This is a genomic window from Lentibacillus sp. CBA3610 (assembly GCF_013373365.1).
Taxonomy (GTDB): domain Bacteria; phylum Bacillota; class Bacilli; order Bacillales; family Amphibacillaceae; genus Lentibacillus.
On the sequence record NZ_CP035925.1, the window covers coordinates 2,479,624 to 2,537,294 of the forward strand.

53 protein-coding genes and 4 pseudogenes (2 of these 57 only partly in view) are annotated in these 57,671 nt (G+C 37.4%); 11 read left to right on the top strand and 46 right to left on the bottom strand.

The window, feature by feature from the left end; all coding sequences use genetic code 11:
• The 6 genes and pseudogenes from Len3610_RS12260 to Len3610_RS12285 form a co-directional block, all read right to left on the bottom strand.
• A protein-coding gene (locus tag Len3610_RS12260) for a TRAP transporter small permease (protein WP_176449653.1) crosses the window boundary here: on the bottom strand, window positions 1–146 show its beginning. 307 nt of this gene lie to the left of the window's left edge; 146 of the gene's 453 nt are visible here — the first part of the coding sequence; it begins with the start codon at window positions 144–146; its stop codon lies beyond the left edge, outside the window.
• A 103-nt stretch (window positions 147–249) separates the two neighbouring features.
• Window positions 250–1,266 (bottom strand): TRAP transporter substrate-binding protein, encoded by a 1,017-nt coding sequence (locus tag Len3610_RS12265; protein WP_255259591.1) that lies wholly within the window; start codon window positions 1,264–1,266, stop codon window positions 250–252.
• A gap of 196 nt (window positions 1,267–1,462) precedes the next feature.
• On the bottom strand, window positions 1,463–2,164 hold the full coding sequence (locus Len3610_RS12270) for a GntR family transcriptional regulator (RefSeq protein ID WP_255259592.1): 702 nt from the start codon (window positions 2,162–2,164) through the stop codon (window positions 1,463–1,465).
• Between the two features lie 143 nt (window positions 2,165–2,307).
• Complete coding sequence (locus tag Len3610_RS12275; protein WP_176448208.1) at window positions 2,308–3,462, bottom strand: aminotransferase class I/II-fold pyridoxal phosphate-dependent enzyme; 1,155 nt, start codon at window positions 3,460–3,462, stop codon at window positions 2,308–2,310.
• Between the two features lie 409 nt (window positions 3,463–3,871).
• Window positions 3,872–5,214: pseudogene (pruA, locus tag Len3610_RS12280) on the bottom strand (L-glutamate gamma-semialdehyde dehydrogenase).
• A 674-nt stretch (window positions 5,215–5,888) separates the two neighbouring features.
• Entirely contained in the window at window positions 5,889–7,097 is a 1,209-nt protein-coding gene (locus Len3610_RS12285) for an ornithine--oxo-acid transaminase (protein WP_176448209.1), read from the bottom strand.
• 242 nt (window positions 7,098–7,339) lie between these two features.
• Here Len3610_RS12285 and Len3610_RS12290 point away from each other — a divergent pair, with 242 nt between their 5' ends.
• Together Len3610_RS12290 and Len3610_RS12295 are read left to right on the top strand one after the other, a co-directional pair.
• Complete coding sequence (locus Len3610_RS12290; RefSeq protein WP_176449655.1) at window positions 7,340–8,707, top strand: sigma-54 interaction domain-containing protein; 1,368 nt, start codon at window positions 7,340–7,342, stop codon at window positions 8,705–8,707.
• 416 nt (window positions 8,708–9,123) lie between these two features.
• The gene (locus tag Len3610_RS12295) at window positions 9,124–9,333 is read left to right on the top strand and encodes a hypothetical protein (RefSeq protein WP_369693574.1); all 210 of its coding nucleotides are present in this window, start codon (window positions 9,124–9,126) and stop codon (window positions 9,331–9,333) included.
• A gap of 107 nt (window positions 9,334–9,440) precedes the next feature.
• Here the strand turns inward: Len3610_RS12295 and Len3610_RS12300 are convergent, their stop codons facing one another.
• The 6 genes and pseudogenes from Len3610_RS12300 to Len3610_RS12325 form a co-directional block, all read right to left on the bottom strand.
• Window positions 9,441–10,328: a succinate--CoA ligase subunit alpha gene (locus Len3610_RS12300; RefSeq protein ID WP_176448210.1), complete on the bottom strand. Its 888-nt coding sequence runs from the start codon at window positions 10,326–10,328 to the stop codon at window positions 9,441–9,443.
• Window positions 10,329–11,423, bottom strand: a complete 1,095-nt coding sequence (locus Len3610_RS12305; RefSeq protein WP_176448211.1) for an ATP-grasp domain-containing protein — start codon at window positions 11,421–11,423, stop codon at window positions 10,329–10,331.
• A 30-nt stretch (window positions 11,424–11,453) separates the two neighbouring features.
• A complete protein-coding gene (locus Len3610_RS12310; RefSeq protein ID WP_303699628.1) occupies window positions 11,454–11,933 on the bottom strand; it encodes an enoyl-CoA hydratase/isomerase family protein in 480 nt (159 codons plus the stop codon).
• Between the two features lie 35 nt (window positions 11,934–11,968).
• Window positions 11,969–12,217: an enoyl-CoA hydratase-related protein gene (locus tag Len3610_RS12315; RefSeq protein ID WP_176448212.1), complete on the bottom strand. Its 249-nt coding sequence runs from the start codon at window positions 12,215–12,217 to the stop codon at window positions 11,969–11,971.
• Window positions 12,218–12,239: 22 nt separating this feature from the next.
• Entirely contained in the window at window positions 12,240–13,265 is a 1,026-nt protein-coding gene (locus Len3610_RS12320) for a TAXI family TRAP transporter solute-binding subunit (protein ID WP_176448213.1), read from the bottom strand.
• A 97-nt stretch (window positions 13,266–13,362) separates the two neighbouring features.
• Window positions 13,363–14,786 (bottom strand): annotated as a pseudogene (locus tag Len3610_RS12325) (TRAP transporter permease).
• 105 nt (window positions 14,787–14,891) lie between these two features.
• Between Len3610_RS12325 and Len3610_RS20285 the strand changes: the two are divergent.
• A complete protein-coding gene (locus tag Len3610_RS20285) occupies window positions 14,892–15,185 on the top strand; it encodes a hypothetical protein (protein WP_217994024.1) in 294 nt (97 codons plus the stop codon).
• A gap of 1,274 nt (window positions 15,186–16,459) precedes the next feature.
• Here the strand turns inward: Len3610_RS20285 and Len3610_RS12340 are convergent.
• On the bottom strand, window positions 16,460–17,026 hold the full coding sequence (locus Len3610_RS12340; RefSeq protein WP_176448215.1) for a hypothetical protein: 567 nt from the start codon (window positions 17,024–17,026) through the stop codon (window positions 16,460–16,462).
• A gap of 247 nt (window positions 17,027–17,273) precedes the next feature.
• On the opposite strand from Len3610_RS12340, the gene Len3610_RS12345 reads away from it, so the two are divergent.
• Complete coding sequence (locus tag Len3610_RS12345; RefSeq protein ID WP_176448216.1) at window positions 17,274–17,603, top strand: helix-turn-helix domain-containing protein; 330 nt, start codon at window positions 17,274–17,276, stop codon at window positions 17,601–17,603.
• A gap of 975 nt (window positions 17,604–18,578) precedes the next feature.
• Here the strand turns inward: Len3610_RS12345 and Len3610_RS12350 are convergent.
• From Len3610_RS12350 to Len3610_RS12365, 4 genes are all read right to left on the bottom strand, one after another.
• Window positions 18,579–19,847, bottom strand: coding sequence for a DnaD domain-containing protein (locus Len3610_RS12350; protein WP_176448217.1), 1,269 nt, complete (start codon window positions 19,845–19,847; stop codon window positions 18,579–18,581).
• A 40-nt stretch (window positions 19,848–19,887) separates the two neighbouring features.
• A complete protein-coding gene (locus Len3610_RS12355) occupies window positions 19,888–20,433 on the bottom strand; it encodes a sigma-70 family RNA polymerase sigma factor (protein WP_176448218.1) in 546 nt (181 codons plus the stop codon).
• A 731-nt stretch (window positions 20,434–21,164) separates the two neighbouring features.
• Entirely contained in the window at window positions 21,165–21,404 is a 240-nt protein-coding gene (locus Len3610_RS12360; protein ID WP_176448219.1) for a sigma factor, read from the bottom strand.
• Between the two features lie 129 nt (window positions 21,405–21,533).
• Window positions 21,534–21,776: a helix-turn-helix domain-containing protein gene (locus Len3610_RS12365; RefSeq protein WP_176448220.1), complete on the bottom strand. Its 243-nt coding sequence runs from the start codon at window positions 21,774–21,776 to the stop codon at window positions 21,534–21,536.
• Between the two features lie 577 nt (window positions 21,777–22,353).
• Between Len3610_RS12365 and Len3610_RS12370 the strand changes: the two genes are divergently transcribed.
• The 3 genes from Len3610_RS12370 to Len3610_RS12380 all read left to right on the top strand — a co-directional run bounded on the left by Len3610_RS12370 (window position 22,354) and on the right by Len3610_RS12380 (window position 25,075).
• Entirely contained in the window at window positions 22,354–22,890 is a 537-nt protein-coding gene (locus Len3610_RS12370; RefSeq protein WP_255259902.1) for a DUF6932 family protein, read from the top strand.
• A 27-nt stretch (window positions 22,891–22,917) separates the two neighbouring features.
• On the top strand, window positions 22,918–23,355 hold the full coding sequence (locus Len3610_RS12375) for a helix-turn-helix domain-containing protein (protein WP_176448221.1): 438 nt from the start codon (window positions 22,918–22,920) through the stop codon (window positions 23,353–23,355).
• Between the two features lie 274 nt (window positions 23,356–23,629).
• On the top strand, window positions 23,630–25,075 hold the full coding sequence (locus tag Len3610_RS12380; RefSeq protein ID WP_217994025.1) for a transposase: 1,446 nt from the start codon (window positions 23,630–23,632) through the stop codon (window positions 25,073–25,075).
• Between the two features lie 69 nt (window positions 25,076–25,144).
• On the opposite strand, the gene Len3610_RS12385 is transcribed toward Len3610_RS12380, so the two are convergent.
• From Len3610_RS12385 to Len3610_RS12405, 6 genes are all read right to left on the bottom strand, one after another.
• Window positions 25,145–25,936: a TIR domain-containing protein gene (locus tag Len3610_RS12385; RefSeq protein ID WP_176448222.1), complete on the bottom strand. Its 792-nt coding sequence runs from the start codon at window positions 25,934–25,936 to the stop codon at window positions 25,145–25,147.
• Window positions 25,937–26,085: 149 nt separating this feature from the next.
• On the bottom strand, window positions 26,086–28,392 hold the full coding sequence (locus Len3610_RS12390) for an AAA family ATPase (protein WP_176449661.1): 2,307 nt from the start codon (window positions 28,390–28,392) through the stop codon (window positions 26,086–26,088).
• A 10-nt stretch (window positions 28,393–28,402) separates the two neighbouring features.
• Window positions 28,403–29,275 (bottom strand): IS1634 family transposase, encoded by an 873-nt coding sequence (locus tag Len3610_RS20290; RefSeq protein ID WP_255259594.1) that lies wholly within the window; start codon window positions 29,273–29,275, stop codon window positions 28,403–28,405.
• A gap of 110 nt (window positions 29,276–29,385) precedes the next feature.
• Window positions 29,386–30,006, bottom strand: a complete 621-nt coding sequence (locus Len3610_RS20295) for a hypothetical protein (protein ID WP_217994026.1) — start codon at window positions 30,004–30,006, stop codon at window positions 29,386–29,388.
• A gap of 622 nt (window positions 30,007–30,628) precedes the next feature.
• Window positions 30,629–31,078, bottom strand: coding sequence for a response regulator transcription factor (locus Len3610_RS12400; protein WP_176448223.1), 450 nt, complete (start codon window positions 31,076–31,078; stop codon window positions 30,629–30,631).
• 83 nt (window positions 31,079–31,161) lie between these two features.
• Window positions 31,162–31,305, bottom strand: coding sequence for a hypothetical protein (locus Len3610_RS12405; protein ID WP_176448224.1), 144 nt, complete (start codon window positions 31,303–31,305; stop codon window positions 31,162–31,164).
• Between the two features lie 133 nt (window positions 31,306–31,438).
• Here Len3610_RS12405 and Len3610_RS21015 point away from each other — a divergent pair, with 133 nt between their 5' ends.
• From Len3610_RS21015 to Len3610_RS12415, 3 genes and pseudogenes are all read left to right on the top strand, one after another.
• Window positions 31,439–31,966: an aldehyde dehydrogenase family protein gene (locus Len3610_RS21015; RefSeq protein WP_255259595.1), complete on the top strand. Its 528-nt coding sequence runs from the start codon at window positions 31,439–31,441 to the stop codon at window positions 31,964–31,966.
• A pseudogene (locus tag Len3610_RS12410) lies at window positions 31,956–32,923 on the top strand (aldehyde dehydrogenase family protein). Before Len3610_RS21015 ends, Len3610_RS12410 begins: the two are co-directional and overlap by 11 nt.
• A gap of 107 nt (window positions 32,924–33,030) precedes the next feature.
• A complete protein-coding gene (locus tag Len3610_RS12415; protein ID WP_176448225.1) occupies window positions 33,031–34,176 on the top strand; it encodes an NAD(P)-dependent alcohol dehydrogenase in 1,146 nt (381 codons plus the stop codon).
• 143 nt (window positions 34,177–34,319) lie between these two features.
• On the opposite strand, the gene Len3610_RS12420 is transcribed toward Len3610_RS12415, so the two are convergent.
• Together Len3610_RS12420 and Len3610_RS12425 are read right to left on the bottom strand one after the other, a co-directional pair.
• The gene (locus Len3610_RS12420) at window positions 34,320–34,457 is read right to left on the bottom strand and encodes a hypothetical protein (protein WP_176448226.1); all 138 of its coding nucleotides are present in this window, start codon (window positions 34,455–34,457) and stop codon (window positions 34,320–34,322) included.
• A 566-nt stretch (window positions 34,458–35,023) separates the two neighbouring features.
• A complete protein-coding gene (locus tag Len3610_RS12425; protein WP_176448227.1) occupies window positions 35,024–35,248 on the bottom strand; it encodes a hypothetical protein in 225 nt (74 codons plus the stop codon).
• A gap of 189 nt (window positions 35,249–35,437) precedes the next feature.
• On the opposite strand from Len3610_RS12425, the gene Len3610_RS12430 reads away from it, so the two are divergent.
• Entirely contained in the window at window positions 35,438–35,659 is a 222-nt protein-coding gene (locus Len3610_RS12430) for a helix-turn-helix domain-containing protein (RefSeq protein ID WP_176448228.1), read from the top strand.
• 305 nt (window positions 35,660–35,964) lie between these two features.
• Here the strand turns inward: Len3610_RS12430 and Len3610_RS12435 are convergent, their stop codons facing one another.
• The 21 genes and pseudogenes from Len3610_RS12435 to Len3610_RS12540 form a co-directional block, all read right to left on the bottom strand.
• Complete coding sequence (locus Len3610_RS12435) at window positions 35,965–36,447, bottom strand: hypothetical protein (protein ID WP_176448229.1); 483 nt, start codon at window positions 36,445–36,447, stop codon at window positions 35,965–35,967.
• A 486-nt stretch (window positions 36,448–36,933) separates the two neighbouring features.
• Window positions 36,934–37,545, bottom strand: a complete 612-nt coding sequence (locus Len3610_RS12440; RefSeq protein ID WP_176448230.1) for a hypothetical protein — start codon at window positions 37,543–37,545, stop codon at window positions 36,934–36,936.
• Window positions 37,546–37,613: 68 nt separating this feature from the next.
• Window positions 37,614–39,347, bottom strand: coding sequence for an ATP-dependent nuclease (locus tag Len3610_RS12445; protein WP_176448231.1), 1,734 nt, complete (start codon window positions 39,345–39,347; stop codon window positions 37,614–37,616).
• Between the two features lie 186 nt (window positions 39,348–39,533).
• Window positions 39,534–40,700 (bottom strand): nucleotide sugar dehydrogenase, encoded by a 1,167-nt coding sequence (locus Len3610_RS12450; RefSeq protein WP_176448232.1) that lies wholly within the window; start codon window positions 40,698–40,700, stop codon window positions 39,534–39,536.
• A 204-nt stretch (window positions 40,701–40,904) separates the two neighbouring features.
• Window positions 40,905–41,452 (bottom strand): annotated as a pseudogene (locus Len3610_RS12455) (NAD-dependent epimerase/dehydratase family protein); the annotation flags it as partial.
• Between the two features lie 81 nt (window positions 41,453–41,533).
• Window positions 41,534–42,391, bottom strand: coding sequence for a hypothetical protein (locus Len3610_RS12460; RefSeq protein ID WP_176448233.1), 858 nt, complete (start codon window positions 42,389–42,391; stop codon window positions 41,534–41,536).
• Window positions 42,392–42,439: 48 nt separating this feature from the next.
• Window positions 42,440–43,039 carry a hypothetical protein gene (locus tag Len3610_RS12465; protein ID WP_176448234.1) on the bottom strand — a complete coding sequence of 200 codons (600 nt, stop codon included), beginning with the start codon at window positions 43,037–43,039 and terminating at the stop codon, window positions 42,440–42,442.
• Window positions 43,040–43,217: 178 nt separating this feature from the next.
• Window positions 43,218–44,072: an abortive infection family protein gene (locus Len3610_RS12470; RefSeq protein ID WP_176448235.1), complete on the bottom strand. Its 855-nt coding sequence runs from the start codon at window positions 44,070–44,072 to the stop codon at window positions 43,218–43,220.
• Between the two features lie 468 nt (window positions 44,073–44,540).
• Window positions 44,541–44,996 carry a hypothetical protein gene (locus Len3610_RS12475; protein ID WP_176448236.1) on the bottom strand — a complete coding sequence of 152 codons (456 nt, stop codon included), beginning with the start codon at window positions 44,994–44,996 and terminating at the stop codon, window positions 44,541–44,543.
• Window positions 44,997–45,318: 322 nt separating this feature from the next.
• Window positions 45,319–46,431: a non-hydrolyzing UDP-N-acetylglucosamine 2-epimerase gene (gene wecB / locus Len3610_RS12480; protein ID WP_176448237.1), complete on the bottom strand. Its 1,113-nt coding sequence runs from the start codon at window positions 46,429–46,431 to the stop codon at window positions 45,319–45,321.
• A gap of 23 nt (window positions 46,432–46,454) precedes the next feature.
• Window positions 46,455–47,921 (bottom strand): outer membrane protein assembly factor BamB family protein, encoded by a 1,467-nt coding sequence (locus Len3610_RS12485; RefSeq protein WP_255259596.1) that lies wholly within the window; start codon window positions 47,919–47,921, stop codon window positions 46,455–46,457.
• Between the two features lie 21 nt (window positions 47,922–47,942).
• Window positions 47,943–49,367, bottom strand: a complete 1,425-nt coding sequence (locus Len3610_RS12490) for a lipopolysaccharide biosynthesis protein (protein WP_176448238.1) — start codon at window positions 49,365–49,367, stop codon at window positions 47,943–47,945.
• 24 nt (window positions 49,368–49,391) lie between these two features.
• Complete coding sequence (locus Len3610_RS12495) at window positions 49,392–50,564, bottom strand: glycosyltransferase family 4 protein (RefSeq protein WP_176448239.1); 1,173 nt, start codon at window positions 50,562–50,564, stop codon at window positions 49,392–49,394.
• Window positions 50,565–50,639: 75 nt separating this feature from the next.
• Complete coding sequence (locus tag Len3610_RS12500) at window positions 50,640–51,773, bottom strand: O-antigen ligase family protein (RefSeq protein WP_176448240.1); 1,134 nt, start codon at window positions 51,771–51,773, stop codon at window positions 50,640–50,642.
• A 457-nt stretch (window positions 51,774–52,230) separates the two neighbouring features.
• Window positions 52,231–53,127, bottom strand: coding sequence for a glycosyltransferase family 2 protein (locus tag Len3610_RS12505; RefSeq protein WP_176448241.1), 897 nt, complete (start codon window positions 53,125–53,127; stop codon window positions 52,231–52,233).
• Between the two features lie 191 nt (window positions 53,128–53,318).
• Window positions 53,319–54,446: a glycoside hydrolase family protein gene (locus Len3610_RS12510; protein ID WP_176448242.1), complete on the bottom strand. Its 1,128-nt coding sequence runs from the start codon at window positions 54,444–54,446 to the stop codon at window positions 53,319–53,321.
• A gap of 1,371 nt (window positions 54,447–55,817) precedes the next feature.
• Window positions 55,818–56,138, bottom strand: coding sequence for a glycosyltransferase (locus Len3610_RS12520; RefSeq protein WP_176448243.1), 321 nt, complete (start codon window positions 56,136–56,138; stop codon window positions 55,818–55,820).
• A gap of 149 nt (window positions 56,139–56,287) precedes the next feature.
• A complete protein-coding gene (locus tag Len3610_RS21835; protein ID WP_369693693.1) occupies window positions 56,288–56,458 on the bottom strand; it encodes a hypothetical protein in 171 nt (56 codons plus the stop codon).
• Window positions 56,459–56,737, bottom strand: coding sequence for a cell division protein FtsA (locus Len3610_RS12530; protein ID WP_176448245.1), 279 nt, complete (start codon window positions 56,735–56,737; stop codon window positions 56,459–56,461).
• Window positions 56,738–56,773: 36 nt separating this feature from the next.
• Window positions 56,774–57,277 carry a hypothetical protein gene (locus tag Len3610_RS12535; RefSeq protein WP_176448246.1) on the bottom strand — a complete coding sequence of 168 codons (504 nt, stop codon included), beginning with the start codon at window positions 57,275–57,277 and terminating at the stop codon, window positions 56,774–56,776.
• Window positions 57,278–57,299: 22 nt separating this feature from the next.
• Window positions 57,300–57,671 carry the 3' end of a carboxylate--amine ligase gene (locus Len3610_RS12540; protein WP_176448247.1) on the bottom strand. Its footprint extends 807 nt past the window's final position, so the window shows 372 of its 1,179 coding nt (coding positions 808–1,179); its start codon lies beyond the right edge, outside the window; the stop codon is at window positions 57,300–57,302.

Genomic DNA, 57,671 nt, shown 5'->3' on the forward strand with positions numbered 1-57,671 from the left:
AATGTCAGCCAGATTATCATAAAACGTGCTAGTTCCTCTGTCCCGGCTAACGGAATTTCAAGATATCTTGATATCACTTGAAGAAAAACTATAAGCGTTAACCCGGTTATTATGATGATGCATAACCAGGATAAAAACGCAGCAATTTATTGTTTTTCTTCCCCTTTGATGAATGATTTACATATTTACTTATCAAAAGTTTATAGTTACCCTGTTTAGGCTGTCTCGGCCTAAACAGGGGGTTAAAGTTTACCATCCGGAAGCATCCCGGTATATATCCATCAATTCTTGTCCAAACTCATCTTCCCACTCTTCATAGACTGGCAACATCTGTTCACGAAAAGCTGCGGTATCCACATTATCATTAACTTCCATGCCTTCATCTTTCAATTGATTAATATATTCTTCTTCTTGTTCATCGTTAAGTTCCCGAACCTCTTTAGTTATTCTTTCGCCTTCTTCCATTATGATTTCTTGATCTTCAGAGGAAATACTGTCCCACGTCTCGTTATCAATAACCATCATTGTCGTATTATAAAAGTGTTTCGTGAGTGATAAATAATCCTGAACTTCAGAAAACTTAGCTGCAGCAATATTCGCAAGCGGGTTCTCCTGTGCATCAACAGTTCCTTGTTGCAGGGCACCATATAATTCACTAAATGCTAAAGAAGTCGGTAAAGCACCTATTTGTTCAAATGCATCTACCCGCAAACTATTTTCCGACACGCGTATTTTGACACCTTCCATATCGCTTGGCTCAACGATTGGTTTTTCATTATTCGTTATATGTCTGAAACCCCATTCTAAATAAGCGATTTTTTTCATGCCTTGCTCATCCATGACTCCCGCTAGGTAATCCCCGAATTCGCCATCGTATGCTGCACGTGCATGATCGATATCCTTCCACATATACGGCAAGTCTTCAATCGCCATTCGCTTATCAAGTGCCTGCATGGATCCTACCATAATGGTTGCAGCTTCCATACTGCCCACCTGCATTTGTTCCAGCATCTCCGTTTCGGAACCTAGTTGACTATCAGGAAATACATTAATTTTAACCCTCCCATCTGTTTGTTCCTCTACATTACCTGCCATTTCTTCTATTAATTCATTAGCGGGCGTGCCAGGAGAAAGCGCATGTCCCAGTTGCAGTTCCACCGTATCTCCTCCACCTTCACTTCCACCTTCCGCACTATCACTATTACAACCCACGAGAACAAATGTAATCAATAACCCAGTAAGCAAATATAATATAACTTTCTTCAATTTAAATCCTCCCTCGTATTTTTCGTTATAGTCTGATATAAGACTTAAACTTTGCAATAACCCCGTCATGTTATGCGCATATATTTTATTAATCCCCTCCTTTAATTAGTGTTCTCAAATCTTCGATTAAATTTTATTGTAATAATATTGTGAATATTCTGTTTAAAAATAACAGTTTTTTGCATTGGCAAACACTTTATTTAGCATTCGAATGGGCGTCTTTATAATATTGAAGAAAACGTTTTTCGACATTATTGAGATGAACAATCATTTTATGACGTGCCAGCCTGGCATCGCGTTGTTCTAATGCCGAAACAATTTCCAGGTGCTCATAATATGCCTCCTCAGCGCTGCTGGGTACGGTGCTGGATAAAATCAAAAAAGCCCGATTAACCCTTGTATTAATTCGACTGTTAATCTCCCGGAATTCACTGTTATCATTTTGAGCAGCCAATAATAAATGGAATTTTCTATCCAGCTCAATAAAATCATGATACGCATTCTGTTTAATCGCTTTCATTTGTCCAGCAAGGTTTTGATTGAGCGATTGTAAAAATTCAGTATCTACTTTCGAAATAACCGTTTCTATATTATAAATTTCTAAAACACTTCTTAGTTCCATAAAATTTGACGAATCTGTCTTTGTAAAATTGGCAACAATACAAGGTCGTCCTGCCTCGGCTTTAATCAGCCCTTCTGCTTCAAGTTTCTTAAAAGCATCCCGCAATGGCGTTCGACTAATCCCGAATTCTCGCGCCATTTTTTCTTCAGGTAATGGTTGACCATCTTTCAAATTTCCCGTAATAATCGCTTCCTTTAATAGTTCATATGCTTGAGTTGCCAATGATTCCTGTCTCTTAAAACGGCCAATATTCGTGAAATTCTCTGATTGTGACATAATTTTAGTTTCTCCTTAATCGTATTTTACTAAAATATAAACGCCTTTTTCTGAATATTAAAACGTACACTGTATACACATCATAAAATTCGACATTTTTCTTGTCAAAACTTTATTTCAAATTCGTAATAAAAGCCAGGGATTCAAAGATTGTTAATGAATTTTTCCATTCTCTTCATACCTTCTTCTAAATTTTCCATAGAGTTTGCATAGGAAATTCGAATATGCCCCTCTCCGTATGATGTAAAGCCACTGCCCGGCACCACCGCCACGTGTTTATCCTCTAATAGCCTCGTTGCCAATTCCAGGGATGTTAGACCCGTATCCTTAATAGACGGGAAAATATAAAAAGCTCCTTTTGGCTGGATCACATCTAATCCCATTTCCCCCAGTTTCTTGTATACAAAATCCCTTCTTTTCATGTAAGCACTATTCATTTCTGCAGGCGTATCCTGACTGCCTGTCAGTGCTTCAATGGCAGCATACTGACTGGGCAGGGAAGCGCAGATGGAGTTATATAAATGCACTTTTATAACATGATTCATAATCTCTTCCGGACCCAGCACAAAACCAATACGCCACCCTGTCATAGAATGAGACTTAGACAGACCATGAAGCAGAAACAATTTATCTCTAAGTTCTGAGTAGGCTGCAAATGGCTGATGACTTTTATCAAACGAATTTTCACTATAAATTTCATCTGATAAGACATAAATATCGTTCTTCTCTATAACATTAACAATTTGATCCATTGAGCCCTTACTTATAGTGACGCCCGTCGGATTTGATGGATAATTTAGGATTATGGCTTTTGTTCTATTAGTAATCAACGCTTCTAATCTTGCAGGATCGGGTATAAAGCCCGTATCTGTTGTATCCAAGTAGACGACCTTTGCCCCGGACAAGTGAATGAGAGATTCATAAGCAGAAAAAATAGGAGCAGGAAGAATAACTTCATCCCCATAATTTAGTATGGTTCTAAGAACAGCATCGATTCCCTCACTTGCTCCCGAGGTGATGACTATTTCGGATTCTGGGTTATAATAAAAGCCATAGCGTTCTCTAAAGAATTTTGAAACTGTATCTCTCAGTTCAAATAACCCCGCATTGTGCGAATATGATGTTAAATCACGTTTTATTGCATGAATGCCTGCATTTTTAACGGCTTCTGGGGTTGAAAAATCAGGTTCCCCAATGGTCAGGTTAACACCATTTTCTAACTGTCCAACCCTATTCGAAAAAACTCGTATACCAGGAGTTTCGAGATCTTTAACACGATTATTAATATATTTCGGCACTTCTACCCTCCTAAAATACAACTATGATGTATACCGAATACAGTACACAACTATCTTATATTAAATCTTTTCACTTGTAAACCCTTTCAATTTATTTAATTCATAAACTTTTACGAAAACGTGTTGTCATGCTATGTTGAACCTTGACTAATTTTCTAATATTTGCACTGAAAATAGGTTGATACCCTGATTTTTATGGTATTATAATAAAAATTTCTTTGTTCCTTTAATATGAGTAAGCTACCCCGTAAATGATCACGCAAAAGTGAGAACACATTCTTAACGTACCGACACCCTGCAAAAAATTGGCCGTTCCATAAACAAAAGTGTCGAACAACACTAACCGTAGTTCATCATGAGGAAATAAAATGAGCGACAGCCTAAACCACCGCTCATTTTCTCTATTCACTTACCAAGCTTCCGTCACAGTCTTAGGTGCCAGGAAGTTCAGCAGATAATCCGGTCCGCCTGCTTTGGCATCTGTCCCAGACATTTTGAATCCGCCAAATGGCTGGTAGCCAACTATTGAGCCTGTGCATCCACGATTGAAGTACAAGTTGCCGACTTCAAATTCATGGCGGGCACGGTTCAGATGTGCACGGTTATTGGAAATGACTGCACCAGTCAGTGCATAGTCCGTGTTGTTGGCAATGTCCAACAGCTCGTCAAAGTCTTTTGCTTTGGCAAACCCGACGATTGGACCAAAGATTTCTTCCTGCATAATACGGCCTTCCGGGTTCATGTCCTTAAAGATAGTCGCGTGGACATGATAGCCTTTAGAATCATCGGTTTCCCCGCCATAAGCGAGTTCGCCTTCTCTTTTCCCGATTTCAATATAATCCTTAATTTTATCAAACTGCTTCTGATTGGCACAGCACCCATTGGTACATCTTCTTCACCAGGATTGCCGACTGTGTATGCTTCAGCTTTTTCAATGGCTTTTTCCAGCACTTCGTCATAAACATCCTGATGAACAATGGCACGTGAGCATGCGGAACATTTTTGTCCCTGGAAGCCGAATGCAGAATCAACAATCGATTTAGCTGCAAGATCCAGATCGGCATCATTGTCGACAATAATCGTATCTTTACCGCCCATTTCAGCAATAACATGCTTCAAGTGAATTTGACCTTCCTGCACAACAGATGCCCGATTATAGATACGTGTACCTGTCGCGCGTGAACCGGTGAAATTAATGAAATGCGTATCTTTATGATCAACCAGATAGTCGCCAATTTCTGCCGGGTCACCTGGCACAAAATTGACAACGCCTTTTGGCAGGCCGGCTTCTTCGAGGATCTCAACAACCTTATAAGCGATAACCGGTGTATTTTCGGATGGTTTCATCAATACCGGGTTACCCGCTACAATAGGCCCAACGGTTGTTCCGGTAACAATCGCAAATGCAAAGTTCCATGGTGGAATAACGACACCAGATCCAAGCGGCTGATAGAAGTACGTATTATTTTCACCCGGACGGTCGTTGATTTCACGGCCTTGTCCAAGACGGATCATCTGGCGGCCATAGTATTCCATGAAGTCAATGCCTTCCGCTGTATCGGCATCAGACTGTCCCCATGGCTTGTTCGCTTCATAGGACATCAAAGCAGAAATTTCGTGTTTGCGGCGGCGTGCAATCGCAGCTGCTTTGAATAATACTTCGGCACGTTCTTCAGCAGTCCATTTTCTCCATTCTTTAAAAGCTTCTTTTGCCGCTTCCATGGCCTGTTCAATATGTTCTTTTGTTGCCATTGAAGCTTTTCCGATAACCTGCTCTTTATTGGCAGGGTTTACCGACGTAATATTTTCATCGGTATATACTCTCTCACCACCAATGACTAGTGGGTAATCCTTGCCCAATTCACTCTCCACTTTTCTGAGAGCCGCTTCATAATCAGCGCGGTTTTGCTTATCGGTAAAATCGGTAAACGGTTCGTGCCTGTATGGCAATACCAAAATGATAACCCCCTCTAAAAATAGTTAAAAGGTTTTATAGTCCTTTAAAATACTTAACGGTATTAACGATGCGATAAATCTAATATTTGAATAAATTAAAAATCACTTATTAAACCCATTCTTTGAAACTTGCTGTTTCGCACATTCTTCGGCACCTTATATAGAAAGGTAAGCGCATATCCACCTGATACTGTTGTATCGTATACTTTCCTAAATGTGTTTACCAAGTTTTCCTGTAATTTAGTTGCAACCTCATTTACAATCCAGTTGTAACTCTGGGTTATTCTGCTCCCATGTCGTCACCCCACCGAACTTGTGAGCAATCTGGAACAATGAGCATTCCACTTTTAGTCAGTACTTTACTCGCTTTCAATTTAGTAAAACATCCGTTTCTTGACATCGAAAAGAAATCTATCGTTTCAATAATCTTATCTTTATGATTCACTTCCTTAGATTTTTTTAATAATCTACTATTTGGACAAAACGTTATAAATTTTTTCAATCGCCCAATCAAGTTCTTCCTGGCTGATAACAAGCGGTGGTGCAAACCGGATTACATTTTCATGTGTTTCCTTACAGAGCAAGCCTTCTTCTTTCAGTTGTTCACAATAGCTTCTGGCCGGTTCATTCAATTCAACTCCGACAAATAGACCTTTTCCGCGCACCTCTTTAATGACAGGATTATCAATCGCTTTTAATTGTTTCTGAAAATAATTACCAAGTTCAAGCGAGCGATCAGCTAATTGTTCGTCTTCAATAACCTCAAGTGCTGCAACCGAAACAGCACTAGCCAGCGGATTGCCGCCGAATGTCGAACCGTGTGAGCCAGGATTAAAAACCCCCAGCACATCTTCATTTGCAGCGACACAGGATATCGGCATGACACCGCCGCCAAGAGCTTTACCAAGAATATACATATCTGGTTTAACATCTTCCCAGTCACAGGCGAACATTTTACCGGACCGGCCAAGGCCAGATTGAATTTCATCAGCCATAAACAGGACATTATTTTCCTGACATACATCATATGCTTCTTTCAGGAACCCTTCAGGCGGGATATTAATGCCGGCTTCACCCTGAATCGGCTCAAGCAAAAATCCGGCTGTGTTTGCTGTAATTGCCTCTTTAAGTGCTTCGACATCGCCATAAGGAATAACTTTAAAACCTGGAAGCATCGGTCCATAACCCCGTTTGTTATCAGGATCAGAGGATAGCGAGACAGCAGACATCGTTCGACCATGGAAATTGTCTTCACATGCGATAATTTCAGCTTGATCCCCAGCAATACCTTTTTTATCATATCCCCAGCGCCGTGCTGCCTTTATAGCTGTTTCAACTGCTTCAGCGCCTGTGTTCATTGGCAGCACCATGTCTTTATCAGTTAATCTGGAAACCTTTTCATAAAATGGCCCCAACTGATCGTTATGAAACGCACGGGATGTCAGTGTGACGCGCTCTCCCTGCTTTCTGAGTGCTTCCATAATTCTTGGATGGCGATGGCCCTGATTAACAGCAGAATAGGCACTTAACATATCCATATATTGATTGCCTTCCGGGTCCTTCACCCAGACACCCTCTGCTTGCGAAACCACCACCGAAAGCGGTTTATAGTTTCGAGCACCATATTGTTCAGTTTGGTCGATAATCTCTTTTGATTGATTCGTTGTATTAGTACTCATCACACAACCTCCTTATAATATTTCATAAATATATATGCAAATATCATGCCAATCCTAAAATTGCCGGCATAGCACATTTTTAAAATTCAACCTTACTTAAATAGCAAAATTATTTTGCATTAAGCGGAGGCTAACCAGTTTATTGCCAATTATTTTTGCATATTGTCTATTTATCTATTAACATTATTCATGAAGGTGGTGATAACTTGCAAAGCAATCAAAAAGTTACGACATCGATTAATATGAATGCGCTTCACCAACAATTAATTGATGCGGTTGACATCGGGATTCATGTCATCGATCAAAATGGTGACACCGTCATTTATAACAAGAAAATGATGGAAATTGAATCGATGGGTAGTGACGATGTGCTGGATAAAAATTTATTGGATGTTTTTAAGTTCAGTGACAACCAAAGTAGTACCCTTGTTGAGGCTATGACAACCGGCAAAACGACAAAAAATGCCAAACAGACTTATTTTAATAACAAAGGAAAAGAAATCACGACCATCAATAATTCCTTTCCAATTATAGAAAACGGGGAAATTACCGGTGCTGTGGAAATTGCCAAAGATGTCACACAGCTGGAACATGTCATTAAAGAAAATGTCTTGAACAAACAGAATTCAAACTTTACTTTTGATAAAATCATCGGTAGCAGCACTCCGGTTCAGGTTGTTATTGACGAAGCAAAACGGGCAACAAGGACATCCTCATCGGTCATGATTGCCGGTGAAACCGGAACAGGAAAAGAACTGTTTGCCCAAAGCATCCATAATGGCAGCAAACGATCCAGCGCACCTTTTATTTCGCAGAATTGTGCAGCAATACCGGATAATTTAATGGAAAGTCTTCTCTTTGGTACCAAAAAGGGCGCTTTCACCGGTGCAGTGGACCGTTCCGGACTGTTTGAACAGGCTGATGGTGGTACCCTGCTGTTGGATGAAATTAATTCGCTTGATCCTGCACTGCAGGCCAAACTGCTGCGAGTGATTCAAGAAAAATCCATTCGTCGCATCGGGGACATAAAAGACAAAAAGGTGAATGTCCGCATCATCACAACAATTAATGAAGATCCTGTCGACGCCATAGCCGATGGTCAATTACGAAAAGACTTATTCTACCGCCTCAGTGTTGTGTCGCTGTTTGTTCCACCGCTTCGTGAGCGCAAGGAAGATATAGACATCTTGACCCAGCATTTTATTGACAAATACAATGCCATATTCGAAATGGATATCAAAGGAATCAACTCACAAGTTAAAAAACTTCTTCGTCAGCATGACTGGCCAGGAAACGTACGGGAGCTGGAACACACGATTGAAGCTGCGATGAATTTAATCCTTGATGAGGATACTATCACTGTCAACAGCTTACCCGCAAAATTGCGTAAAAAATATCAGCAGGAGTCGGATATGGCTGTGCAAGATCTTTTAAACTTGAACGGAAGCACCTCTGAAAACCAGTCACTAAAAGATAAAATGACTGCGGCCGAAAAACTTTACATTCAGCAGGCACTCGCGGAACATAATCATAACGTTTCGCACACTGCAAAAATCCTTGGCATAAGCAGACAGAGCCTGCAGTATCGGATGCGGAAATTCGGAGTTTAGCGGGCGGGATTGGTTCTAATATCCAACAATAAAAACGCCATATTTCTTACCAGTCAGTAGATCAACAAAAGCACCGCAAAAGGGCATAGGAATAGTGTTTCACGGTGGTTTCGGACATAAAAACTGTGTAGCGATGCAGTCATAAATCCATGGAAAACCTTTAATCCCAAGCCCACCATGGATTAGAAGCTGCTCATACGCCAGTTCGGTACGCTGATAAAGGTTACCGTTTTTAGAAGGAAGTCCCAAGAGGATGAATCATGTCCAATTCCTGACTGATTTGTAATCAATCGTATCATGCAGAACAGATTGAATTAACCTTAATTTCTGGTATCGGTTATAGAAAGGCTCTCGAGTTTTTAATAAAAGATTATTTAATTTATTTAGATAACGAGGCTGAAACAGAATTTCTAAAAATGCCGCTTGGACAATGTATTAACAAGTTAGGCAATCACAACATTAAGGAGATTGCTAAAAGAGCAGCATGGATTGGGAATGACGAAACCCACTATATAAGAAAATGGAAAAATAAGGACATTAATGATTTAAAGAAATTGATTGAAGTCACAGTTTATTTTATTGCGATGGAAGTAGTTTCTAATAAATACCTTGAAGAGATGTCCTGACCTGGTTAAAACAACTGGAGACAAGGCCTCTAAAATAGCAAATTATAAAGAGTTACAAAGCCTCCACAAAAAAGAACACGCCCACAAGCGTGCTCTTTTCATTATCATCAACCCAATACTAAACCTTTTGTCTCTTCCAATTCCTGAATCCTTGAAATCAGATCCAATATTATATCCAGTGGAACAGCTCCGGCCTCTTCTAAAACCCTCTGCTTTGCCTCAGCCGTTTCATCACCCCTATTGGCTATTGCACCGGCATGGCCCATTTTCTTACCTGGCGGGGCATGAACTCCAGCAATGTAACTAAAAACGGGAGTCTGCATATCTTTAATGAACTCCGCAGAAAACAGTTCATCTTCCCCGCCAATTTCACCTAGATAAACAACGAGATCTGTTTCTTGGTCATCCTCAAAATCCCTCAATACTTCATGATGCCTTGTACCAATCAATGGGTCGCCGCCCAGACAGGCTATCGTACTGATTCCTAATCCATGCTGCTTCAATAAATCAACAATTTCATAGGTTAAAGTACCGCTCCGGGAAACGATTCCAATGTTACCCGGTGTTAAAATGCTGTCATGTATATCACTTACATTCGCTTTTCCCGGGGAGACAATACCTGCTGAGTTTGGCCCTAAGAGTGTAACTTGGTGCAGTTTTGCATATGTTATAATTTTCATGCTCGTATGAGGATCCAACCCCTCAGTATAAATAACAATCACTTCTATTCCTGCATCAATAGCTTCGTATACCGCTTGTTCAACATGGGCAGCAGGTACAGAGACGAATGAAACATTTGCATCAAACTGACTAACTGCCTCACCAACGAAATTAAAAACGGGGATTCCTGAGACCGATTGTCCTCCCTTTCCAGGTGTAACACCCGCAACCAGTGGTGTTTGATACGACTGCATTCTATTTGCAAAACTTCTACCTGTTTTACCGGTGATTCCCTGGATTATAATTTTTGAGTTTTCATTTATAATAATAGCCACCTACTGCACCTCCTTTGTATAGAGAAGGGCAGTCTCACATGCTTCTTTTAGATTATCAGTTATAAATATATTCGGGAATAGTTTCAGATCATTTCCCGCTTCCTCTTGGTCAACACCTTTCATTCTAACAACAACTGGAACGTCACCATTCCCAAGCTCTGATTTAATTGCCTCAGCTAAAACTTTACAACTGGCGACCTGAAAGTAAAAGTTAAACAGAAAACTTTTTGGACTTGTCTTTTTGATTTCCTGTATGAGACGTTTTGCTCCATTTAAATCGTGTATAACATGACCTTGTAAATCAATTAATGAGTTAGCGGTTCCACCAAAGTACGAAACGATATCAAGCGTTGCCATACCTAAACCGGCACCACTCGCCACAATAGCGACATCCCCACCAATTTCCACTCCTCCTGCTTTCAATGCTTTGCAACGTTCCTCAAAGCCCTCTGTGTTACGCGTAAAAAGCAAATGTTCTGATTTCCTGGTATCATTTTCGGAAAGGACTACTTTTGCATCACCAGCAACTAGATTGTCCTCCACGTCAACAAATAAAGGATTTATTTCTACCAATTCTGCTTTTTCATCAATAAAGAGCTCATATAGACGATTTAATAAATATTCCATTTTATTGAGATCAACATCTAAAAATATAGCTATTTTTTTTGTGATATACGTTTCTAATCCAAGCAAAGAATTTACTGGTACAAGAATAATATTTTCCTGTGGCGTTTCTTCAATATCTACCCCACCACTAGCTGAAGCAATGATTAGAGGTGAACGTTTTGTCCGATCCATCATAATAGACAGGTAGATCTCCCTTTTATACTTTACGGTTTCTTCAATATAAATATCCCGTACCTTTTCACCTTTAATGTTCTTCTGCATCAGAGAAGAAATGTTTCTATCCATGGCTCTTTTATCTGAAATAACTTGAATACCACCTGTCTTGCCACGTCCACCGGTGAGAACTTGTGTTTTTGCAACAACAGGAAAATTGACATCGCTAGGAACATCATCTTTCAGCCAACCCTGTGGAACCATTACTCCGTACCGCTTTAATAATTGTTTACCTTCTGCTTCAAATAGCTTCATTTCCTTCTCCCTCCAAAGGGTTTTTTACTGCTACTTCGATTTGGCAAAGAACTTCTCCATCATTTCCTGAGGTTCATTGGCCGAATAGGAAAGGGTGTGGGCTTCTTTTGCATAAACCATACAAGCCTGGAAATTCTCATCACTTAATCTATTAAACCAATCTTTATTCGCTTTCACGGCCACAGGTGGCTTTGAAGCTAACTCTAACGCAAGCTCCCATGTCTTTTTCTGCAACTCATGTTGATCAGATACCAATCTGGTTATCAAATCATATTCCTTAGCTTCTTTTGCTGAAAGCAGTCTACCAGTAAGAATAAGATCTGTCGTTTTTGATTTCCCCATCACTTCCCAGAACATCGTTGTACCGATAATACAAGGAAGTCCAACGTTGATTTCCGTCATACCAAAACGTGCATTTTCTGATGCTATTCGGATGTCTGCAAGCAAGGCAAGTTGTAAACCCGATCCGGCGACAGATCCATTAATAGAAGCAATAATTGGTTTTTCCACACTTTTGATTACTTTATATAACTCGTCAAACTCATCTACCCATTCTTTAGCAGTCTCTTCATCACATTTTTACTTTCGCCTAAGTCCTGCCCGGAACAAAATGCTCTATCACCAGCTCCGGTGATAACAATCGACTTTACTTCTCTATTGGTGTTAGCATTTTCAAAAACATGTGCCAATTTCTTTTTTAACTGTGTGCTTAATGCATTTAATACTTTTGGACGATTCAATGTAATCGTTAGTACACCATCATCCAATTTCGTCAATAGTTGTTCATAGTTCATCTTTATTCCTCCTTGTAAGTAGTTATTCAATCTGTCCAGTTTCCTGAAAATATCTCTCTGCCCCCGGATGTAAATCTACAATTAAATTATTTGTTGAACCTTCCACTGAATAAGCCTCTAAAGATGCATGAATATCCGGTAACTGATTGACATTTTCATTGATAATTTTCGTGATTTCGTATACAGTATCTTCTTCTAAGTTGCTATTAGCAGTCAGTACATTACCCATTGAAGCTGTCGGAATTTCCTTGTCCCCATTAATCACATCCGGATATGTTTCTGCTGGAATAGAATTTTTAGCAAGTCCAAATTCCTCCAAATAACTCATAACTTCTTCAGACATTGGCAAAATTTTTATGTCTGCCCCAACCGCAGCTTCTGTAATAGTTGCAGCCGGTAAGGCGACTTGAGGGAAAATAGCATCAACATTCCCATTCCGAATTGCATCGACTTGTTCTTGGTAACTTCCATGAAAGATTTCTCCACCATTAGCCTCAATCGTTTCATAATCGCTATCATAAAATTCCAAGAACTTCCGGAAAACCCATTCATCCGAATTGTTTACCGGTGTTACCCCTATCCGGATTGGTATTTCTTCTTCAAAGATCTGTTCAATGGACTCAATCCCCGAGTCCTCAGTAACAACAAAGTGAAAATGATTCGTACCAAATCCGTTGCCAATAATCGATACATTATCATAAGTCTCTTCAAACGGAGACTCACCATTAACGCCAGCCTGAATAAACGGAGGCTGCATCCATGCTAACTGGGCTTCGTTATCAGCTATGAAAGGCATATTTTGCATAGATCCACCAGGGATCGTATTAATGTCAATATCGGAGTGTTCGCCGATCAGATTACTGATACCCCCAGCCATTGTATACCAGCCTCCCCCTTGTGCTCCAGCTGCCCATGTAAGTGAAGTAGATGATGAAGAATCAGCTTCGGCATCATTATTTTCACCATTGTCAGTAGTCTCTTCACTACAGGCAGCTAGAAAGATAACAAAGATTGTGACCAACCAGAGTACTACGTGTGACTTTTTCATCTCACTTATTCCTCCCCTAAGAAATTTAGATTTTCAAAGATATCGCTTTCAAATATTTTTGGAAAAGTACGATACCAGTATTTTCTTCATCACCCCCTTAACGTGTGTTTCTTAATTCTTTAGGATTCGATTGCTCTATTGAATTCTTCCTCATCACTAGATAATTCATTAATATAAATCCGATGATTAAAAGAATGCTTGAATATGTTAATACTTGAGAGGTAGATATACTCATTAAAGCAAGGATCAAAAGAACAATTCTTTGCACCACTGATAGTTTGGTAAACATAACCCCCATCAAAACGGATGCTAACGCTATAACACTTAGTACAGCAGAAATAAAGGTTAAAATAATCTCGAATAGCCCATGTTCAGATGACATCAACAAGGCTGGATGATAAACGAAAATATAAGGCACAATAAAACCAGCAAATGCATATTTAACCGATAAAAAGGCCGTTTTCATTGGTGGTGAATTTGCCACGTTGGCTGCTGCAAAAGACGTTACACCCACAGGTGGCGTAATATCAGCTAAGATGGCAAAATAAAAGATAAATAAATGTGCAGTCACCAGTTCTAACCCATAGGATGTAAGCGCCGCAGCGGAAACAGTAGCTGTTATAACATAGGCTGCAGTAGTTGGAATTCCGGCCCCCAGTGCAATAGTGGCTATCATAATTAAAATGAGTGCAAGCCATAGTTGACCGGAAGATAGCTGGACAATAATACTCCCTAACGATAAAGCAAGACCCGTTTGATTAATTACCGTTACAATAATACTTGCTCCTGCTAATGCAGAAATGATAACTGTACCCATCTTCGCAGCATAACTGACTCCTTCGATTACCTTTTTTAAGGTTATTCGATTTGAAGGAATGAGTGCCCAAATAATCAACATCGTAATCAATCCATAGACCGCACTGTTAGCTGGAGAAGAACCAGAAAATAAAAATATGACCAATACAACAAATGGAATGATATAAGGTGCCCTTAACAAAACATTCTTAAAAGAGACCTTTAGCTCATCTGAAGAACGCGTTAGCCCCATATTCACAGCTTCAAAGTGAACCATGGCAATAACACCGATATAATAGATTAACGCTCCCAGAATGGCCGCTTGTATAATATCTGTATATGGTGTTGCGGTCATTTCAGCCATGATGAAAGCTCCGGCCCCCATAACCGGTGGAAGCAGTGGCCCTCCTGCGCTGGAAACCGCCTCAATCGCTCCGCTTTAGGAGGTGTATAACCAATCCTTTTCATTAACGGAACTGTAAAACTACCGGTTGCATAGATATCTGACACAGAGCTTCCACTTATACTTCCAAATAATCCGCTAGAAAGTACAGAAACTTTCGCGGGTCCACCTTTATATTTGCCGGCAATCAAGATGGAAAGATCCATAAAAAACTGTCCAACTCCAGAAAAAATCATAATGGCAGCAAAAATAATAAAAACGAAAATAATATTACTGGATATACCCATTAAAAACCCATATATCCTGGATTCCCGCCATAACATAACGATAAATCAGGTGAAAATCCGATAATGTTGGGCTTCATGCCCATTTTTTATTGTTTTTATACTCGTTATGTGTTACAATATACATAACGAGGAGGCGGAAAAATGGCTATCGTCTATCAAACAGATAAGCGTTCAGGGATTACCTATGCGTATGAGTCCATTTCATACTGGGACAAAGACAAGCGCCAATCCGATCCAAAAGGGACCTTATCGGACGGGTGGACAGTAAAACCGGAAAAATTGTCCCGACAGACGGCAGAGGACGGAAAAATAAAGAGGCGCATACCGTGGCAAAGAGAGGTCCTGTTCCATCTGTGCAAACGTCACGTTATTTTTACGGCGCTACTTATCTTCTGGATCAAATCGGTGCCAATACCGGGGTTACAGAAGACCTAAAAGCGTGTTTTCCCGACAAGTATCGCCAGATTCTATCCATCGCATACTATCTGGTCCTGGAGGACAGCGCTCCGCTCTACCGTTTTTGAAAAATGGAGTCATTTACATATTCGGTCGTCTCAGCGAAGCAGCGACCCTGTTTCGCGTCATCACCGAAAGACGCAAATATAAGTTCTTCCCAGCTGCAGGGAAAACGGCGGACGGAAAAAGGAAATTTTGGGCCTATGATATTCACCACCATATCCAGCCAGTCCGAACTTTGAGACAGGGCCCAATACGGCTGGAATAAAGAAAACGATCCACTGCCTTCAGCTAAACCTGGCGTTGGTGTTCGGCGAAACATCCAACCTGCCCGTTTTATATCGCAAAACTGGCCGGTAAATATCCCCGGATTCCAAGACCGTCAGAAAACTGCTTTGCCGATTTGGATATGCTTGGCTCTCCAAGGTGAAGCCTGGTCATGGACAGAGGCTTCTACAGTCAGGAAAATATCAACGCTTTGGTTGAAAAAACCATCTGAAGTCCTGGTCTCCGTTAAAATGTCTCTTACTTTCGTCCGGAAAGAACTGGATGCCATCTATGACGGCTTTCGATTCGTTTGAACACTACAGTGAGAAATACGAGTTAATATGCCCGCACGGTCCGGGACAACGTGGCATTATACGCAAGCAACGTCCTATAAAGGAGACGCCCTGACACAGTCCAGGCGTATGTACATTCACTTTTATTACAATATTGACCGGGCCCGCGGAGGATGAAAAAGCATTTGACCGCAAGTTAATCAACCTGCGGTCGTGGAATTGGAATCAGGGAAAAGGCTCCCGGAACATGAAAGCAGTATCAAACGTATTTTGAGACAAAAAACCACCCCGAAACGCGGGACAAAGTCACCGTCAAAGAAGAGGCTGTCAACAAAGCCAAGCGATATTTTGGAATATTTTGCGCTGATGGACCAATGAAACGATGGCGCCATCGCTGCATTGGAGCTTACCGCAATAAGGACGTTGTTGAAAAAAGCGTTCGGGGAATCTGAAGAACGGGCTGAAACATGCGCCGCACACTGGTATCATCCGAAACAGAGTTCTTGATGGGAAACTTTTGTGGAGTTTGTGGCGCTCATCTATCTTTCTTATATCAAAACAAATGCAAGATACCGATTTATTAAAAAAATATACGTTACAGAGCGTGCTGGATCAACTGGATGTTATAGAATACTTTGAAGCGCCAGGGAAAGAACCGCGTATTGGCGAACTTCTTAGCAAGCAAAAAGAGATTTATGGAAAATTAGGTGTTACCCCGCCTACCTCGTTATGAGTAGGCGGGAATCCAGGATATATACCGTCATGAGACGATAGGTACATAATTTCAATAATACGTTCAATCCCTAAATTACGGGAATTAAACGCACCAGGAAGATAAGGTGCTATAAAGATATACAAAAAGGCAACGGTTACAACAATTGAAAAGGAAAGTGAAACAGCTCTGCGACATGCTTCCAGTACCAAAACAATGAGCAGGCCTCCTAAAACAGTTTCTGTAGGTGTTACAGGGGTCACCTGCTCGATTCTGAGGCTTAAAGTCTCAATGTTCCATATTATGTATAAACTGGGTAACAAAGCTAATATTGACAATATCCAATCCGCATAACTTGGCAGTGCTTTCTTTGACTTTTTATTAAAAGGAAAAACAAGAAAAACTAACGGCAATAAAAGAAACAAATGAATCGATCGTTGTAGACGCGGTTCAAAAGTCCCGTATAAAGCTGTATAAAAGTGAAAAAAGGCGGTTATTAACGCCCATATACCAAAAATGACCCAAAATCTCCCTTTAAATTCCCTCATATTTCAACCCCCAAATACTTTAATTGAAAAGAATATTGAAATTTAGATTTAGTTGCCAAGAGGCTATGGAAAAATATAAATTTTCTTTATGCTTTTAAAACTTCTATTAATCAGTATTTTATGACATATAGTTCTAAAAGTCAATACATTTTATAATTATTTGTTCTAATCATAAATTATTCCTTCATTATCTAATAAATCAAGCTAAACTAGGGGTAGATACACTACAACGCTAAAGGAGTCTCTTATGATAGATAGTAATAAAATTGGTAACCAATTAAAGGCATTTAGGAAGGCTAAAAATTTTACAACACAGGATCTGGCGGAAAAAGTTAATGTGTCTCAGTCCTATATTAGCCGATTCGAAAATGGACGTGCTGTTCCGGACATTGACATGCTGGAAAAAATATTGGCAGCCCTTGGTACGAATCTAGCATCATTTTTCTCAGATGATCGTGAAGAATTACCCGATGATTTACTTCAGCTTATTGACACAGTAAAAACATTAAGTCCTGAAGCACGCGTGAAATTAAATGAATTCTTAATACTAATGAAAAACGGAGAATACGAAGATTGAGAAGACCGAACCAAATTTTGGCCGGTCTTTTTGCAAATGTAGCCAGCAGATGACCATACCTTTCACACACTATTCCCCTCACCCAGGCGAATCTTCCCCCACTTCCATTTAATGCACCGTACACCATTTTCCATAGCGGTTATGGTTACTACGAGTAGGGTCGAAATGAACCTTCGTTAGAAACCGTTAAAAATATAGCTAATACATTTAAAGTATCTACTGATTATTTACCTGGCTTAATAGACACACCTAATCTTCTTGTCTACTATTCGATTACAGAAGATCTGTCGTTAAATGAATCAGAAATATTAACACTGAAGAAAATGAAAAAGTTAAGCCTTCTCAGTGAAATCAGCCAGCAGCCAAATGAGAATACAGAGCGGCTGTATCGATACTGGGGATTTATCAAATCCGAACATAATGATAATTAATTGCAAAAGTCCTTTGAATGTCTGTACACTCAAGGGACTTTTTATCGGATATCATTTTTCAGCAACAGATACGCTTATTTTTCATTTACTATAAATTCCAGCAGTCTACAAGGAATCACTAATCCGCCAAACTCTCTACCTCTCTACAATGAAAAACTATTTTTACTTAGTAAATCTTAATTACCAAGTTATAGATCCGAATAAATGGTTAACTGTGAATTGCGATTGCCTGATGTTGTCTTGCGAAAGATAATCAAATCCCAACTCCCGTAAAAATTAATCCACCAACAAAACTTTTATTGACCTTAGAAAAATTAATTTCAGCTTTTGTTTCACATACTGAATTGGAAGAATTGGCTGGGCAAAACTAGGATGATGACCAGGATAATGATTCAGATGATAACAATGAACCACCGACGGGAAAGTCTTCTTCACAACACGTTGATATGCAACCAAATCATAATCGGGAAATGACACTAGGAATCAATCCTTTGGATTGATAAGATATCTTAATAGATAATAATCCTGCACTTCATACCCCACCCTACCCACTCCTAAACTCCGCCAACAATCTCTCCACTTCCTCCCGCTCAGCCTCCAAATCACGCGATTCTCTGGCCGCTTTTTCCCGCTCACGATTCTGCTTTGCTTGACGCTTTTGCTCCCTAAACCATTCCGGCACGACCTCCACTTTCCCGGTGACATACGAACCCCGCTCCCGCCGTTGCTCCTGACGCCGGCGGAATTCGGCTTCTTCGGCTCTGGCTGCTTCGACGGTGGTGATGCCTTTCTTCGCCCAGGCTTGGAGAATTCCCCTCACGTAGCCCCAGTTGCTCTTGCCGCGCTCCAACGCCCGCTTCATGGCATCCAGTACGAGTTCTTCGCCGACGTCTTGCACCCAATGCTGCAGTGCGTCCGCTACAAATGGGCTAACCACTCCGAAGTTTTCCTGGTAAAAAACAAACGCGTCAGCTGTTGCATCTGTAGCATTGTTTTGTTTCGTATCGTTTGGTTTCCTTTTGTCTTTGTTTTGTTTAACTAATGGGGCCGTAACCCGGTCTGCATACCGGTCCGTAAGATGGCCCGATATATAGTCCGTCCCCTGGTCCTTAAGGTGGTTCGCTCCTCGGTTCATATGATGGTCCGCTACATAGTCCATCCCCCGGTCCATAAGGTGGTCCGCTCCTCGGTTCGTATGTTGGTCCGGCAAGTGAGCGACTCGACGCCCAGTACCATCTGCCGCATTCTGATCCGGCCGGTGCTCCGCTGAGACGTCTTGTTCTGGCCACTGCTTCTCAACGGACCACCCCGGCGGCTGCCCGCCGCCTTCATGTCCACGAATCGCATCGCCACGTCCGCCATTCGCGCGATCTTCAACACTATACCCGCCACTCTGCACCAATCCCGCCATCCGATACACGGGCGCCTGACCATTCCCTCGGGATTCATAGTCAATATAGCCTTTATCCTTCAATTCCGTCCTGGCGCGTTTGAATGAACTGTCCGTAAGTCCTGATTTCAATCGCAGTACCGGTGCCGCGACAGTAAATGAGTCGATCCACATCGCTTTGTTATTAATATGCATCAGCGCATGCCAGAGGGTCACCGCTGATGCGGATAATGGATTTCGTTCGACGCAATCGTAAAATGCATTGATCTCTTTTATGTAATTCATCATGATCATCCCTTCAATATGTACCCGCTTGCATGAGCGCCCGTCCCTGCACCAGCCACCATTCTGCCGGACGAGACAAATCTCCCTCCAATTCAGGAGGAAGACGTCCAGATTATTCGACAAAATTCGGGGGGTCACTGTGACGCCTACAAGCGAAGCCTCAGCAAGCGGGGCTCCTTTATTTATACAGCTTTGCCAACGCTTCTTTATCTTCTCGCAGTTTCTTCCTCACACCCCGTCCCCAGCTTTTCACGGCTTCTACCGTGACACCTTCTTGCTGGGCTATTTCCTTTAAGGTCATGTCCTCAATGATATAAAGCTGCACCCATTTCCACTGGTTAAGCGTGAGCCTGTCGCGTATCCGGTTCCAAAATGCTTCGTCTGCATCTGTCTCCCCCGGTGCATCTATCCGCTGACTGTCAGCCAAATAGCCTTGGTCCGCAGCCTCTGATACGGCTTGGGTGGCCAGCTGCTGGTGGTGGTCTTCTTTCGTTTTCTTCCGGAGCATGTCGATGAGGCGATAGCGGATGGTGTAGTTGAAGTAGGTTCCGAGCGGGCCTTTGTTCGGATCGTATTTCTTGTAGGCCATCCACATGGCGTAGATACCTTCCACATAATATTCCCCCTTACCGTCGTGAATGCCGAGCTTATGCATATGGTAGTGGATTCGCTGTTCATTTTGCTGGAAAATCTCTTCAAACGATAGTCTGTCTTTGTCATGCATGTGCTTCTCCTCCTTGGTTTGATTCTTGAGTGTTCAGTCGGTAAATGCGGTCGAGATGCCGTCGCTTATTCTGTTAAAATCTCCTCTATGAACTTATTTCGACAAAACTCGGGGTGTCACTGTGACCTAAATGCCTCTAAATGCCTCTGAACGCCTCTTATCCCCCATAATTTCTGCATCAAAGTTTAATAGACTTCTCTTCATACCTACAATCGAAAGTTTTAAGGAAATGGGGGCGTGATAATGAAAAATATTTTTTATTTTTTTCTAATGGAAAATGCCACTTTTTCCATGTTCATTTCGATTGTAGGGGTGAGAATGACTGTTATAACCGGATTTTAATGGTATTTATAAAAATACTGGAAAATGCGTTTCGGCTGAAAGATTCAGTTTTTTGCTTTGGTTTAGGGGGATAAAACTACAAATGATGTGCTTTTGATGCCTGATTTTAACTCGACAATTTTCGGGGTGTCACTGTGACTCGAACTCTACTCTAACTCTTCGACACAATTCGGGGCGTCACTGTGACTCGAACTGAGGCATGTCCAAAATGATGTGGTCATGCACCCATTATCAGTCAGTTGGGATTTTAAATGGTTCCAAAGGCTGGGATCGTGCATTGGGAGGTGATATTCATCAACCAGGGGTTGGCCGTTTAACTCTGTGACGATAATAGCCGCCAGTCGCCAGTGAGTTGAGTTTTGCCCTCTTGAATGGCTTTCTCCAAGGGCTCATTCTGCCGGGTGTCTCCTGCGAATTGTGTCAATCATGCGGTTGCGGGTCATGTCGTTGAAGTATGTTGCCATGGGGGCTTTGTCCGGCTGGTAGGATTCATAGGCCTGCCACATTGCGACTAAGCCTTCCTGAAAAAATGCCTGATGCGGATCAGGGATGTTCAGCTTGTGGATGTGATAATTGTTCCGCCGCTTGTTTTGCTCGAAAATTTCCTCGAACGTTATTCGGTTGTCCATGTGATTGCTCCTTTGTATGGGTGTTAAAGGTAAGATAGGTTGGAAAGTGTTTGTGGCCTTATTTGCGGGTCATGCACGCTTGGGGGTAGCGAGCTTCAAGAAAGGTAGGTATGCCGGCGATACTGGGGGCTATTGATCGTCGCTTTGAACAACCTTTTTCATCTCATTAACGAAATAATCGGGAATATCCAGGATGGCTGCCATTCGATATAAATTCGTGATGGTCGTGTCACTTTCACCTCTTTCAATTCGTCCGAGGTGGTTGTTGCTGATGTCCAATTCTTCCGCTAATTCATGTATCTTGAGGTCATGCTGTTTTCTGTAATACCGCACTTGCTGGCCAAAATGCTGCAGCAGTTTTTCATCGTCCACGCCAATCCCCCTTCTCAAGGAATATTATCCTTGCAAAGGGGGAAAAGGTACACAACATATATGTGGTATTTTGAAGTTTTTTTAGTTTTTTATGAAATCGAGTCTGTTTTTAAATGAACGTTATTCTCCCGCTTCCGCTGCTACTTTTTCTTCAGCCTCCAATCCAGCTTTTTTTATAACTCAAAATCAAATGCGCCAGCTTCTAAATCATCCTTCATGAGCAAAAAATATTCTTTTATCTCCATCCGTCGTGTTTTTGACATAGTTCCAAGTATCATTTTTGGGTTCAGGGCAAAACGCAATGGCCAATATCATTCTCTAATTTGGCAATAGCTACAAGCTTAATATTCTTATTACCAGTTGATGTTTTCCACTTCATATGCAGCAGCAAGTACGGGCTGCAATGTATCTTCGTGAAGAGGAGGAAGCGCCGTTATTAATGATAAAATCGACAAAGTTCGGGCGGTGACAAGCACCCATGCTTTGGAAGTTGATAATAAACTTATCCAGTGATAAAATAAACATAACAATAATGTTTATTTAACAAATATGTTATAATAGGGGTTGCGATAAAGTGATGATACAATTTAATGATAGCGGTCTATTACCACCAGGTGACTACAAGTTGACTTTAAGCGAAATTAAAGAATCTTTATTAGTTACAGGTCCTCAAGATGGTACACCTTGGGATGAACAATGGCGATTATATTTAGTTTCTCAATTAGAAAAAATGGTTATACAGCTTTGGGATGTTGGAATAAACGAAATATTTATAGATGGATCCTTCGTCGAAAATAAAGCGCATCCTAATGATATCGATGGTTATTTTGAATGCGACGTAAGGGATTTAGAAACAATAATAAGGGAATTAAATATTATTGAACCCGATAAAATATGGACCTGGGACAGTAAAGCACGCAAACCCTATAAAGGTTTTACAAAAAGGCAACTGCCAATGTGGCACAAATACCGAGTTGAATTATATCCGCATTTCGGTTCTAGTCCCACAACAGGGATCACCGATAAATATGGAAATGACCTGTTGTTTCCTTCCGCATTTAGACAAACAAGGGATACATTTGAACCGAAAGGAATAGTTAAAATTATAAAGTAAATACTTTCTAAAGCGAGGATTGATACCATGATAAAAACTGAAAGTGCTTATAAAGAGGCTATCGAGAAACTCAAGCAGGATAAGGATTTCATTGCATCGGAAAAAGAGAAGTTTAAAAATATGGGACTGGAAGATGATCACATCGAGCTAGCCATCCAACCTTATATTTCTTTTCATGAGCAACTAAAAGAGGAAGTAGATTATTATGAACGAATTAAGCGTGGAGAGTTTGAAACAGTCATTAATTTACGCACTATAGGCAAAACATTAATAGCATATAGGATTTACCTTGGTATGACACAAAATGAACTGGCTGAAAAATTAGGTGTTTCAGCATCTCAAATTTCACGTGATGAAAGAAACGAATATTATGGAGCAACCATTGAACGGATCCAAAATGTGATGGAGGCTATGGAAATGATCTCTGTTACCAAAATTGATCCGTCTGAAGTTGTTCCTGCCTAAAGATAAATATAAGCCTAATGAGCATATTTATAAAAGCATTATTGAAAATAAATACCCATTTAGCTAGTTTTCTGTCTAGTGGGTATTTATTTTTTTCTTTTCTGATTTTACTGGACAGTCAAAAGTTCCTGTCGAAATTTGGTGATAGAAAAATAACCCAATTCTAGCAATTTGGTGATATCCTAAAGGTGTCTAAAGCCTGAAAGGAGGATCAAAAAATCGCTGATTGGGTTACATAATTAGTATACCTTTTTTTCTAGCGATTGACCACATTATGCTAAAATTTATTGATTCAATTTTAAATAATTTTCGTTCCTGTTTCTCGAGACAAGCTTCCTTTAACTGGTTTGTCGTGATCATTGTAGGCTTCATGATTCGCTCGGATCACCTTGGTGTCACCTCTGTCATTCGGGATCTTTCCTTGCATCCCCGTCAATATGAGAAGATAATTAATTTCTTTCATTCTTCCGCATGGTCATTGCATTCGCTTCGGCTTAAGTGGTTTCAGGTGGTTCGGAGAGTGGCTCCGCTCTACACTGTAAACCATGCTTTTGTGTTTGTCGGTGACGGCATGAAGCATGCCAAGGAAGCACGCCGGATGCCTGGAATCAAGAAACTCCACCAGGAATCCGAAAATAATTCCAAAGGAGAATACATCTTTGGTCACCTGTTCGGAGCCATTGGTATCCTCATGGGGTCGTCTCAGAAATTGTTCTGCCTTCCGCTGTTCATCAATCTGCAGGATGGTGTGAAGACCTTCCAGGATTGGGAAAATACGAATGAACAGACTGCTGAACATCAAGGCACTCATGTGGTGCAGATGATTAAGCAGGCCGCTGTCGCCTCTGCACAATTCGGAAAGTCCATTGTCCTGTTAGATCGCTACTTCCTGACAGTTCCTGCGCTGATACAATGGAAAAAAGGGAATCAGGATTTATCCGAAACGATGCATATCGTCACGAAGGTCAAAAGCAATGCGGTGGCATATGAGTATCCGCCAGCCCGAAAGAAGGGGCGTGGACGTCCGCGTAAGAAGGGCAAAACAATCAAACTGATAGAACTATTCAATAGTCGTAAACCAGCGTTTCAAACCGCCACTGTGAAGATGTACGGCAAGGAAGAGACCGTCCAGTTTCTGTGCCTCGATTTGCTTTGGGGCCAGGGAATGTATCAGGAACTGCGCTTTGTGCTGGTTCAATGGGGAAACAAACGATCCATTCTTGTTAGTACCGACCTAACTTTGGAAGCAACAGACATCATTGAGTTATATGGCCACCGGTTCAAGATTGAATCCATGTTTCGTGAGATGAAGCAGGTAATAAACGCGTTTGGCTATCATTTCTGGAGTAAGTCCATGCCGAAATTGAATCGGTATTCGAAAAAAGGAGATCCCCTACCGGCAGAACAAATTACCAATGAACAAGAACGTACCAATATTCTGCTGACGATAAAAGCAATTGAAGGCTATGTTATGTGTGCCTGTACCGCTATGGGCATGTTGCAGATGATTGCCGTCCATTATTCAGGTAGGGTTCCCGGCTTGTTCTTTCGCTATCTAAGAACTCCTTCAAAGTCGGTGGTTTCCGAAGCAACAGTAAGGGTCTATTTACGCACGTCTATTTTTATCATGTTTGCGCGAAACCCGCGTTTAACCGTAACGCAAATAATTCGTTCAAAGCAGGAAATACCTGAAATCGATGCCGATTCATGGGCTTCCTAACACTTTAGAACTTTTGACTGTCCAGTTTATATAAAATGACAAAATACTGGAAATGACAGACACCCGACGCTATAAATCATCAGCACTTACATTATATCCGCATGATTTTAATCGCTTTACTAATTTTAACTTCCAACCATCTGTATTATCAAATTGAGTATAAATCAATCCGGCAAGATCTGATGGTACTTCTAATTGACTGGAAGGATCGTCTTTTACAATAGCTATGACATTTTTTCGACCTAATTTGCCAATAAAATAACCAAGCTCAAGTATTACGTTCTGCCTTGCTCTAAAAGCCCCGGTCTCTGGGCTATTTGATCTTTTATAACCGAAATCATCAGGTGAAAGTAAAATAATAGCGAATTTACTATCACTTGCATGACTCTCGAATTTCTCTATGACCGTTTTACCATCATCATTTTGTTCACTAAGAATAATAGGATTTAATTTTAACTGGCTAACTGTTCTGGCAATGGTCTGCTTCATAGCTTCATCATGGCCATGAACTATGAAAACATTTTTCTCATTAAAATCTATTTCTACACTAGACTCCTGTTGTTCTTCTTCATCACCAAATAGTTCTAACTCTCTTTTCATTGCCTTAAAAATGCTAATATAGCTCCTTTTTCCATTGTCCCACATAGTTCTATCAGTTTCAGGTGATGAAGGAAAAATAGGACTATGGAATGAAGTAGAATTAACCGATCTTAAATAGTCAGAGTTAATTTCGAAAAGGTTCCTAATAAGCATTTTAGCTTCCTCTGTAATTTCTTCTAAACTTTCTTGATCCTCAAAGTTTAATGATTCAGTTTTTTGAAGCAAATCATCTACGAGTTTAATTGAACGTTTCGTACTCATAACATTTTCTCCATCCTCTTTAAAGTACTTTGAAATTCAACACTTTAGGCACTCAAAGACCTTATGATTTACAATTTTGGAATTTACAACAACTATGTACAGCAACCCTGATTTGATATATAATATTTCTAAAATACTAAGTATAGAGGTTACTTTAAGTACTCTTTTTCATACGATTCCCTATGATTATAAATCTCACTTACTTCTTCAGCATTTAAACCTACACTACTACATAAGGAATTAAACTGTTCCCAATCTTTTTCTGCTATTCTTGTTAAAATTAACTGAGCGTCTTTTTTAAATTCAGGTATATCAATTGGTCGTTCCAATCTATCAAACTGATTCTCACCATGAGAAAACTCATTATTAATCCGATTGATAAAAGACACAGTTTCCAATCCTTCTCCAAAGAACTTTTTTAACCTTTTATCATTTTTCAATGTATGATCAGGATATCGAAAGAAAAGATAGCTCTCTAAAAACTTCCTAGCTGTATTTGGGAAACTATAAAAAGTATGATTATTTGAATCATTTTGTTCTTCAGTTGCCACTATGGCAATATGCTTAAATAAATATGTGAATTCAGTTGAATATTTTCTTAAGTAATCCGGCATATCAATAATATTACTATTTAAATTATTATCCATGTCTCTTCGCTTCTCTATAACAAAAAATTTGTTATTCCATTTATTGTTATTTGTTGGTGTATTTATCCTGTGCAAATATTTTAATAAATCAAGATTATGAGTTGATATGAAAATTTGCTTATAATGTTTACTTGCAATTTCCGAATCAATCAAACTAAAAACATAAAATAAATTGTTGCCATCAAGACTACTAATTGGATCATCTATAAATATAATATATTCTTCCGGATTTGTAATGTCTTTAAGATTCGCCAAAAAGTAGCAAAAGGCAATGAGGCTTTGCTCACCTTCACTTAAATTATAAGCCGGTTCATTATTTCTTTTAATACTAAACTTAGCATGCTTATCTTTTCCATCATTTTGTTTCTCAACTTCAAGTGATAATTCCGGATGACCTAAAAAGCTTTTTAAGTACAGATTAATCTGGTTAACAGCTTTCTCTTCATCATTTATTTGACTTTCCAATCCCTTTATATAGTTTTTGGATTTTTCAATTTCTCCAATGATCTCATCTTTCCTTTCATCCTTATCCTCTTTTTGTTTCTTTTTATGTCCTATATCTATTAGTTGATTTTTGTAGTCAATAGCCTCCATGAAAGTGTGAATTTCATCTAATCTTAATTCATTTCTTGCCTTATCTTGTTCATGCCCTAAATTACCGGAGTATGCATTATTTTTGTCCACAATCTCACTAAACTTCTCAAGACATTGTGTTACTTCATCCGAAATATCATTTATTTTGTTTAATTCTAAATTTACAGATGAAAAAATATCTTGTTTCCTCTCTGTAAGCACTTCTAATATGTACTTTAAATTTTCAATCTGTCGAGTCCTGAGTTGACTCCATTGTTCATTAACTTTTTCATATTCGTTATGAAATTTTGAGTAAAATTGATCTTTATTTGCTAATGTTTTATCTTCCCAATATCTCAATAATTTTTGCACTTTATCTAATAATATCTTTATTTGCCCGGCATATTTCTCGGATTCTTTAGTAAAATGTTCGTCAATTCTATTCCACAACTCATCGTCTAATTTACCCTGGCAAAATGCGCATCGATTCCTTTTTCCTCTATGGAGATCCGCCCCTTCTTTTACCCACTGCTGCAGTTCATTGTTTTCTAATAGATAGTCAATAGTATTGCTTGGTTTTACATCTTTCAATAACAACTCATTTGTTTCTTTAGTGATACTAGATATACTTTCTTCATTGTCTTTAAGGTCATTCTTTTCGATTATAGGCTTAATTTCATCATTAAGAGTATTTTTGTACATTTGTTTGTCACTTGCCGTTAGTGTTTTAGCAATTTCTGCATCTTTTTCTAAATCGTTTCTGTTATACTGTTTCTTTTGCTGTGTCGATTTAAATAATTCAGTGTCCCTGTTTATTTGACTAGCCTTTTCCGTGAATTTTTTCTTTAAGTTATTTTCTGTTTTGAGGATTGCTTCATCTAATTGTTTAATTTCCCATCTAATCCCCGTCTTTTCTTGTATGTTTCCTAATTCTTTATTCAAGCCTTTTATTAATTCATTTGTATTATCCATTTCCTTTTCAATTTCAATATTTTTTTCACCCAATATTGTAAATGGTCTAATATTACCTTCCTTATCATATAGTATACTAAGATTTTCTTTCCTATAATCTGAATTATAAACCCTAACGTTTAAATTAGATTGTTCTAATTGTATGTCGTTAATTACTTGATCATCATCCAAAGTAATGTCAAATTTTCCACTTTCAAAGTCCTCATGATGTTCCTTTTTTTCAAGACTCCTAAGAATTCTAGAAAGAGTAGTTTTACCCTGGATTCCCGCCTACTCATAACGAGGTAGGCGGGGTAACACCTAATTTTCCATAAATCTCTTTTTGCTTGCTAAGAAGTTCGCCAATACGCGGTTCTTTCCCTGGCGCTTCAAAGTATTCTATAACATCCAGTTGATCCAGCACGCTCTGTAACGTATATTTTTTTAATAAATCGGTATCTTGCATTTGTTTTTTGATATAAGAAAGATAGATGAGCGCCACAAACTCCACAAAAAGTTTCCCATCAAGACTCTGTTCGGATGATACCAGTGTGCGGCGCATGTTCAGCCGTTCCTTCAGATTCCCGAACGCTTTTTCAACAACGTCCTTATTGCGGTAAAGCTCCAATGCAGCGATGGCGCCCATCGTTTCATTGGTCATCAGCGCAAAATATCCAAAATATCGCTTGGCTTTGTTGACAGCCTCTTCTTTGACGGTGACTTTTGTCCCGCGTTTCGGGGTGGTTTTTGTCTCAAAATACGTTTGATACTGCTTTTCATGTTCCGGGAGCCTTTTCCCTGATCCAATCACGACGCAGGTGATTAACTTGCGGTCAAATGCTTTTTCATCCTCCGCGGCCCGGTCAATATTGTAATAAAAGTGAATGTACATACGCCTGGACTGTGTCAGGGCGTCTCCTTTATAAGGACGTTTGCTTGCGTAATGCCACGTTGTCCGGACCGTGCGGGCATATAACTCGTATTTCTCACTGTAGTGTTCAAACGATCGAAAGCCGTCATAGATGGCATCCAGTTCTTTCCGGACGAAAGTAAGAGACATTTTAACGGAGACCAGGAACTTCAGATGGTTTTTCAACAAAGCGTTGATATTTTCCTGACTGTAGAAGCCTCTGTCCATGACCAGCTTCACCTTGGAGAAGCCAAGCATATCCAAATCGGCAAGCAGTTTTCTGACGGTCTTGGAATCCGGGATATTACCGGCCAGTTGCGATAATAAAAAACGGCAGGTTGGATGTTTCGCCCGAACACAACGCCAGTTTAGCTGAGGCAGTGATCGGTTTCTTTATTCCAGCCGTATTGACCTGTCTCAAAAGTTCGGGACTGGCTGGATATGGTGGTGATATCCATAGGCCAAAATTCCTTTTCCGTCCGCCGTTTTCCCTGCAGCTGGAAGAACTTATATTTCGCGTCTTCGGTGATGGACGCGAACAGGTCGCTGCTTCGCTGAGACGTGATGTTTTGACCGTAAGGATGTTTATGTAAATGACTCCATTTTTCAAAACGGTAGAGCGGAGCGCTGTCCTCCAGGACCAGATAGTATGCGATGGATAGAATCTGGCGATACTTGTCGGGAAAACACGCTTTTAGGTCTTCTGTAACCCCGGTATTGGCACCGATTTGATCCAGAAGATAAGTAGCGCCGTAAAAATAACGTGACGTTTGCACAGATGGAACAGGACCTCTCTTTGCCACGGTATGCGCCTCTTTATTTTTCCGTCCTCTGCCGTCTGTCGGGACAATTTTTCCGGTTTTACTGTCCACCCGTCCGATTAAGGTCCTTTGGATCGGGATTGGCGCTTGTCTTTGTCCCAGTATGAAATGGACTTCATACGCATAGGTAATCCCTGAACGCTTATCTGTTTGATAGACGATAGCCATTTTTCCGCCTCCTCGTTATGTATATTGTAACACATAACGAGTATAAAAACAATAAAAAATGGGCATGAAGCCCAACATTATCGGATTTTCACCTGATTTATCGTTATGTTATGGCGGGAATCCAGGTTTTACCGGAGTAATTTCTACCGTAAATTATGTTTCTATTACCAAATTCCTGATCAATATTTTTATCCCAATAGAAATTTTGATATGGTCCATAATCAATAATGTCAACTTTTTTAATCATCTTCATTCCCCTTCATAAAGTATTCATATCTTATTACACATGGATATATCCAATTTCAAACAATATCCTACTTACGTATTCGTCATAAAAATCTAGACTCTCCTGCAAATTTTACCATAAAAATTGAAGTCTCTGCAGAATACCATTACACATAAATAGAAATAAATTTTATTAACCAATTTCAAAAATGTCCTTTTAAACATGGGTATTTAGGCAGCTTCTGATGGGTTTAATGTGTGATAATACGGTTTGCAGCTTTTAGCTAAGAGAGAGTGTTATTTATACTAAGAATTTGCTATAAAAAGATATATCGAAAGGATACTTACCTATGTTTCTATAAGTCGTTTACTAGCGTTATAAAGGTGTAAACTTAAGTTATAAAATTCCTAAACGAAACATTTTGGCCACCGCGTGAGCACGGTTGGATGCATTGAGTTTATTTCTAGCAAGCTTTATATACTGTTTTACCGTTAATTCGCTAATTGAATAGGATTCGGCGATTTCCTTTGTTAATAGCCCATTTGCAACCCCTTTCATTACTTCGAATTCTCGCTTGCTGAGAAGCTGTTGCTCATCATATGTTTCACGTACCAATTCTCCTGCCTTTTCACCATATAAAGAAATAGAGTTGAGTAGATCATCATCAAACATCTTTTGATCTGTGAACTTATGGCTATAAACAAATCCAATTACATTTCCTCTTTGCAAAATAGGCATTACTAAAAAAGCTGTAATTTCACTGCTAATAATATGGTGACTTGAGGTAATTTTAATTAAATCTTTTCCACTTACAAATGTAGCTCTTTTTTCCTGAATGCCAGTCATAATGGCTGGTACTGTTCGAACATCATACCGTCCTCGTGAATGTATGCATCCGGCCACTTCAATAGCAATAACACCTTCAGAAACTATTGGAGAATATCTGAAAGAAAATGCATTGGTCTACCGGAAAGCACCCAAAAAGCCTCAAGCATTGCAATAAATTTTCCTTCATGTGTTTTTTGTTCTTTAACCAGTGAAAGATACTCAGAAAGGATGGGTGTCTGGACCATGATATCTACTCCTTTTATATTAGCTTATATATACTAAATTGGGAATATAGTCATCATTAAAAATATTGTATCATATATTCGTGAAAGGATTTAGCAATTAATTAATCTTATTATCAAGGGGGATTGATTTTTTATGACAACGTTGATTTCTTTGCATCCAAAAGCGGCAGAATTTGCTTTTAAACCTTTAAAGATGTTTATAGGTGGCAAATGGGTAGATGCTATATCCGGGGAAAGAACAGAAATTAAGAATCCCGCTGATGGAACGGTAACTACAACTGCTCCAGAAGCAAACAAAGAGGATGTCAATCAAGCAGTCGTTCAAGCAAGAAAAGCGTTTGAAGAAGGTCCTTGGTCTAGAATTAAACCAAATGAACGTGCAAAGCTGATGTTAAAGACTGCTGATTTAATTGAAGAACATGCAGAAGAATTAGCACATTTGGATACACTTGACTATGGACAGCCGTTGTCTACTACCACCGGATTTGCAGCAGCTGCAGCTGATAATTTCAGGTATTATGCGGGGTGGGCAACGAAAATAACTGGAGAAACATACAATTCTTCCATACCTGGTGAAGTTTTTAACTATACAAAAAGAGAACCATTAGGGGTGTGTGCAGGAATTGTTCCTTGGAATGCACCATTAATGAATGCAGTATGAAATACTGCACACTCGCAGTAGGAATACAGTCGTTATTAAAACATCGGAGAGACCTATTAGCTTAATTGCGTTTAGGGAGCTTATTCAGGAGGCAGGATTTCCAGATGGAGTTGTAAATATTGTTACTGGACATGGGACCATTGCGGGGGACGCATTATCCTCACATCCGGATGTCGATAAAATTGCTTTTACTGGTTCAACAGCCGTTGGAAGGAAAGTCATACAAAATAGTGCGGTGAATATTAAAAAAGTCACTTTAGAATTGGGAGGTAAATCAGCAAACATCATTTTTTCAGATGCAGATTATGAAAATGCCTTGCAAAATGCAGCTAATGCTGTTTTCTGGAATACAGGCCAAGTATGTTTTGCCGGATCAAGACTATTTGTTGAAAAGAGAATCTATGATAAATTCCTTAGTGATTTAGCTGAATACTCGAAGAATTATAAGGTTGGAAATGGTTTTGATGAATCAGCCGTTATAGGTCCATTAATTTCAGAAAAACAAAAGAAAGTGTTTTGAATTATATGGATATTGGACAGAAAGAAGGCGCAGAAATGCTTGTCGGAGGGGATCTGACTGATGGAGATTTAAGTAAAGGGTACTTTGTTAAACCATCGGTAATGGCAAATGTAAGTAATGACATGACTATCGCAAAAGAAGAAATCTTTGGTCCCGTTGTTTCAGCAATTCCATTTGAAGGAGAAGATGAAGCAATTCGCTTAGCCAATAAAACTGAATATGGTTTAGGCGGCGGGATTTGTACAACAAATCTCAAAAAGACACATAAAGTAGCTGGCGCGATGAAAACTGGTAATATTTGGGTTAATACGTACAACATTACAGAGCCTAATTCACCGTTTGGCGGATATAAACATAGCGGTCAGGGGAGAGAAAATGGCGCTGCTTCCATCGACGCTTACACAGAAACAAAAAATATATGGATAGATCTTAATTAAATAGAACAGAGGCTCATAGTTTATGATTAACAGGTAGTGCCTAAGAGATGTTAAAAGTATAGTTTTAGTAAAGAATTTAAAATTTTTTTAATATGAGGAGTATGTATATGAAGACTAAAGCTGCTGTAGTTAATGCTGTAAATGATAATTATAAGTTTGAAAGCTTGGACCTTAACAAAGTTGGAACAAACCAAGTCCTTGTCAAAATGGTTGCAAGTGGTGTTTGTCAGTCGGATGAGACCTTTCGAATAGGCAAAAGTGAATTTCCACTTCCAACAGTTTTGGGACATGAAGGGGCAGGCATTATTCAGGAAGTTGGAAGCGGTGTCAAAAATTTTGAAGTAGGGGATCAAGTAGTGATGGCGTACGATTATTGTGGACATTGTTCAAGTTGTAGAACCGGATACCCATCATTATGCGACCATTATAATGAATTTAATGTTTCTGATGGTCCTGGACAAAGTGGAGAGTATAAGTTTCATAACGAAGATGGAACAATCGTACATGACCTGCAAGCACAAGGGGCATTTTCCACTTATACAGTTACAAATGAAAATAATTTAATTAAGGTTGATAAAGATGCCGATTTACGTAAATTAGGCCCTTTAGGGTGCGGATTTTTAACAGGTTTTGGTACTATAACCAACAGCCTAAAGCCAGAGACAAGCTCGTCCATTGCTATTTTTGGAACAGGAACTGTGGGACTCAGTGCGCTTATGACTGCTGTAATTGAAGGTTGTTATCCAATCATTGCGGTGGATATTCATGATTCCCGCTTGGAGATAGCGAAAGAGTTGGGAGCAACCCATCTAATCAATAGTAAAAATGAGAATTTAGTGGAGCGTATAGATGAGATTTCAAATGGATTAGGAGTTAATTATTCTGTAGATACGACAGGTGTACCTGAAGTTATTGAATCGTCTATTACGGTCTTGGCAATCGGAGGAGAAAGTGCTCCAGTAGCTATGACCGGTAGTAAAACTCAAATTAATACCACCCAAGAATTATTATTAGGTGCCCGTAAGATTCACGGCGTAAAAATGGGTAATGCAGTACCTCAATTAGCAATCCCTAAGCTAATCGAGTACTTTAAAAATGGAAGATTCCCATTTGATAAACTGCTGGGATTTTACCGATTTGAAGAAATCAATGAAGCAGCTGCCGATTCATCAAGTGGAGAAACCATTAAACCAATCATAATAATCGATGAAGAATACCGTAAAGAGAATCCAATTGAATATAAAAACCAATAGTTAAAGATTTCGTGATTTATAAGCTAAAAAGATCATGGCAACAATCCCTTGGAAAATCCTTGAAATATTATCGGCTTATTTTAACCAAATGGTCCGGAAAATAGGGATCGTTGCCACCATATCCCGAAAGCACCTTTCTATATTTAGGAGGGTGTTTTTTTCCAAAGAGTTTTGACAGCCAACCGGGCTTTGCGGCGCTTAGCTTCCCACGATTCTTCAAGGAGCAAACAGCGTTCTTCTTTATCAGTTTTCTTCTTCTTGTATCTGTTGATTACGGCCAACGTTTTTTACCACCTCTGCCATCCTTTGTACCAGTGTTTGACAAACAATTTACCAAGTGATGCCAATATACTATACCACGCAGGAAAAGTCTCACTCTACTTTGCCAGAAGCAGTACGAATCCGATAGTCCGCCACCATTTCATAAGAGTCTAGTATTCTGTATAAAGACTGATAAAAAGTTGTCATTCAGTGGTACATTTCTTGTCATTCGTTGGTAAATAAAATGTCACAGGTGGTACATTTCATTGGCTGTAATCAGGGAGTGACAGGAACTCATCCTTGGCGACATATAATTCTGCTGCTAGTATTTTCCCAATGACTCGATTAACATCCACATTGGCTCGGATGATGTTATTTGGATAGCATCTTGGTTGGCGTGGAATTGCTTAGTTTCTTTGGTAAACAGTCGTCTTCACTGCAAAATATGGGGGTGCTGGAGAAGCCACCATGTCGCTGCTCCCCGCAGCACACATGGTTATGCATCAAATGATGTATTTATGTTACTTTCAAGGGACTGCGGCATCTCAATCATATTAATTTTACTCACAATCCCTGTCCGCATCATTCACAGGCTCTGATTCCTTACATCATCCGGACGAATCTTTTTTTCTTCCAATTCAATTAATGCGACAACTTCCATCAAAGCATGGACGGCATGTTTTTTGGTATATACCTCATCATCGATTAAATGACAAGCAGTCTGGAGAAGTTGATGTTTCATGTCGGTCAGGATCCATTTTGTATGTAGTTCTTCCAAAATATTTTGTTTCACCGCTGTTCCCTTTTCCATATAATTGCCCTCCTCAATTGGGATTTTAAATTAACCAAGTTTTCTGTTCATTGTGTTCTTACGGTTAAAGCAAACAATAAATGAGAAAAGTAAATAATAACTGGTGTTACGTAATAACGTACCACACTTAAATGTATTATATGATAAATTTTCTGTAAGTCAACCATTTTAATGAAATTAGGGAAAAGTATGGAGAAAAAAGTTATAATTAAAATAGACGAACTACTGAGGAAGCACGACATCTCCTTACGAGAACTGTCGCGGTTATCAGATATTCGTCATGCTGCGCTAAGTGAATTATCTAATCAAAAACGTGAGAGTATTAATTTCAGACATGTAGAGAAAATAGCGGAAGCCCTTAAAATTGAGGATATTAGAGAAATAATTGATTTGGAAGATAGCCCAGATTAAAAATCGCCCACAAAAAGCGGACGATTAAATACTTTATAATGCTGCTATTGGACATATTAAGGTACCTGATTAAAGACATTTGCGTCCGGTTTCTATAACGAACAAGAAGTGCCATGTCAAACCCTGTACTGTCCATAGAATTTTTTCCTTTGGGTCAAGTGTAGATTGGGGTCTTTTATATACATATAAAAAATCCACCAAGCGTTTTGTTGAAAAATCTCCTCGGATGTGGAGTTATCTTTCTCACCCATAAGCAAATGTAGAGAAATCGACATGAACTATAAAAATAAAATAAATATACTACATTAATCACGATTTTCTTTTTTTATATTATCATACCGTTTCTTTTTTAAAACTTTAGTAAGTGGCATTAATGTACCGATAATAACCCAGATTTCTGCTAAAAATAATATAGTTATCACAAATCCATAAAGAATACGATAAATAGGGATAAGTTGTTCTGAGGGAATCAATAAGACACTTAAAAGAGGGGTTATAAATTTAATTAAGACAACTGATAAAAATACCAAAGTAGCTACAATTAGCAATGGTACAAAATCCATTGCCAATTTGCTACGCGGTGTTATTTCACTTGTAGGGACCTTATTTAACAGTGTAGTAGGGTCCAAAACAGCAACCCAAACACCAAGAATTGCAAATAAAATTGAAGACACTTGTAACAAGTCCGTAATTAAGGACAATTGATCAGTAATAGGCACAAATCGAAAGTAACTCGCACTAAGAACCGAGAAGATTAAACTTACTACAATAAGTAACGTTCTTTTCATTTTTCGGCTCTCCCTAAAGTTTCATATACTCTATTGCTAACCAGACTCCACACCTGTCGCAGCTGGTCTGTTGTCCACAAAACCTCACCATGTAACTGCGGTGGTAATTCATACTCTGATTTCCCTCTCGACTTACCAAACCAATGTATTTTTGCTGATTCTCCTTTAAACTTAACACCTACATCATAACTCATATTCTCATATTAAACTTTCCTTTCCATGAATAACTGCTCTAAATTGTCTCTATTGGCTCCAATCCATTTCAGTCGATATTTGATATTGTCTTCCATCTTTCTCCTCATCAGTTAAGCCTATCATAACATTAGTGAGTCAAGAATTGTTTGCATTTCTGGAACTTCTAGATTTATTTTTGTATTTATAATCAATTTACGTATATCATTACACCTACTACGGATTTGATCAATATAGCCTGGTAAATGTAATTCCTTAGTACGAAATTTGCCATATAGATTTTTACGAGGTTCCTCATTTTTTTTGTTTTCTCCAACCGATAATATTATGCTCAATTTCTTGTTGGTCTTCATGGGTATTCTCTTTAACCACATACGAACTTTTATAGTACAAAAAGTTCTCGAAATATTTCCTCGCCTGTTTTATACCTGAACTCCGAAACCCTCTCATATTATCTGGAACTAAGGAAACAACTAGAGACTTTTTGGGTACAAACCAAAGATAAGTAGGCCAACCAGGGATTGATTCTTCAGAAGTTTCTATTGTACTAGCTTTAACGTTGCCAATCTTACTCTTCAAAGGAATAAATGAAACACCCTCTTCATGTTGTGGTATTTCATTCCAGAGAACAACCCCATAACTTTCTTCTTTTTCATCTGAAACTGTCTCTATACAAAAAACACGTCGTATATTATCTTCGCTAGAATCAAAAGTTGCTGTGCTTAATATACTGGTTTTACTGTGAAGCCACTTTAAAAAATCTCTTATTAAATGAGAAGGTTCTCCAAACTCCGGTTTTTTTTCTCCCCTTTTATAAAAACCACATTCTTCGATTTTATAAGGATATATAATCATACATACTTCAGCCACCCTTAATTTCATTTTCATATAAAATTTCATATCCATATTTCCAAATCCTCTGACGAAAGTTTTTGATACATCTTTTTAGGACTAACAAGTACGCAAACAAGAAATCACACTTCTTGCGTAGCTGAACTTTTTCTTGCATTTACCCATTCCTGATCAAAATCAGCAAAATCACGAGTGAAATTAAGACATGCGTGTAATGCATGAATTGCGGGAATTGATGTATCATCAATGTCCCAATCATCAACTAACCGGTATGCAGATAGAGGCTTCCCAAGACTAGATTTATATTCGTACTGGTGAGCGGATTCAAAGTTCCTTTCCATAATGAACCTTCTTGCCTTGACTGAATTATCATATTCAAGTATTTCATTATAAATTTTTTCATTAAGTGCCCAAGCGGCATTTTGAGTTCCATTTTTATTAAAAGTGTGATCTAAGTCATGAATAACAAAATATTCTATACCAAAATGCCGTAATACTTTCTGAAACGATGGAATATTCATTTTTGAACCGCAATTAACTACTAATGGAGCATTTATTAGCTTTATTTTTTCCTTTTCAACAAACTTGTCTATTAGTCTCCTATAGATAATAGCTTCGGTATCACCTTCAACAAGTATGACATTTTCATTAAAAAATGCTTCACATACATAGGGATTGAATGAATTTAGCATTTTTAGTCTTTCTTTTTCATTTTCATCAAAAATATTGTTTCTAACTTGGTGTAATTTTATTTCCCCATTTTTCTCCATTTTAGTTCTTAATAAGGTAGTGTGATCTCTACTTAAATCTACTATGATTGGGGAATGGGTAGCAGCCATTATCTGAAATTCTGATCCCTCGGATAACTCATAAAGTACATCTGTAAACATTCTTATAGATTGAGGATGTAAGAAAAGCTCTGGTTCCTCAATTAGTAACATTTTCTTTTTATGTTGTGCAGATATTTGGTCAATATTTTCAATTACTTCGTCATCTCTTTGTTTCTTCGATTTTTCAAGTTCGGAAAAAACATGATTTAGTCCTCTTAACGCATTAAACAAAAATTGTCTCCTTATACCATGTCCATGGTTACTCATATGTACAGGAAAGCCTTGGTTAGAAAATCTTATATCAGTATTTATGAAGTTAGATAGCTTTTTCCCCAGATCATCCTTTTCCTCTCCAAATAATGAAACTGAAAGATCCGGAAACGTTTCCTGCATAAGGTCATTAAGTCGTCCTTCAACCTTTTGTGAGAAATCAGTTGCCATAACTTCCCTACGTAATTCCTCTAGTTCTGTTTTTATGTATTTGAAACGCTCTAATTCAGAAGCGTTATCCAATACTTTTTCCTTTACTAGCTTCTGGACTTTCTCCAAAACGAGCTCAACAGAATCTAGTCCTTTTAGCCAAATAGGCTCTGGACAAGCATTTTGAAGGATGGAATCAAATCCGCCACCACCCCCTTCCGCCCATTTTTCTTCTTTAAAATTATAGGTGTATTTAATACCCTTTTCATTCTTATTATTCCACACTTTTCTAAATCTTGCTATTCCAGTTTCAGGATTCATTGATGTTTTCATTGCTTGGTGTTCAAAATCTGAATCATTTTCAGCTTCTATCCACGCTTCAATACTGATTGGTTTGTCATTTTGATTATGGAAATCTCCTTCTTCTGCGGGTGTATTAGACTTAACAAAGTACTCATATGCACTAAGAACAGATGATTTACCAGTATTGTTTTGGCCAATTAAAAATATTAAGTTAATGTCATCGAAATCGATTTCCACACCTGGAAAATCAACATCCCCAGAAATTCCTCTGAAGTTTGATATAAGAAATTTAACTAATTTCATAAAGCTCGTCCCTCCTCATTAAAATGAATTCGCTTTCATTCAGCAAAATCACTTATCTTACAATCTATTAATTCGATATGAATCAACAAATTCCTGCATGATGAAATGAAATCAATAACAATTGGATAAAAGACTAAATATTATATACACTAAGCACCCCTTCAGGGGTGCCACAAAATACTACCATCAATCCCGACTAAACAAATCCCGTGTATATACCTTCTCTTCAACATCCTTCAAATCATCCGTCATCCGGTTTGCCACGATAACATCTGCCAAATCCTTAAATTCCTCAAAGTCGTTCACGACTCGGGAGTTGTAGAATGTCTCCTCTTTCAATGCCGGTTCATACACGACCACTTCAATGCCCTTCGCCTTAATACGCTTCATGACACCTTGTATAGCAGATTGGCGGAAGTTGTCGGAGTCTGTCTTCATGGTTAGGCGGTGAATGCCGACGACATCTGGGTTGCGTTCGATGATCATATTGGCTACATGATCCTTGCGTGTGCGGTTGGCGTCCACGATGGCTTGCATAATGTTGTTTGGTACGTCCTCGTAGTTGGCGAGGAGCTGTTTGGTGTCTTTTGGCAGGCAGTAGCCGCCGTAGCCAAAGGACGGGTTGTTGTAATGGCTGCCGATGCGCGGGTCAAGAGAGACGCCGTCGATGATCTGCTGCGTGTTCAGGTTGCGTACTTCGGCATACGAGTCCAGTTCGTTAAAGAAAGCGACACGCATGGCGAGGTATGTATTCGCGAATAGCTTGATGGCTTCGGCTTCGGTTGAGTTGGTGAATAGTACATCGATATCTTCCTTCTCGGCGCCTTGGACGAGAAGGTCAGCGAATATTTTGGCGCGGTCGGACTTCTCGCCGACAATGATGCGTGATGGATATAGATTATCGTATAATGCTTTGCCTTCCCGTAAAAATTCGGGTGAGAAGATGATATTGTTTGTCCCAAATTTGGCATTGGTTTCTTTCGTGTAGCCAACCGGAATGGTCGATTTGATCACCATGACGGTATCTGGATTGGTGTCCAGGGTGTTGCCGATGACGCTTTCGACGGTTGATGTGTCGAAATAGTTCTGATCCGGATCATAGTTGGTCGGTGTGGATATAATGACATAGTCCGCGTCGGCAAAGGCTTCCTCATGATCTGTGGTGGCGGTCAGATTCAAGTTCTTGTTGGCGAGGAAGTCTTCTATTTCATTGTCGACAATTGGTGACTTCTGATTGTTGATCATATCGACTTTTTCCTGCATGATGTCGAATGCGACGACTTCGTTATGTTGGGCGAGCAAGACGGCGTTGGATAAGCCGACATAGCCTGTCCCTGCGACTGCGATTTTCATTTGTGTATTCCTCCTATTTCCCCTGTATGATAACATATATTTTCTTCAAGTTTCGGTTGGTTGTTCCACTGAGATCCCTAACCCGTCAAATGGCTCAGCCTCTTATTGCGACAATAGTCCTATTCAAAGGCATGGGGATATGGTTCAGTATTAAAACCTGCCTTATTTCTTTTGATAATAATCGACATACCAATCGGCGAATTTCTACAGGCCGTCTTGGATGGATGTTTCTGGTTTATAGCCGACTGCCTGATAAAGCAAATCCATCAATGCATAGGTTGCCGGCACATCCCCTGGCTTAATCGGTTCATAGACTTTGTTGAATTCTACTTCAAATGCATGGCTTAATGCTTTTTCCAGGGCAGCGATGAACGTCATCAGTTTCTCCGGGCTGTTGTTGCCGATGTTAAAGATTCGGTGTGGTGCGCCCTCTTCTCCCTCAGGTGGATTCTCCATTAGCCGTTCCATGCCCATGACTATATCATCAATGTATGTGAAATCGCGATACAGATCATTGTCAAAATCGCCATTGTTAAAGATCTTAATCGGTTCGCCTGCAAAATACTTATTCGTGAAACCGAAGTAAGCCATATCCGGACGCCCCATTGGCCCGTAAACCGTAAAGCCAGATGATTAACCGGTGTCTGCAGGCTTCCAGGATGTTTATAGAAGCCAATGAGATTGCTCTGGATTTACACATCCGGGTCAATAGAATAACGGACACCAGCCTGTGCCACCAACTTAAAAATGACAGTCTAACTGTTTAAGGTTCATTAGGAGATATATGTGCTTAATCTTTATTCACGTTAATATATTCCACAACTGTTCCTGTATTAACAATAATGTTTGGTAAGACATTTTAGCTCCTGTGTATGAACCTTACTGAGATCCCTCATTTCTACTTGATCAGAAGTTGGATAACCAATTTTGCGGTTTACAAGCATCTCATAAGCATCATTTGGGTCATGTAATAAAATGCTATAAGTATCATTTAGTGGTTCCCTGGTTTTGTCCGTATATAGAATCCGTGCAAAAAATTCATGTTGTCCTACTTTCACGGAGACAAATTGCACATCAGGTCCAAAAGGCGAAACAGGCAATTCCCTAAACTCTCCATTAACTGACTTATCAAACATACTTATATCGGCCATAAAATAGCTAACGGACACTGTCATATTTAAAAACTGATCAAAAGATATTCCGCTCGGCAGAATAAAAATATCAATTCTTGCAGCTTTATTTTTTTGCAAATTAATAAGGGATGTTTCATATTTCTTTACCCGATTAATATTTTGTCCATTTGCCAAATTAAATGATGAGGGAATGTATAAGCTGCATAAAGGAAATGCAAAAATCTGCTCAGCATTGATTGTGCCATTATGTCTAACCGGGATTTTAGTATCTTGGTGAATTTTATTCTTTTTTCGTTTCCTTTTCTGTTCATTTTTAAAATGTATGGTGGGTAAGTTCATTTGACAATCTTTATATAAATAGAAACCATGCCATGATACAGCATTCATAGACACCGGCATCATTACCATACCCTTCGCTGTCTGAATACAGCTATGGAAAAAATGTTTTCCCCGAGCGGCATCAATGTTCAAATCAATCTGGCCCTTAATACTTGTTACTTCCGTGGATTTGATAGACAAAGCAATTTTATCTTCTATGGTTACATAGAACTTACTCAAATAGTGTCCCTCCCAGTATAGTCAGACGTCTATAGAGATTAGGATAAATTATATCCAAAGCCTCTTTTTTATCACATCACTTTTTTTCATATTACTATTATAAGAAGTGAAAAATTCTCTTAAAAAAGGAAATAAATTATGTTTAAATTCAAGACGTTCCAATATCTCGGCTAAATTACAAATAATTGTATAAACATAGAAAACTATATGTCCTTGAACGCGTTGTATTTTTTCTGTTTCAAATAATAAATCATTAAAATCATCAATAATTTCATTTGTTTCGCTATAAACCCATACAACACTTTCTACATGTGAATTTGGAATTCCTTTTTTCTTTTTAATACAGTGCCTATTATATATTTTCTCTTGTATTTTTGACCATTCAACTAGCGGATCTTCAATTCCAGTTTGTCCAGTAAGGTAGTCTAAATTATAGTAGCGAGATCGATTTGCAAAGCTTGACAAAAAATTTATAATCTCAGTAAGGAGGCTCTCATCCAAGCCTTTATCGGGATTTAAGTTAATATCTGAATTCGCCTGGATATCCCTATACATAATTTCTATATTATGCCCATAGGCTTTCATTGTCTTATTATCTGGGAAGCGATTGTTTTCACCCCTATAATTTTGAATTACAATTAGCTTCATTAACCGTTCTATTCCAATTGTCAGTTGAAAAAATGCTTGATAGTATTGCCCTTTATCATGGACACCTGATTTTCTTAATGAAGTCAGTCCACTGCCTATCGATGTTGATGCTATATACCCTTCTTTAGTAAGTAATGATATTTGTTTTTCAGTTAACTGGATTTAAATCACCTCTTGGTTATTTTCCAATATTAACAAGATGTAAATCTTCTAATTTGCGTAGCATGTAATCTGAAACAACACCTATAGATTGAACGACATTTTGTGCATCTTCATCACTTATAGATGCTAAAAAAGGCCTGCCATGTCCTGTTCCTTCTTTATTTCTTAATGTATTAACAGAACATCCCAATTGATAAAGTGAACTTTCATATCGCTTAATGGCTGATAGTTTAGAATCACCATTTTTACTTGGTGTGTACATATCTAAAGCGGTAAATGCTTGACCTAATAATGTGGGAAAGTTTTTTGGAAAGCTATTCTGACCCCACTTAACTTGTAATACATGTTTTGCTACGGCTTCTAGCAAATCTTTACCCGTACCTGCTAAAAGTGCAGCATCAAGTGAACCTTTCCTTGCTCTTTTCACATATGACACTAAGGCTTGGGTAAGTCCCTTTTCAGTTAGGTTATCAAGAACCAACGGATGTAAATCACCGTCAGACGATAATACATATCCCTCAGATTTAAAAACAGAAGTAGCATTTTCAATTGCTTCTTGACCTACAAAGTTCAATGATTCTTTTCTAAAACCACCAAACCCTTTAATAGTGTCTATCAGATATTTTATTAACAATTCCCCAGCATGTATATCATTATTTAAAGCTGAACTCAGTACTGCTCGTACTCTTTTAGCTTTGCCAACCGTTTGTCCATTAGCCTTTGGATCCATATGAGTTAATCCTACACGTGAAAATAAAAAACTTAAATCAGAATGGGTAGGCTCACGTTTACGTTGCTTTTGCGAATCATCTAATAATCGTGATACTGCTATAATAATTGCATCAGTTAGAGGTGCTGAATTAGCTTGCATAACATCACCTGTTTCGACATAATTTCATCCCCCATATCAATATTTCTGAATTTGCACGAAAAACATTTTATACTTCTTTAGGTAAGGTGACATTTCCCATTAACAAGTCATCCTCTGCTCTGCTGGCAAAGTAAAACTGTCTGTGACGTGCGAATTGCTAAATTGGAGTATTTGACATGGATTTAATGAAGCGATAAGAAATTACAGTGTTATTTGCTCTTTAATAAAAATTCGACAAAAAAACTAGAATCCTTCTTTTTCTGGAGAACTCCTGCTTGCGCTGCTAGATTAATTACAATTTCAATATTTCCCTGGTCAAAACAACGATTCAATGCCTTTCAATCAGTCATATCTTCTTCATAAAGCGTATAAGCATTGAATATACGAAGAACCTTATTGTCAGTCATTTCTCTTTCCTTCATAATCTCTGTTAATCAAACATAAGTCAATTCCCTTCCTTTTCATCTGTTATCTTGCTGTATTCAAAAGTAGATCTTTGATGTCTTTCTCTAGCTTTCTATTATTATTTGTTTTCTTGTACCACCTATTTGCAAGTTTTGGTTTTTCAATATCTTTTTTCATTGCTATTACTAATTCAGTCAATTCCTGTTTACCTTGTTCAGTTTTGTTATTTATGCCATTTTTCTCACAAACTGCCATTTTCTCTATTACCTCATTCGAACCATATAATACATTTAAATATTTAAAGAATAGAAAACGTTTATTTGTATCTTTTTGCATAAAGTTAGGGTTAAATTCATGCAATACATTTAAATATTGTGTATAAAATTCTCCCTTTTTATCAGCAACTTTCATTAAATTCTCTCTACGTTTTGCGAATAATGAGTTTATGTAAGCGCCAAGAATTAAAGTGATTATTGATACAATCCAGCCGTTTGAATTTATCAATTCTATTAAATCCATTCATGTCCCCCCTTTTTTCCCAGTTACCTCCATTTTATAATATTCTTCACCCAACTTATTAAACGAAGGGCATTGTAGTTTATCATCTTATGAAGCCCAAAATAAGATGAGAATTTCTATTTTAGAAAACGATCACTCGTGAATTCCCGAAAGTAAGAGAAAGAGCGGGAGAAAATATTGTTTTGACTAAAACGGTAAAGAAACGCGAGCCGGTTGACGGGATGTTGTACAAATGACTGTATGAATTCATTTGTATGGAACTACTTGTCCATTTTCATACTCTTTTCCGTTTGATTGTTTTCCCTTCACCTATCTCCATAATCTATTTAAAATACTGAGTAATGGCATCTGCTATTCTTCTTGAGGCTTCTCCATCCCCGTATGGATTGGAGGCTTTGGCCATTTTTTCATATGCTTCATCATCTGATAGTAATTCATTAGCTAGTTGAAATATCTTATTTTCATCTGTTCCGGCTAATTTCAATGTTCCAGCATCTACACCTTCAGGCCGCTCTGTTGTATCGCGCAATACCAGGACCGGGACACCTAAAGAAGGCGCTTCTTCTTGAACTCCACCGGAATCCGTTAAAATAAGATGAGCGTTGGCCGCAAAGTTATGAAAATCAACAACATCCAGGGGTTCGATCAATTGCACTTTGTCATTGTTTCCTAATATTTCATTTGCTGTTTGCTGGACGACTGGGTTTAAATGAACCGGATAGATTACTTGGACATCATCGTGTTCGTCGGTTAGTCGTTTAACAGCGTGGAACATCTGGTTCATATTTTTGCCTAAGTTTTCACGGCGATGTGCCGTCATCAAAACTAAACGTTTATCCCCTAAAGCATCAAGAACCGGACTTGAATACTTATCAGAAACTGTTGTTTTCAGTGCATCAATGGCTGTATTTCCAGTAATATATACACTGCTTTCTAACTTGTTTTCTTTTAAAAGGTTTTGTTTAGCTTTATCTGTCGGGGCAAAGTGCAAATCTGCCATGACACCAGTCAATTGCCTATTCATTTCCTCAGGATAAGGTGAGTATTTATCCCATGTGCGCAGGCCCGCTTCAACATGCCCTAATGCAACTTGATTATAAACCGCAGCCAGGGAAGCAGCAAAGGTTGTTGTTGTATCACCATGAACGAGCACAATATCAGGTTGTGTTTCTTTCATAATTTTATCAAGACCATCCAAGGTGCGATTTGTTATGTCAGCCAATGTTTGATTGGCTTTCATAATGTTTAAATCGTAATCGGGCGCTATATCAAAAATATTCAGGACTTGGTCGAGCATTTCACGGTGTTGTGCAGTAACCGTGACGATTGATTCAAATTCATCCGTTCGTTTATCCAGTTCCAAGACAAGTGGAGACATTTTTATTGCCTCCGGTCTTGTCCCAAAAACTGTCATTACTTTAATCCGTCTTGACACTTATATCCCACCTTCAAATATTGTTACTTCGCCCTTAATTTCCGAACCCCCAAGAATACAACTGCCATTATGCCTAAGACTATTAGTATCGGAACAATATAAACTAGCATTACAAACAAGAAATCACTTGCATTTTTTTCTTCACTATCTATTGAATCATTAGACTGCAATATTTCTGTTGTTGGCAAAATGTAAGCATTGCTATCCTGACTTCCCACTATCAGGTGATCGTTCATCAGTATGGGACCGGATGGTGCAAGCTTGCCTCCTAATAATTTTTTACCTTTCAGTTCACCCGATTCTGTATCAAATGCATAAACTAGACCTTTTGTATCGGTAAAATAGACAATATTATTATCTGCAACGGGGGGTGCCTTATTAATATTTGCTTCTTTATTCCACAATGTTTCCCCGGTTTTGGCATTCAATGCGTAGAATCCCTTAGTGATAGGACTCCCAACAAAAACTTTACCATCATAAATCATAGGCGCACCGGATTTATTGTTAGGAACCATTTCTCCTTCTCCTAGTGAGGTCTCCCAAACAACTTCCCCAGTATTAATGTCCATAGCAAACACTTTATGATTATGAAGCTTCTCAGGTGGTTTATTAATTAAATTACCGATTGATTTCTTAACCCCTGCTTTATACGTTTCCAGTAGCCCGTCACTTTCATATGTTTGGCGTAAAGGCACATCTTTACTTGACTTTGTAACGCCAGTTGTAAACACTAAATCACCTAGCACAACAGGTGGAACATCATCGATTCCCTTATCTATATCAGGAAACTCCTTTTTCCACAAAACCTCTTTATTCTCTAAATCCACAGCCTGGAAAGAAGATGGTAAGGCACTACCTACGTAAAGAACACCATTGTGTATGTTTGGCGCGGACATGCTCACAACACCATTAAGTTTTAAAGACCATTCTTCTTTACCAGATAGAGGGTTCACACCATACAAGTGACGATCACCAGTCGTTATATACACAGTGTCTTTATAATAAGCTGGTGTTGGCATCACTTCACCTTTTGTTTCAAAGTTCCAAAGAATTTCGCCAGTTTCTGGATCCAAACTGAGCAAGCCACTCTCTTCTGTACCCCTTATTTCATCATTTTTCATAAAACGATTACCATAACCAACAAATAACTGGTTTTTAGCAAAAATGATTTCTGAATGGATCCAATTTGGCGCTTTATTTTTCCATTTTAGTTCTTTTGTTTTTATGTCATATGCAAATATTTCACCACTATTATGATTACCGATATAAGCTGTGTTGTTGATGATAACCGGAGTGGATCTGATTTCATCTCCAGACTTCAAAGCTGTCTTTATCTGTTCACTAAAATTACTGTTATAAACTGGATTATTATAAGAGTTTAGACGATATTCAGACCATTCCTCCGGTCCAAATGTCTGCGAATTATCTGCGTAAGTCACAGTACTCGTACAAAGGAGGGACATAAAAATAAATAAAACTGCTTTCTTCAATTAGTCTTCACTCCTGACCATTTAACCTAATAATTCTTTACGATTTTGGAAAATATAAACTAAGTCTTTATAGAAAACTACTATTAAAATAATTAGTGGTACTATAGCCATTAAAATATTTACCCAAAAATCTGTAATGAGTATTGAATAAACAGCATATGCCATAACAACCAAAACCATAAAATATATTTTAAATAGCGGATACTTAACTTTAAAGTATTTTAATGAGATTTGGGTTCTTAAACTAAAGAAAATAATATATGAAAATGCTGTCGAAAATGAAGCTCCAATAGCTCCAAACTCCGGTACCAAAAGCCAATTACCAAGTATATTTACACCACAAGCAATTCCCGCTATTACTAAATGCCATTGTGTTTTTTTATAAAAATTAATCCCCATAACTGTTGTTTCCGAGATTGTGTAAAAAATAGGCATAAATACGAGAAAAGGCATAATTGATGCAGCTTCTTTGTACTCTCCGCCTAATAAAATAACAATAATATCTTTACCGGCAATACTTAAAATTGCTACCAGAAACATTACAAAAGCGACTGCAGTTGATATGTAGCGAAAAAAATCTCGATCATCCGGTTTGTTTTCAAATTTTTCATATGCCACAGGTGTCCAAAATGTTGAGAAGGTTTGTCTTAATACCATTACTAAAGCTACTAATCTCATAGCAGCAGCATATAGTCCCAATTCATCGAAATCAGCCCACTGACGAATAGCAATCTTATCAAAGGATTCTAATAGCCATGTGATAAAAATAGTGAATACAAATGGAGTACCAAAACGTATAACTTCTGATTGTGAATGTTTGACATTCTTTACTTTTAAATTTTTAGGATTCCAAAACTGTCTTCCAAAATAAATGCCAACCACTACAAGAATAATAAATGTCATAACCTTCGAAAAAACCAATACTTTAAAGGATGAACCTATAATAAAAAACACTATAAAAATAAATAGTAAATTAAATACCCTTTGAAGGATTTGCAGTAAAGAGTACAGATTTCCTTTTTGCTGCATACGTATAACCAATTGAGCGTATCTAAACAGCAACTGCGCAATAATTCCTATTATAAATACGATAGCAAAACTAAAATCGGCATCACCTATCATAAAGTTGGTGATCGGTTTATAAAAGATTAACGTAATTACTATCATAAGCACTGTCGTTAAAATCGGTACCCTTAAAGAATTATATAACAACGCCCCACGTTTTTCAGGCTCTTCTTCATAAAAAAACCTTATGAAGGCTTGATCTGTCCCAAAGACAGTCAGTATCATTCCGACTTTTAAAAACAAATCAAACATGGAGAATTGGCCAAAAGCATCTGGTGGTAGAATCCTTGTTGTTACCATCGTAGTTAGCAAGCCTAAAATTAATCCAGCCCAACTACCGTATGAGAATTTCAAAAACTTCTTGATTAAGTTATCTTTCATTGATACCCTTCTTTGATATAATTTTTAAAGTCTTAGCCTGTTGAAAATACTATATATATAGGATGATCCAATTTTCTGTTTTAGCTTTTCAAGTCTACCTTTTTTGGATATAAAGTTTTCTGTTGGATTTTTTACTACAATTTCCGTATTCTCAAATATATTTTTTATAGTTTTTTTTCTATCCTGCCATTTCCATTTAACTAACGCTTCTTTCCTAGCTTTGTTTTTAATATTATTTAATTCATGTTGATTATTAATATAAAATTGCATGGCCTCGATTAATGATTCTTCTTTAGCGATGGATAACGGCCAATAATATCCATCACTTCTACTCCGGAAATAATCTATATTTACCAAATAACCAACATTATTATTGATTACTTCATTCATGGGAGGGTGGTCAGTTGTAATCACTGGTAATCCTGATGCTAATGCTTCATACATTGTTAAGCCCAGTCCATCTAACATTGTTGGATAGACATAAACATCACCTAAATAATATAACCCAGGTGCAGTAACTGTTTTTTCAATAACTTCTATATTATATAGTTTCAAGTTTTCTATACTGTAACTAAAGTTTTTTTCAAAGTCTTTTTGAGTGTGTATAATCAATTTTGCACTTTCATATATTTTTCCATTTATAAACGCATCCACGACAAAAGTTGTTCCCTTGCGATTTGACATTCCAGCAGAATGATAAAAAGTTAATACTTGATTTGGACTTTCACTTGGCAAAAATAAATCGGTATCGGTTCCCCAAGGGACATAAAAAGATTGAGGATGGTCTTTAAACACACTATAATGGCGCTTAGTGTTACAAATCAAAAAATCATACAAATAAAATTCTTTAACCGTATTATCTTTATAATAATCTATATAACTACCTATTTTAATATGAGGTAAGTGCCGTTTAAGTTTAATTACAATTTCTATTTCTTTTTGTTCATTAAAAAAAATAGTATCAATTTTATTTTTTTTAATCCATTTTTTGAAATGATTAAAATTTATATTACTATTTAATAATTGTGGACTCCAAGTAACGTAAGAAAAATCCCAATTCGGATCATTTTTTCCATATTGTTCACCTCCGCGAGCGTACACAAAAACATCGTGATCATCTTTTAAAAGTTCCATGTATTGTTTTGTTACATAAGCTGCGCCCCTTTCAAACCAAGTACTAACAAAGCCAATTTTCATTTCTCATATCTCCTCTCTTTTATAAACAGCTTTGAATGCCTACTATAAATTCGGTATTCTTTCATTCATTATTAATTAGTTAGTATACTCCACCTTTGGATTTTTACGTGGTTGAGTTTCCTCGTTAATTAAGGTTCCCATAAACGCAAAGAACAAGATAGACGGATAAATGAAATAAGTGTTTATAAACAATATATATTCTGTCATCCCTATTAAAAAATATGCGGAGAAAAAATAAATATACTTATGTTTATCTCTATTTCGATATACCTCTTTAAATAAAAAGCCTATTAATAACAAAAACAAGATAAGACTTATAATACCATATGCTCCAGTAATTTGAACGATAATATTGTGTGCATGGTATAAGTCAAATGTATTAGTGAAATAGGCTTCTCCATTTCCAAACAACGTAATCCCATTCTTAAGAGTTTCAACCCACATATCCACTCTTCCTGCAGATATTGAGTTTAAATCCACAACTCCACTAATTTCTCTTTTATATAAAAAAGCATTAAATATGTTATCGTATAAAATAAAGGCGACACCTATAATTACACCCGTTACTACAAGCCGTTTTAATAAATCAACAAAAGAAGAGGTTTTTCTAGCAAACACTCTTAATAATAAAGTTGCCGATACTATAATTAAAAATGTTAATAATGAAGTTCTATGAGTTGTTATAAATATTATAAGAAGTAATCCAATCAGATAAGTTGTTTTAATAAACGGATTCTTTAATATAATAAATCCAATCAATGTTATAGAAATCACACTAATTAATATAGCCAAGCGATTCCATGGCTGAAGAATCGTAAGCAACGGAAGAACTGAGAGGACTGCAGCAGCTAAAAAAGTGTTCTTGTATTCCATAATTCCTTTATTAAAAAAGACCAGCGGAACTATTATCAAATAAAAAAGGAATTCAATCTGCACAAATTCGTTGTTTAATAGTTTAGAAATTAATACCGAAGAAATGAATAATTCCCAAAGGAAAAGTAAAATTAATTTCTTTTTAGTCAAGTTATATTTGTAGATAATAGTAAAGGGCAATACTATCAACGATATGATTAGCATTACAATCCAGCCGTCCTCTACTTTTTCATGCAAGTTATACAAGTCTAAGGATATTAAATTACTAAAGAAAAATAGACCAGTTAACAATATTAGTAAAAAAACCTGTTTTATTCTAATTCGTTCATATATCATAAAGTTCCCTCTGTACATTATTAGTTTTTTAATATATACAAGTCTAAATAGATTGCGTTCATAGTATCTACAAGTACACAAGTTCATCCAGACGCAGCTTTTTTAATTGGCAGGTTGTTAGCTTTTGGACTCATCGCTGGGCTTTACAATGTTTGGTTAGTTACTTCCTAAATTTAATGACTTTCCTTTATTTATCATAAGCGCCGTTGAGAAGATTTGGTTAGGAGTATTGACCATCCTTGATCAGTTTTTGAACTTTTTCATCTCTCCAACATCTATATAAAAATACTTTTAAAAAAACATCTAATAAAGAATTAAAAAGTATTGTCATTAAAAATTAACAGCAAACTAAGGAATTTGCTATTTATAAAGGAACATAAGAAGCGTTCCAACAAGAGTTGTTGCATAAATTTAACAACTTAAAACCAAAAACACCTGATAAACAAATATAATGCACTTAAGTGTTATTTTTATTGCTTCTCACTCTTCGCAAGCCAATTAAATTTGCTGCTAACATTGTTAACTTACTGAAATACCCTACAAGCATTATTTGTATTAAGTATTTTTTCATTTTTTGTGTTCCATGAATAGATATTTTTTTTATTATTGTTTTAAGATTTGGTGGCATAATCCTTGATATACTAAAATATCTTCTATAATTTAAAAAGTTATCTTCTTCCAGCCAAATTTCGGGTTGTCCTAAACCAACCCTCCATTGTTTTTTTATTAACTCTATGGATGTTCTTGCAATTTTATAAACTATTGCCTTTTCACTATATGCAAGTTCACAATCACTTCTAGTAGCTTTTCTGGTCCATCTTACATCTGCCCCTGAACGGACACCTTCAACAAACATACCAACTTTATTAAATACTTCTTTTCTAATGAATAAATTTGCGGTTTTTGCAACTCCACGTTCAACTGATTCTTTCATATTTATATTAGTTAAAGAATCATAAATTTTTCCAGCAGATTTCTTACCTTGAAAATCAAATAAAACATTACCTGCTATAATGTCTGCATTCTTTTTGGTTAGTGTATCTACACCATTAGATAACCAATTGACCGAAGGACGACAAGTAGAATCTAACAAAACTATTATATCACCATTACTTACTTCTATTCCTCTATTTCTTGCTGAGTATGGGCTATTTAAATAATTATATTCAAATAAGAGTTTGACATCATTATACCGTTTGACAATTTCAACGGTTTCATCAGTCGATCCATTATCGACTACAATTACTTCCTTTGTATAGTTATCAATTTTGTTTTTTTTAATTCTCAATAAAGTATCTTCTATTGCTTCAGCATCATTATAAACTGGAATGATTATTGATATAACTTTTTGCAAAAAACCGCTCCTTTCAATCCTCGACTAATCTCTTTAGACCAATGAACAAGGCAAATGTTTTCGATAGAAAATATGCTTTTTGGTGCTCTCATTGGGTTACTCTTGTATTAACTTTGACAATTTTTATATACAATTTCTCTCTGAGATGTCTATATTTAAACGTAGTATCAATAGATCATAATAATATTGATTCACTTGTTTATTAAAAACCTAGTATATTCGTACATCCTTGATTCAAGGGTAATAGAGTCTTCATTATTCTTATTAAACGTAAAGTCCTTTTCATTATAAGTAAGATCGATTTGTTTGTTTACAATTAAATTTACAAAATCCTTTTTATTCCCAATAATGTTCTCAAACACTTTATAAATATAAGGTAATTCAAACCCTGGTGCATTATATGAAAAACCATAAATATTAAAATGATTATTTTTAACATGAGGCATTTTATTACCATCGAAACGTATACTCTTACGTAACAACCACTTATAAAGCTTTTTATCAAAACAATATTGAACTTGCTTTTTAAAACGTTTACTATTAAAATAATCTATTTCAAAACCGTGATCTTTGATTAATGCAAACGCATATATATTAAATAAATGATAACCATTCTCCTTGTAATACAACCTTATTTGGTTTGCTTTCTGTTTTAACAATTTGTAGATTTTATCCTTTAAATTTTCATTAAAATTACCATAATTAATATAATGTTTTATTAACCCATTAGAGTATGATTTTATATGTTCATCAATATTATTTAAAAAAGCTTTACATCTTATTCTTATTTCTAGGTCATTTTCAACAGATAGAACTTGAACTCCTGCAGCAGCAAACCATAATTGATGATTGAAAGTCAAATCAAAACCTTTTTTCTTTCCATCAATGTCCATTATTTCCCACATTTTGTATTCTTTATCAAATGGAGTCATCAAAAAGAGTTTTTTTGCTAAATCTATATATTTTCTCTCACCTGAAGCCTTAAATGCTGAAACTAAGCCTTCAATAACCCAAGCTGGTCCAATAACGCCATTGGATAAATCTTTATTTTTATCTTGTCTACAATAAACCGTTTTGTCAAAGGGGCGTACTTCTTTAGACAGCAAATAATCTCCACATTTATTGATTGCATCTAGATATACTGGATTTTGGTCTCTTAAGTAATAATAATAAAGAGTTGTAATAAAATGTGCTGTATTTCTAACCGGTGTTTCATTATCATAATAAGGCCCATTATTGCCTCCGGGAATGTATCCTTTGGTATTTAGTTCATTTATTTTTCTTTTTACGATAACATCCAATATTTCATTGATAGTCAACTAATATTCTCCTTCTATAAATTCAGTTTCTTTAGAACTTCATAGTTTTGTTTCACGTTTCTTCCGAACAGTAGAAAGCGAGGACAGTAAGTAGCCCTAAATTGTTTCACTGTAAAAATTTTATGCAACATGGTAATTCTATTCTTCTTAACTATAGAATCACAAAATGTCTATGAAAGGGTACTACTGCTTTTCAAAAAGCAGATAGAGATAGAGATACCATAGGTATGTCGAAGATATTAACAACAAAAACTAAGATTTAATTCTCTTTATAACTATCAATTTTACTTCGTTTGTAATTTACTAAATGTTTTTCGTTTTAATAAGCCTACTACCCGACTGAATTTTGACTCCATTAAAATTCTACCTCTTATCATTATATAAATCATATTATAGTGATTTCGTTTTACTAAAAATAGAAAAATCCCTTACCTGCATATTTCATATTTATAATTTCGTTTATAATAACTCCTATTTCACAGGAATTAATTCTGCCTCTTTTTTGATCCAATCTAACCGTTGTTTTCTGTTCATATCCACTTCAGGACTAAATATTTTATCAAAAGCTTTAATTGTATTATAAATGTACTCAATGTAAATTAACGATAACAACTTTTGATTAGTTTTATTCCATTTAAAATAATCAAAGCCGATATTTATATAATGCTTTACTAATATCGATATGTAATTGAAATTTCCGCCACTTATTGCTCCATATCATAATAAAATGAGTGTATAGTACGTATAATTAAAGCGTACTTTAGTACTATCTACATATCTAGAAAATAAAAACTTCGTCTTGATGTCGTTTTAAGTCCGGAAAATATATAGAGTTATCTTTTATTACTTTTAAATTAAAAAGTTTATTCCAAGGTGCCCCCTGTATTCCCCATTTAAAATTAGCATCAAAAAAAAGGTGGTAGTTTTTACGTATATACTTCCCGGTGTATGTTGTCGTATTGCTTGGTATTTATTAGCTTAATCTTCGAACCCATCTTCTATAAGGCAAACCAAACATACTAATCAGATTTTGTTCCATCGCAGTATCCATAATATTTAACTGCTTCAGTTCTAGTATATCATCAGCGTCCATGAAAAATGCCATAATCCCCTGAAGCCTCATTTATACAATATTTCTTGCAGGCCCAGAGCCATTATTTCAGTATGAAATGACTTTATTTATACTAATACCGCTTATATCTCTGGCATACATCCACTGTATATCAACGACGCCGTCATCAATAATCAGAATTTCTTTTGGGTAAGTTTGTTCTAATAAGATTCTATGCAATCCGATAACGTAGAACCCATATTAAAGACAGGTAATATAATACTTACCTTTTTCATTTACAACACCTTTCAATGAATTATTTATATCTTTATAAAATCATCAATAATCTCAATTATATTTCCTTTTCCTTTAAATCTTTTCTTAATGGGATTTTCAAACAGGCTTTGAATAGAACCTTCTAATTCACTTACATCGTCAACTTTTATTACATAACCATTTCCCGAAAAAAAATCTACAATTTGTAACTGATGATCATCTGAGTGTTCCCCATATTTTTCTCTTCTTGGAATGGCTACAACCTGCTTATGGGCTTTAAGAGCTTTTATAATTGCTCCTGTTCCACCATGTGTAATAACAAGGCTTGCGTTATTAACTGCATGATCATACTTATCAGCAGGCATAAAATTTTTATATTCAAAGTATTGTGGAAACGTATGTTGATGCCCAATCTGCTAAGACATTATCATTTATTTGCCATCCTGATAGTAAATCTATCTCCTTAAGGAGCCCTATCAAACTGGAAACCTTTTCGTGCCTAAACAAACAAAAATCAATAGATACTCCCCCCATAAACTGCCCCAGGATAGAACTTTAATAAACTTTCCCATTGAACGATAAATAAATCAGCATGTTTGTACATAAAACGACCAGTTCTTGTTGTATCATGCATTCTAGCAAAGGTCTCTATAAATATAATTTTTGATTTAGTAATCTTTGACAGTCATGGACTCCTATAATTCCACCCGTGCTTATATATGAGTAGCCTTTCTTTAGGTAAATAAAAGACTATAATCAGGTATAAACATCTTAGCAAAACAGGTTTTTGTTTAGCACCAGCCTGTAGCATAAAGTAGTCTATATCATTGTTGTTAATCTCTGTTTTTTCAGTAACAACCACGCTTGAATACTTTTGCATCAAAGGTTTTAACATAAGCAATTGTTCCAGATGCCCTCCTGAAGCAGACACAAACAATAGCTTTGGTTCTTTTGTTTTTGTCATATTTATAAACCCTCTCCAAATCAGCTTCATTCTACATTATCGCTTAGTATATTTATATATTACAAAATCACCTTGACCGGAATCACAGAGTATTATAGATCTTACATATCGAGATAAGTTTGCATCACTAAAATACTTAAACCCCACTGCCTCAGAAGCTTTTATACTGGGAATATTGTCTTTCTGTATATAATCATAAGCATTAGCAAATTCCAAATTCGAGCGTTTTAAAATAAATTCAAGTAACGTTACCGAAAGTTTCTTTCCTCTATACCCCTCACAAATAAAATACGGACCGACCATTATATCTTTTTTTGAAGCGAATTTATACCTATTATCCCTGCCACTTTGTACTAAGCAATAGCCAGCATATTCTCCTTGGTATTTTAAGTAAAAAACCTTGAAACCAGAAAAATATGCCATTAAAAGTCTGAGCCTCCTCTTCAACGTCAAAGGTTCCAAATTCACATAAAATGGTTTAAAAATAGTAGGAGTATATTCATAAAAACTTATATCACCCTGCTCAAACACTTTTTGCATAATCCGAATCCCCTTGTATTTTTCATCTCTTACTGGATGATAGTTTTGCTTTCAGATTTTTTATATTACCAAATGTATTTAAAATTAGAGAAAAAACATTAGCGACTATAGGCTTGAAATCATCTTTTGAAAATATGGCATAATGAATATTAGTTGGTTTTTTTAAAAAGTAACCTATCTCTTGTTCAAATCTATCTTTATTAAACACAAAATTTAATATATCTCCTGGAATCAACCACTGACAATATTCTTCAAATTTATTGTTCTTTAATAAGTCGATCTTTTTATTTAAAGCCAACTTTGCAAAGACATTTGGAAAGTCAGTACCAAGTTGGACAGCTAACGCAATGTTTGCAGAAAACCGTGGGTTTATTTCCATTAAAAAATATTCCCC

Excerpts from the sequence above, each read along its gene's own strand:
- Len3610_RS12270 (WP_255259592.1), bottom strand. The coding sequence starts at position 2,164 with ATGTCACAATCAGAGAATTTCACGAATATTGGCCGTTTTAAGAGACAG.
- Len3610_RS12285 (WP_176448209.1), bottom strand. The coding sequence starts at position 7,097 with ATGAGTACTAATACAACGAATCAATCAAAAGAGATTATCGACCAAACT.
- Len3610_RS12290 (WP_176449655.1), top strand. The coding sequence starts at position 7,340 with ATGAATGCGCTTCACCAACAATTAATTGATGCGGTTGACATCGGGATT.
- Len3610_RS12295 (WP_369693574.1), top strand. The coding sequence starts at position 9,124 with ATGCCGCTTGGACAATGTATTAACAAGTTAGGCAATCACAACATTAAG.
- Len3610_RS12305 (WP_176448211.1), bottom strand. The coding sequence starts at position 11,423 with ATGAAGCTATTTGAAGCAGAAGGTAAACAATTATTAAAGCGGTACGGA.
- Len3610_RS12315 (WP_176448212.1), bottom strand. The coding sequence starts at position 12,217 with ATGAACTATGAACAACTATTGACGAAATTGGATGATGGTGTACTAACG.
- Len3610_RS12320 (WP_176448213.1), bottom strand. The coding sequence starts at position 13,265 with ATGAAAAAGTCACACGTAGTACTCTGGTTGGTCACAATCTTTGTTATC.
- Len3610_RS20285 (WP_217994024.1), top strand. The coding sequence starts at position 14,892 with ATGGCTATCGTCTATCAAACAGATAAGCGTTCAGGGATTACCTATGCG.
- Len3610_RS12340 (WP_176448215.1), bottom strand. The coding sequence starts at position 17,026 with ATGAGGGAATTTAAAGGGAGATTTTGGGTCATTTTTGGTATATGGGCG.
- Len3610_RS12345 (WP_176448216.1), top strand. The coding sequence starts at position 17,274 with ATGATAGATAGTAATAAAATTGGTAACCAATTAAAGGCATTTAGGAAG.
- Len3610_RS12355 (WP_176448218.1), bottom strand. The coding sequence starts at position 20,433 with ATGCATGACAAAGACAGACTATCGTTTGAAGAGATTTTCCAGCAAAAT.
- Len3610_RS12360 (WP_176448219.1), bottom strand. The coding sequence starts at position 21,404 with ATGGACAACCGAATAACGTTCGAGGAAATTTTCGAGCAAAACAAGCGG.
- Len3610_RS12370 (WP_255259902.1), top strand. The coding sequence starts at position 22,354 with ATGATACAATTTAATGATAGCGGTCTATTACCACCAGGTGACTACAAG.
- Len3610_RS12375 (WP_176448221.1), top strand. The coding sequence starts at position 22,918 with ATGATAAAAACTGAAAGTGCTTATAAAGAGGCTATCGAGAAACTCAAG.
- Len3610_RS12380 (WP_217994025.1), top strand. The coding sequence starts at position 23,630 with ATGCTAAAATTTATTGATTCAATTTTAAATAATTTTCGTTCCTGTTTC.
- Len3610_RS12385 (WP_176448222.1), bottom strand. The coding sequence starts at position 25,936 with ATGAGTACGAAACGTTCAATTAAACTCGTAGATGATTTGCTTCAAAAA.
- Len3610_RS20290 (WP_255259594.1), bottom strand. The coding sequence starts at position 29,275 with ATGCTTGGCTTCTCCAAGGTGAAGCTGGTCATGGACAGAGGCTTCTAC.
- Len3610_RS20295 (WP_217994026.1), bottom strand. The coding sequence starts at position 30,006 with ATGGCTATCGTCTATCAAACAGATAAGCGTTCAGGGATTACCTATGCG.
- Len3610_RS12400 (WP_176448223.1), bottom strand. The coding sequence starts at position 31,078 with ATGACTGGCATTCAGGAAAAAAGAGCTACATTTGTAAGTGGAAAAGAT.
- Len3610_RS12405 (WP_176448224.1), bottom strand. The coding sequence starts at position 31,305 with ATGGTCCAGACACCCATCCTTTCTGAGTATCTTTCACTGGTTAAAGAA.
- Len3610_RS21015 (WP_255259595.1), top strand. The coding sequence starts at position 31,439 with ATGACAACGTTGATTTCTTTGCATCCAAAAGCGGCAGAATTTGCTTTT.
- Len3610_RS12415 (WP_176448225.1), top strand. The coding sequence starts at position 33,031 with ATGAAGACTAAAGCTGCTGTAGTTAATGCTGTAAATGATAATTATAAG.
- Len3610_RS12425 (WP_176448227.1), bottom strand. The coding sequence starts at position 35,248 with ATGGAAAAGGGAACAGCGGTGAAACAAAATATTTTGGAAGAACTACAT.
- Len3610_RS12430 (WP_176448228.1), top strand. The coding sequence starts at position 35,438 with ATGGAGAAAAAAGTTATAATTAAAATAGACGAACTACTGAGGAAGCAC.
- Len3610_RS12435 (WP_176448229.1), bottom strand. The coding sequence starts at position 36,447 with ATGAAAAGAACGTTACTTATTGTAGTAAGTTTAATCTTCTCGGTTCTT.
- Len3610_RS12440 (WP_176448230.1), bottom strand. The coding sequence starts at position 37,545 with ATGGATATGAAATTTTATATGAAAATGAAATTAAGGGTGGCTGAAGTA.
- Len3610_RS12445 (WP_176448231.1), bottom strand. The coding sequence starts at position 39,347 with ATGAAATTAGTTAAATTTCTTATATCAAACTTCAGAGGAATTTCTGGG.
- Len3610_RS12450 (WP_176448232.1), bottom strand. The coding sequence starts at position 40,700 with ATGAAAATCGCAGTCGCAGGGACAGGCTATGTCGGCTTATCCAACGCC.
- Len3610_RS12465 (WP_176448234.1), bottom strand. The coding sequence starts at position 43,039 with ATGAAGCTAATTGTAATTCAAAATTATAGGGGTGAAAACAATCGCTTC.
- Len3610_RS12470 (WP_176448235.1), bottom strand. The coding sequence starts at position 44,072 with ATGCAAGCTAATTCAGCACCTCTAACTGATGCAATTATTATAGCAGTA.
- Len3610_RS12475 (WP_176448236.1), bottom strand. The coding sequence starts at position 44,996 with ATGGATTTAATAGAATTGATAAATTCAAACGGCTGGATTGTATCAATA.
- Len3610_RS12490 (WP_176448238.1), bottom strand. The coding sequence starts at position 49,367 with ATGAAAGATAACTTAATCAAGAAGTTTTTGAAATTCTCATACGGTAGT.
- Len3610_RS12495 (WP_176448239.1), bottom strand. The coding sequence starts at position 50,564 with ATGAAAATTGGCTTTGTTAGTACTTGGTTTGAAAGGGGCGCAGCTTAT.
- Len3610_RS12500 (WP_176448240.1), bottom strand. The coding sequence starts at position 51,773 with ATGATATATGAACGAATTAGAATAAAACAGGTTTTTTTACTAATATTG.
- Len3610_RS12520 (WP_176448243.1), bottom strand. The coding sequence starts at position 56,138 with ATGCCTGCTGATAAGTATGATCATGCAGTTAATAACGCAAGCCTTGTT.
- Len3610_RS12530 (WP_176448245.1), bottom strand. The coding sequence starts at position 56,737 with ATGACAAAAACAAAAGAACCAAAGCTATTGTTTGTGTCTGCTTCAGGA.
- Len3610_RS12535 (WP_176448246.1), bottom strand. The coding sequence starts at position 57,277 with ATGCAAAAAGTGTTTGAGCAGGGTGATATAAGTTTTTATGAATATACT.